This is a genomic window from Brevundimonas sp. EYE_349, assembly GCF_023147505.1.
Lineage (GTDB): Bacteria > Pseudomonadota > Alphaproteobacteria > Caulobacterales > Caulobacteraceae > Brevundimonas.
In genome coordinates, this window is sequence record NZ_JAHXPB010000009.1 from 1 (window position 1) to 56,535 (window position 56,535).

Annotated in this window: 53 protein-coding genes and 1 pseudogene (1 of these 54 only partly in view); 33 read left to right on the top strand and 21 right to left on the bottom strand. The window is 67.7% G+C overall.

The window, feature by feature from the left end:
• The 3 genes and pseudogenes from KZX42_RS14775 to KZX42_RS14785 form a co-directional block, all read right to left on the bottom strand.
• Positions 1-187 (bottom strand): annotated as a pseudogene (locus KZX42_RS14775) (cell envelope biogenesis protein OmpA); the annotation flags it as partial.
• A 256-nt stretch (positions 188-443) separates the two neighbouring features.
• Positions 444-899 carry a MaoC family dehydratase gene (locus KZX42_RS14780; RefSeq protein ID WP_248120531.1) on the bottom strand — a complete coding sequence of 152 codons (456 nt, stop codon included), beginning with the start codon at positions 897-899 and terminating at the stop codon, positions 444-446.
• 64 nt (positions 900-963) lie between these two features.
• Entirely contained in the window at positions 964-1,944 is a 981-nt protein-coding gene (locus KZX42_RS14785; RefSeq protein WP_248120533.1) for a threonine/serine dehydratase, read from the bottom strand.
• A 56-nt stretch (positions 1,945-2,000) separates the two neighbouring features.
• On the opposite strand from KZX42_RS14785, the gene glpK reads away from it, so the two are divergent.
• From glpK to KZX42_RS14800, 3 genes are read left to right on the top strand one after another with little or no spacing between them, the layout of a single operon-like run.
• Complete coding sequence (gene glpK, locus KZX42_RS14790) at positions 2,001-3,518, top strand: glycerol kinase GlpK (RefSeq protein WP_248120535.1); 1,518 nt, start codon at positions 2,001-2,003, stop codon at positions 3,516-3,518.
• Positions 3,519-3,565: 47 nt separating this feature from the next.
• The gene (locus tag KZX42_RS14795) at positions 3,566-4,642 is read left to right on the top strand and encodes a phosphotransferase family protein (RefSeq protein ID WP_248120537.1); all 1,077 of its coding nucleotides are present in this window, start codon (positions 3,566-3,568) and stop codon (positions 4,640-4,642) included.
• A gap of 12 nt (positions 4,643-4,654) precedes the next feature.
• Entirely contained in the window at positions 4,655-5,221 is a 567-nt protein-coding gene (locus KZX42_RS14800) for a cysteine hydrolase family protein (protein WP_248120539.1), read from the top strand.
• Between the two features lie 2 nt (positions 5,222-5,223).
• Here KZX42_RS14800 and KZX42_RS14805 read toward each other — a convergent pair whose 3' ends face one another.
• The 4 genes from KZX42_RS14805 to KZX42_RS14820 all read right to left on the bottom strand — a co-directional run bounded on the left by KZX42_RS14805 (position 5,224) and on the right by KZX42_RS14820 (position 11,468).
• A complete protein-coding gene (locus KZX42_RS14805) occupies positions 5,224-5,973 on the bottom strand; it encodes a DUF1223 domain-containing protein (RefSeq protein ID WP_248120540.1) in 750 nt (249 codons plus the stop codon).
• Between the two features lie 58 nt (positions 5,974-6,031).
• Entirely contained in the window at positions 6,032-8,242 is a 2,211-nt protein-coding gene (locus KZX42_RS14810; RefSeq protein WP_248120543.1) for a prolyl oligopeptidase family serine peptidase, read from the bottom strand.
• Positions 8,243-8,405: 163 nt separating this feature from the next.
• Positions 8,406-10,586, bottom strand: coding sequence for a prolyl oligopeptidase family serine peptidase (locus KZX42_RS14815; RefSeq protein ID WP_248120545.1), 2,181 nt, complete (start codon positions 10,584-10,586; stop codon positions 8,406-8,408).
• Positions 10,587-10,673: 87 nt separating this feature from the next.
• A complete protein-coding gene (locus KZX42_RS14820; RefSeq protein WP_248120546.1) occupies positions 10,674-11,468 on the bottom strand; it encodes a potassium channel family protein in 795 nt (264 codons plus the stop codon).
• A 41-nt stretch (positions 11,469-11,509) separates the two neighbouring features.
• Here KZX42_RS14820 and dapF point away from each other — a divergent pair, with 41 nt between their 5' ends.
• The 5 genes from dapF to KZX42_RS14845 all read left to right on the top strand — a co-directional run bounded on the left by dapF (position 11,510) and on the right by KZX42_RS14845 (position 16,984).
• A complete protein-coding gene (gene dapF, locus KZX42_RS14825; RefSeq protein WP_248120548.1) occupies positions 11,510-12,337 on the top strand; it encodes a diaminopimelate epimerase in 828 nt (275 codons plus the stop codon).
• A gap of 212 nt (positions 12,338-12,549) precedes the next feature.
• Positions 12,550-14,880, top strand: coding sequence for an NADP-dependent malic enzyme (locus KZX42_RS14830; protein ID WP_248120550.1), 2,331 nt, complete (start codon positions 12,550-12,552; stop codon positions 14,878-14,880).
• Entirely contained in the window at positions 14,877-15,749 is an 873-nt protein-coding gene (rsmI, locus tag KZX42_RS14835) for a 16S rRNA (cytidine(1402)-2'-O)-methyltransferase (RefSeq protein WP_248120552.1), read from the top strand. The genes KZX42_RS14830 and rsmI overlap by 4 nt, the downstream gene beginning before the upstream one ends.
• Positions 15,750-15,754: 5 nt before the next feature.
• Positions 15,755-16,159: a YraN family protein gene (locus KZX42_RS14840; RefSeq protein ID WP_248120762.1), complete on the top strand. Its 405-nt coding sequence runs from the start codon at positions 15,755-15,757 to the stop codon at positions 16,157-16,159.
• Between the two features lie 9 nt (positions 16,160-16,168).
• Positions 16,169-16,984 (top strand): transglutaminase family protein, encoded by an 816-nt coding sequence (locus tag KZX42_RS14845; RefSeq protein WP_248120554.1) that lies wholly within the window; start codon positions 16,169-16,171, stop codon positions 16,982-16,984.
• Here KZX42_RS14845 and KZX42_RS14850 read toward each other — a convergent pair.
• Positions 16,981-18,237, bottom strand: coding sequence for a UbiH/UbiF/VisC/COQ6 family ubiquinone biosynthesis hydroxylase (locus KZX42_RS14850; protein WP_248120556.1), 1,257 nt, complete (start codon positions 18,235-18,237; stop codon positions 16,981-16,983). The two genes, KZX42_RS14845 and KZX42_RS14850, sit on opposite strands and share 4 nt — an antisense overlap.
• A 139-nt stretch (positions 18,238-18,376) precedes the next feature.
• On the opposite strand from KZX42_RS14850, the gene KZX42_RS14855 reads away from it, so the two are divergent.
• The 10 genes from KZX42_RS14855 to KZX42_RS14900 all read left to right on the top strand — a co-directional run bounded on the left by KZX42_RS14855 (position 18,377) and on the right by KZX42_RS14900 (position 31,235).
• Entirely contained in the window at positions 18,377-20,800 is a 2,424-nt protein-coding gene (locus KZX42_RS14855) for a DNA translocase FtsK (RefSeq protein ID WP_248120764.1), read from the top strand.
• A gap of 187 nt (positions 20,801-20,987) precedes the next feature.
• Positions 20,988-21,671, top strand: a complete 684-nt coding sequence (locus KZX42_RS14860; RefSeq protein ID WP_248120557.1) for an outer membrane lipoprotein carrier protein LolA — start codon at positions 20,988-20,990, stop codon at positions 21,669-21,671.
• A 66-nt stretch (positions 21,672-21,737) separates the two neighbouring features.
• Positions 21,738-22,301 carry a hypothetical protein gene (locus KZX42_RS14865; RefSeq protein WP_248120559.1) on the top strand — a complete coding sequence of 188 codons (564 nt, stop codon included), beginning with the start codon at positions 21,738-21,740 and terminating at the stop codon, positions 22,299-22,301.
• Complete coding sequence (locus tag KZX42_RS14870) at positions 22,298-22,996, top strand: DUF2459 domain-containing protein (protein ID WP_248120561.1); 699 nt, start codon at positions 22,298-22,300, stop codon at positions 22,994-22,996. Before KZX42_RS14865 ends, KZX42_RS14870 begins: the two co-directional genes overlap by 4 nt.
• A gap of 66 nt (positions 22,997-23,062) precedes the next feature.
• Positions 23,063-23,521, top strand: a complete 459-nt coding sequence (rbfA, locus tag KZX42_RS14875) for a 30S ribosome-binding factor RbfA (protein WP_248120563.1) — start codon at positions 23,063-23,065, stop codon at positions 23,519-23,521.
• 82 nt (positions 23,522-23,603) lie between these two features.
• Positions 23,604-24,533, top strand: a complete 930-nt coding sequence (truB, locus tag KZX42_RS14880) for a tRNA pseudouridine(55) synthase TruB (RefSeq protein WP_248120565.1) — start codon at positions 23,604-23,606, stop codon at positions 24,531-24,533.
• An 80-nt stretch (positions 24,534-24,613) separates the two neighbouring features.
• Positions 24,614-24,883, top strand: a complete 270-nt coding sequence (gene rpsO, locus KZX42_RS14885; RefSeq protein ID WP_017506665.1) for a 30S ribosomal protein S15 — start codon at positions 24,614-24,616, stop codon at positions 24,881-24,883.
• A 245-nt stretch (positions 24,884-25,128) separates the two neighbouring features.
• Positions 25,129-27,363, top strand: coding sequence for a polyribonucleotide nucleotidyltransferase (gene pnp, locus KZX42_RS14890; RefSeq protein WP_248120567.1), 2,235 nt, complete (start codon positions 25,129-25,131; stop codon positions 27,361-27,363).
• 147 nt (positions 27,364-27,510) lie between these two features.
• Positions 27,511-29,349 (top strand): DUF885 family protein, encoded by a 1,839-nt coding sequence (locus KZX42_RS14895; RefSeq protein WP_248120568.1) that lies wholly within the window; start codon positions 27,511-27,513, stop codon positions 29,347-29,349.
• 86 nt (positions 29,350-29,435) lie between these two features.
• Complete coding sequence (locus KZX42_RS14900; protein ID WP_248120570.1) at positions 29,436-31,235, top strand: DUF885 family protein; 1,800 nt, start codon at positions 29,436-29,438, stop codon at positions 31,233-31,235.
• 9 nt (positions 31,236-31,244) lie between these two features.
• Here KZX42_RS14900 and KZX42_RS14905 read toward each other — a convergent pair whose 3' ends face one another.
• Genes KZX42_RS14905 through KZX42_RS14920 form a run of 4 tightly spaced genes read right to left on the bottom strand, consistent with a single transcriptional unit; the run spans position 31,245 to position 33,641 of the window.
• Entirely contained in the window at positions 31,245-32,216 is a 972-nt protein-coding gene (locus KZX42_RS14905; protein ID WP_248120572.1) for an NAD(P)/FAD-dependent oxidoreductase, read from the bottom strand.
• Positions 32,165-33,301: a DUF1176 domain-containing protein gene (locus tag KZX42_RS14910; RefSeq protein WP_248120574.1), complete on the bottom strand. Its 1,137-nt coding sequence runs from the start codon at positions 33,299-33,301 to the stop codon at positions 32,165-32,167. The genes KZX42_RS14905 and KZX42_RS14910 overlap by 52 nt, the downstream gene beginning before the upstream one ends.
• Positions 33,298-33,510, bottom strand: a complete 213-nt coding sequence (locus KZX42_RS14915) for a DUF2945 domain-containing protein (RefSeq protein ID WP_248120576.1) — start codon at positions 33,508-33,510, stop codon at positions 33,298-33,300. Before KZX42_RS14915 ends, KZX42_RS14910 begins: the two co-directional genes overlap by 4 nt.
• Entirely contained in the window at positions 33,474-33,641 is a 168-nt protein-coding gene (locus KZX42_RS14920; RefSeq protein WP_248120578.1) for a hypothetical protein, read from the bottom strand. The genes KZX42_RS14915 and KZX42_RS14920 overlap by 37 nt, the downstream gene beginning before the upstream one ends.
• Positions 33,642-33,820: 179 nt before the next feature.
• Here KZX42_RS14920 and KZX42_RS14925 point away from each other — a divergent pair, with 179 nt between their 5' ends.
• The 3 genes from KZX42_RS14925 (at position 33,821) to KZX42_RS14935 (ending at position 36,373) form a co-directional block, all read left to right on the top strand.
• Positions 33,821-35,041: an NADP-dependent isocitrate dehydrogenase gene (locus KZX42_RS14925; protein ID WP_248120580.1), complete on the top strand. Its 1,221-nt coding sequence runs from the start codon at positions 33,821-33,823 to the stop codon at positions 35,039-35,041.
• A gap of 161 nt (positions 35,042-35,202) precedes the next feature.
• Positions 35,203-35,784, top strand: coding sequence for a DUF2939 domain-containing protein (locus KZX42_RS14930; protein WP_248120581.1), 582 nt, complete (start codon positions 35,203-35,205; stop codon positions 35,782-35,784).
• A gap of 34 nt (positions 35,785-35,818) precedes the next feature.
• Positions 35,819-36,373, top strand: a complete 555-nt coding sequence (locus tag KZX42_RS14935) for a DUF2939 domain-containing protein (RefSeq protein ID WP_248120583.1) — start codon at positions 35,819-35,821, stop codon at positions 36,371-36,373.
• Positions 36,374-36,618: 245 nt separating this feature from the next.
• Here the strand turns inward: KZX42_RS14935 and alaS are convergent, their stop codons facing one another.
• The 3 genes from alaS to KZX42_RS14950 all read right to left on the bottom strand — a co-directional run bounded on the left by alaS (position 36,619) and on the right by KZX42_RS14950 (position 40,853).
• Positions 36,619-39,264 (bottom strand): alanine--tRNA ligase, encoded by a 2,646-nt coding sequence (gene alaS, locus KZX42_RS14940; protein WP_248120585.1) that lies wholly within the window; start codon positions 39,262-39,264, stop codon positions 36,619-36,621.
• Between the two features lie 88 nt (positions 39,265-39,352).
• Positions 39,353-40,219, bottom strand: coding sequence for a pirin family protein (locus KZX42_RS14945; RefSeq protein ID WP_248120587.1), 867 nt, complete (start codon positions 40,217-40,219; stop codon positions 39,353-39,355).
• 37 nt (positions 40,220-40,256) lie between these two features.
• Complete coding sequence (locus KZX42_RS14950) at positions 40,257-40,853, bottom strand: hypothetical protein (RefSeq protein WP_248120589.1); 597 nt, start codon at positions 40,851-40,853, stop codon at positions 40,257-40,259.
• A 206-nt stretch (positions 40,854-41,059) separates the two neighbouring features.
• On the opposite strand from KZX42_RS14950, the gene sdhC reads away from it, so the two are divergent.
• Genes sdhC through KZX42_RS14985 form a run of 7 tightly spaced genes read left to right on the top strand, consistent with a single transcriptional unit; the run spans position 41,060 to position 46,080 of the window.
• Positions 41,060-41,524, top strand: coding sequence for a succinate dehydrogenase, cytochrome b556 subunit (gene sdhC, locus KZX42_RS14955; protein WP_248120590.1), 465 nt, complete (start codon positions 41,060-41,062; stop codon positions 41,522-41,524).
• Positions 41,521-41,925: a succinate dehydrogenase, hydrophobic membrane anchor protein gene (gene sdhD / locus KZX42_RS14960; RefSeq protein ID WP_248120592.1), complete on the top strand. Its 405-nt coding sequence runs from the start codon at positions 41,521-41,523 to the stop codon at positions 41,923-41,925. The genes sdhC and sdhD overlap by 4 nt, the downstream gene beginning before the upstream one ends.
• An 8-nt stretch (positions 41,926-41,933) precedes the next feature.
• Positions 41,934-43,718, top strand: a complete 1,785-nt coding sequence (gene sdhA / locus KZX42_RS14965; protein WP_248120594.1) for a succinate dehydrogenase flavoprotein subunit — start codon at positions 41,934-41,936, stop codon at positions 43,716-43,718.
• A 1-nt stretch (position 43,719) separates the two neighbouring features.
• Positions 43,720-44,514 carry a succinate dehydrogenase iron-sulfur subunit gene (locus tag KZX42_RS14970; protein WP_248120596.1) on the top strand — a complete coding sequence of 265 codons (795 nt, stop codon included), beginning with the start codon at positions 43,720-43,722 and terminating at the stop codon, positions 44,512-44,514.
• A gap of 54 nt (positions 44,515-44,568) precedes the next feature.
• Positions 44,569-44,889: a 2Fe-2S iron-sulfur cluster-binding protein gene (locus KZX42_RS14975; protein ID WP_248120598.1), complete on the top strand. Its 321-nt coding sequence runs from the start codon at positions 44,569-44,571 to the stop codon at positions 44,887-44,889.
• Position 44,890: 1 nt separating this feature from the next.
• Positions 44,891-45,694, top strand: a complete 804-nt coding sequence (locus tag KZX42_RS14980; protein WP_248120600.1) for a kinase — start codon at positions 44,891-44,893, stop codon at positions 45,692-45,694.
• A gap of 17 nt (positions 45,695-45,711) precedes the next feature.
• Positions 45,712-46,080: a PilZ domain-containing protein gene (locus tag KZX42_RS14985; RefSeq protein ID WP_248120602.1), complete on the top strand. Its 369-nt coding sequence runs from the start codon at positions 45,712-45,714 to the stop codon at positions 46,078-46,080.
• Between the two features lie 7 nt (positions 46,081-46,087).
• On the opposite strand, the gene KZX42_RS14990 is transcribed toward KZX42_RS14985, so the two are convergent.
• Together KZX42_RS14990 and KZX42_RS14995 are read right to left on the bottom strand one after the other, a co-directional pair.
• A complete protein-coding gene (locus KZX42_RS14990) occupies positions 46,088-46,936 on the bottom strand; it encodes an HAD family hydrolase (protein ID WP_248120604.1) in 849 nt (282 codons plus the stop codon).
• 41 nt (positions 46,937-46,977) lie between these two features.
• Complete coding sequence (locus tag KZX42_RS14995; RefSeq protein WP_248120605.1) at positions 46,978-47,496, bottom strand: S-type pyocin family protein; 519 nt, start codon at positions 47,494-47,496, stop codon at positions 46,978-46,980.
• Positions 47,497-47,609: 113 nt separating this feature from the next.
• On the opposite strand from KZX42_RS14995, the gene coaBC reads away from it, so the two are divergent.
• From coaBC to KZX42_RS15010, 3 genes are all read left to right on the top strand, one after another.
• A complete protein-coding gene (gene coaBC / locus KZX42_RS15000; protein WP_248120607.1) occupies positions 47,610-48,839 on the top strand; it encodes a bifunctional phosphopantothenoylcysteine decarboxylase/phosphopantothenate--cysteine ligase CoaBC in 1,230 nt (409 codons plus the stop codon).
• A complete protein-coding gene (dut, locus tag KZX42_RS15005) occupies positions 48,836-49,294 on the top strand; it encodes a dUTP diphosphatase (RefSeq protein ID WP_248120609.1) in 459 nt (152 codons plus the stop codon). Before coaBC ends, dut begins: the two co-directional genes overlap by 4 nt.
• Positions 49,295-49,454: 160 nt before the next feature.
• Positions 49,455-49,733, top strand: a complete 279-nt coding sequence (locus KZX42_RS15010; RefSeq protein ID WP_248120611.1) for a hypothetical protein — start codon at positions 49,455-49,457, stop codon at positions 49,731-49,733.
• Here the strand turns inward: KZX42_RS15010 and KZX42_RS15015 are convergent.
• Complete coding sequence (locus tag KZX42_RS15015) at positions 49,730-50,695, bottom strand: DMT family transporter (protein WP_248120613.1); 966 nt, start codon at positions 50,693-50,695, stop codon at positions 49,730-49,732. The two genes, KZX42_RS15010 and KZX42_RS15015, sit on opposite strands and share 4 nt — an antisense overlap.
• A gap of 7 nt (positions 50,696-50,702) precedes the next feature.
• Positions 50,703-51,227 (bottom strand): protein-export chaperone SecB, encoded by a 525-nt coding sequence (secB, locus tag KZX42_RS15020; RefSeq protein WP_248120615.1) that lies wholly within the window; start codon positions 51,225-51,227, stop codon positions 50,703-50,705.
• Between the two features lie 210 nt (positions 51,228-51,437).
• On the opposite strand from secB, the gene timA reads away from it, so the two are divergent.
• Both timA and KZX42_RS15030 read left to right on the top strand, forming a co-directional pair.
• Positions 51,438-52,076 carry a TIM44-related membrane protein TimA gene (timA, locus tag KZX42_RS15025; protein WP_248120766.1) on the top strand — a complete coding sequence of 213 codons (639 nt, stop codon included), beginning with the start codon at positions 51,438-51,440 and terminating at the stop codon, positions 52,074-52,076.
• Positions 52,076-53,203, top strand: coding sequence for an MltA domain-containing protein (locus tag KZX42_RS15030; RefSeq protein ID WP_248120617.1), 1,128 nt, complete (start codon positions 52,076-52,078; stop codon positions 53,201-53,203). Before timA ends, KZX42_RS15030 begins: the two co-directional genes overlap by 1 nt.
• A 21-nt stretch (positions 53,204-53,224) precedes the next feature.
• On the opposite strand, the gene KZX42_RS15035 is transcribed toward KZX42_RS15030, so the two are convergent.
• Together KZX42_RS15035 and KZX42_RS15040 are read right to left on the bottom strand one after the other, a co-directional pair.
• Positions 53,225-53,692 (bottom strand): universal stress protein, encoded by a 468-nt coding sequence (locus tag KZX42_RS15035; protein WP_248120619.1) that lies wholly within the window; start codon positions 53,690-53,692, stop codon positions 53,225-53,227.
• A gap of 82 nt (positions 53,693-53,774) precedes the next feature.
• Positions 53,775-56,535 carry the 3' portion of an NAD-glutamate dehydrogenase gene (locus tag KZX42_RS15040; RefSeq protein WP_248120621.1) on the bottom strand. Its footprint extends 2,105 nt past the window's final position, so the window shows 2,761 of its 4,866 coding nt (coding positions 2,106-4,866); the start codon falls outside the window, past its right edge; the stop codon is at positions 53,775-53,777.

Genomic DNA, 56,535 nt, shown 5'->3' on the forward strand with positions numbered 1-56,535 from the left:
AGCCGTTGTTCACTTCATACTTCCAGCTTGCGCCGGTGGTGGACGACTCGGCCGTGATGTCGTCCATGGTGTGATAACCGGCGTCGATGGCGCCGTACCAACCATTGGGTTCCGCCGATGCGGCGCCAGCCGACAGGGCCAGGGCGGCCGCTGCGCTGGAAGCCAGCACGAAAGTCTTCATACGCATAAGGGGGTATCCCTCCGCCTCTGTTTATAAGGGGGCGGGTCTACCGCCTAGGCGGGTCTTACCAGCCTTGCCTTGGAATGTCGAGGCGGAAACGTGACCGATATCGGTGCTTCTGCGGCCACCGTGACGTTGATGCTACAGACGAATTTGGAACTTGGTCGAAGTTTCGCTGACTTATGATCCCCCCAACGTCACAATCTTCACCCCCCGGCACGTCCAACTTGAGCGAGCATTGGCGACATCTGGCGGCGGCCTTTTAGGCCCGGACCATCTGCATGCCCAGCCATTCGGCGATCAGGGCCGGCTTGTCCTCGCCCTCGATCTCGACCGTCAGCTCGTGCTTGAGCAGCCAGCGGCCGCCGCCCTTGTCTTCGGCGGACAGGAGCTTGAACCGACCGCGAATGCGCGATCCGGCGCGCACGGGAGCCAAGAACCGAAGCTTGTCGAAGCCGTAGTTGACGCCCATCATCACCCCGTCCAGAGGCGCCACAGCGTCGTAGCTCATGGCCGAGGCCAGGCTCAGCGTGAGGAACCCATGGGCGATGGTTCCGCCGAACGGCGTCGCTCTGGCGGCTTCGGGATCGACATGGATGAACTGGTGATCCTCGGTGCAATCGGCGAAGGCGTCGATCCGGGCCTGATCGACCTCAAACCATTTCGACAGCCCTACCTCTCGACCGATCAGCGCTTGAAGTTCACTGGCCTGCGTCATCGTGTCCTCGCTCCCTTTTCGATTTTGCGGGAGGGTGACCCAGTGGCGAGACGAATAAAACCCCTCAGCTGGCGAAACGGCCTTCGATGATCTGGGCGTAAAGGCCAGGATCGACGTTCCCGCCGGACAGGACGATGACGGTCGTGAGCCCTTTTGTCTCGACCTTGCCGGCCAGAAGCGCCGCCAGGGACACCGCGCCGCCCGGCTCGATCACCAGTTTCAGGTGACGGAAGGCGAAGCGCATCGCCTCGGCGACCTCGGCGTCCGACACGGTGACGGCGCCGGCGAGGCGCCGGTTGATCGGCCAGGTCAGTTCGCCCGGCATCGGCGCCATCAGGGCGTCACAGATCGACGGCGCCCCTTGCGGGCGCCCGACTCGTTCGCCCGCAGCCAGTGACCGGGCGGTGTCGTCGAACGCTTCCGGCTCCACCACCAGGACCGAGGTCGCGGGGCTGCGTTCGGCCATCACCAGGTTGATCCCGGCCATCAGCCCCCCACCCGAGGCCCCGCACAGCAACTGATCCAGCGGTTCATCCGCCTGGTCCAGAATCTCCAGGGCGACCGTACCCTGGCCTTCGATGATGAAGGGGTCGTCGAAGGGCGGTACAAGAACGGCCCCGCGCTCGATGGCGATGGCGGCGCCGATGGCTTCGCGGCTTTCGGTCCAGCGATCGTACATCCGCACCTCGCCTCCGAAGGCGATCACCCCATCGACCTTAACCTGGGGCGAGTCAGACGGCATCACTATGAGAGCCGGTGCGCCAACCAAGGCGGCGGCGGCGGCGACCCCTTGCGCATGATTGCCGGAGGAGAAGGCCACAACCCCGCGCCCCTTCTCGTCTGGCGTCAGGCGGCTGATGCGATTGTAGGCGCCGCGAAACTTGAAGGCCCCGGACTGTTGCAGCGTCTCGGCCTTCATCAGAACCCGGCCGCCCACGCAGGCGTTCAGGGCTGGGTTCTCGATCAGGGGCGTGCGGACGGCGAAGCCGTGGATCTGTCGGGCGGCGTCCAGAACGCCTTCATAGCTGGGCCGGTGCGTGGTCATATGCTCCCATAGACCGCAACGTCGGCGTCGCCCAAGCCGCCGCAGGGAGAAAATCCATGAGCCTGATCCTCGCCATCGACCAGGGCACGACCTCGACGCGGGCGATCGCTTTCGAGAGCGGGGCGAAGACGGCGTCGGGCGAGGCGGGCGACCTGCGTCCCGCCGCCGTCAGCCAGATCGAACTGGCCCAGCATTTTCCGCGTTCCGGCTGGGTGGAGCATGACGCCGGCGAAATCTGGACGGCGACGCTCCAGACCTGCCGCGAGGTCGTTCGCAAGGCCGGCGGCGTGGCCCGCTTCGCCGCCATCGGCATCACCAATCAGCGCGAGACGGCTGTGATCTGGGATGCGACGACGGGCGAGCCGCTGCACCGCGCCATCGTCTGGCAGGACCGCAGGACAGCCGACGTGACCGCGCGACTGACGGCCGAAGGTCATGAGCCGAAGGTGCAGGCGGCGACCGGACTGATCCTGGATCCCTATTTCTCGGCGACCAAGTTCGCATGGCTGCTGGACGCCGTTCCGGGCGGGCGCGAGCGGGCGGCGCGGGGCGAGGTCAAGCTGGGGACCATCGACGCCTGGCTGATCTGGAAACTGACCGGCGGTCGGGTGCATGCGACCGACGCCACCAATGCGTCACGCACCGCTTTGATGGACCTTGAGACGGTCGCTTGGCGCGAGGATCTTTGCGCCCTGTTCGACGTCCCGCGCATGGCCCTGCCGGCCATCGTTCCCTGCGCGGGCGTTATCGGCGAAAGCGACGCGGCCCTGTTCGGCCGCCCTCTGCCCATCGCCGGATCGGCGGGCGACCAACAGGCGGCCCTGGTCGGTCACGGCGCGCTGAAACCCGGCGACGCCAAGATCACCTATGGCACCGGCGCCTTCCTGGTCGCCAATGTCGGAGACCGGCCCGTCGCCTCGACGCGGCGTCTGCTGGGCACGCTGGGATATCAGGCCCCCGGACGTACGGCCTATGCGCTGGAAGGCTCCATCTTCTCGGCCGGGTCGGCGATACAGTGGCTGAGGGACGGGGTCGGCATGATCTCGCAGTCGCGCCAGTCGGAAGCGATGGCTCAGGACCTGACCGACAATGGCGGGGTCTATCTGGTCCCCGGCTTCACCGGCCTGGGCGCGCCGTGGTGGGAGCCCGAAGCGCGTGGGACCATCATCGGCCTGACGCGAGATTCCGGCCCCGCCCATTTCGTTCGTGCGGCGCTGGAGGCCCTGGCCTATCAGACGCGGGACCTGCTGGACGCTCTGGCCGAGGATGGCGCCCCGCCGCTGAAGACGCTGAATGTGGACGGCGGCGTAACCGCCAACAGTTTCGCCATGCAGTTCGTCGCCGACATCTGTCAGGTCGAGGTGGAACGCCCGGCCTTCCAGGAGATGACTGCGCTTGGCGCCGCGCGGCTGGCCGCCCTGGGCGTCGGCGTGGTTTCCGATCTGGAGGCGCGCCCGGCCGAGGCGCCTGCGCGCTGGTCTCCACGCATGGATAAGGCCGAGCGCGAACGGCTGCTTTCCGGCTGGCGTCGCGCGGTCAAGGCCGCCATCATCGCCGCGCCGAACCGGGCCTGAGACCCGGACGGCGACAGGAAACGCGAACAGGACTGACCGGGCCGCCCATGACCGACGCCTCTTCTATCGACGCCCAGGCCGCCTTTTCCGGCACGCGCGAGGTCGATCCCCGCTACCGGCTGGACGACGCCGCGCTGGACGCCTGGATGGCGGACCACGTCACCGGCTACGCCGGCCCGCTGACTGTGCGCCAGTTCAAGGGCGGACAGTCCAACCCGACCTATGAGCTGATCACCCCGACCGCCGCCTATGTCTTGCGACGCAAGCCGCCCGGCGTCCTGTTGCCCAGCGCCCATGCGGTGGACCGCGAATATCAGGTCATCTCCGCCCTGGCCGCCCAGGGCTTTCCCGTGGCCAAGCCCCACGCCCTATGCCTGGACGAGGGCGTAATCGGCTCGATCTTCTATGTGATGGACAAGGTTGAGGGCCGTATCTTCTGGGACCTGAAACTGCCCGGCCTGACGCCACCCGAACGGCGCGCCGTCTATGAGGCCCAGACAGACACCCTCGCTCGGCTTCACGGCTTCGATCCCGTCGCCATCGGCCTGGCGGACTATGGCAAGGCCGGAAACTATTTCGCGCGTCAGGTCGGGCGCTGGACCAAACAATACCGGGCCTCGGAGATCGAATCCGTCGCGGCCATGGACCGCCTGATCGCCTTCCTGCCCGACAGCCTGCCGCAGGAAGGCCCAAGCCGGATCGTCCACGGCGACTTGCGATTGGACAATATGATCCTGGCGCCCGATCGCGCGGAAGTGCGCGCCGTGCTGGACTGGGAGCTGTCGACCCTCGGCGATCCCATGGCCGACTTCTCCTATCTGCTGATCGCCTGGGCCATTCCGGCGAACCTGCGCAACGGTCTGGCGGGGGCGGACCTGGAGGCGCTGGGCATTCCTTCGGTCGAAGAGACGGTCGAACGCTATGCCGCCGCGACCGGGATGAGGCCGGCCAATCTGGACTGGCTCTACGCTTACAACCTGTTCCGCCTGGCGGCCATCTGTCAGGGCATCGCAGGCCGGGTTCGCGACGGCACCGCCGCCAGCGCCCACGCCAGGACCATGGCCGCCCAGGTCGGCCCGCTCAGCGAAGCCGCCTGGGGCTTTGCGAAGAAAGCAGGCGCCTGATAGGGACGCCGAATGAAGACCGCGCTTTTGATCATCGACGTCCAGCAGGCCATCCTGCAGGGCGTTGCGACGCCGGATCGACAGGCTGTAATCGATAGCGAACTCGACAGGGTCTCATCGCGCCTCGGCTGCCTAAAAGCCTCGGCCGAAGCTGCAGGAATGCCGGTTGTCCTGGTGCAACACGATGGCGACCTCGGACATCGATTGGCCGTCGGAGCCGAGGGCTGGCGCTTCAGGCCTGAAATCGCGCCCAGCGATCAGACGATCATCGTTCACAAGCGTAGCTGCGATTCATTCCACGAAACCGATTTGCAGGCGCGGCTGGAGGAACGAGGAATCGATCGCCTGATCGTCGGCGGCTGCATGACGCAGTTCTGCGTGGACACGACCGTGCGGCGCGCCGTGTCGAACGGCTTTGACGTGGTTTTGGTCGAGGATGGTCATGCCACCTCGGATTTCGGCGTCCTGACGGCGGATCAGATCGTGGCGCACCATAATCGGCTTCTGTCAGGCTTTGACGCGGGGTCGCGGATAGTAACGGTGGCGCCAGCGGCCGCGATCCGCGTGTCGGACAGCTAAGCCTAGCTTCTGATCTTCGCCCCGATGATGCGTCTATCCGTCTTGGTCTGAACAAGAATGGCCAGGGCTTCGCCGCTGCGGACTTCCGGCAGGACATAAAGCACCGGACGCCCGCGCCAGTCGCCCAGGCGTTTGATGTCGCGCACCACATTCATGTGGCGCACCGACTGGCCCCGGTTCTCTCCGCTGCGGACCTGAACCACCTGGGGGCCTGGCGTATAGGTGACGGCGATGACTTCGGCGCCGCCGACGGGCGCGCGGCCTGAACCGATGCCGACCCGGTCGCCGGTCTCTCGGAACTCGATCTGGGGCGGCCAGTTCAGGCGGCTGGCCTCCTCGTCGATGGCGGCCTCAAGTTCGGCGGCGCGGGCGCCCGACATCTGGCGGCGGCCGTCGATGACCACTTCCGGGGTCGAAACCCCGCGCAGGCGCAGGGCCGCGCGATAGGCGCGCTGGCGCTCCGAAAACTCGGGCTGGGCGAAGGTGTCGGTCCAGCCCAGATAGTCCCAATAATCGACGCCGTATGTCAGGGCGATCACGCCCGGCTCGGCCGCCGCCCGTTCGACCGCCGCATTGGCCTCCAGACAACTGCCGCAGCCCTGGGCGGTGAACAGCTCGATCACCACCGGCGGGGTGTTGGCGGCATGGCGCGTGGCGGCGGGACGCGCGCCCGTCGGCTGGGCGGAAGCGCCCATCGACAGAACGGCGCCCGCCATCACCGTGCCTGCAATGACCCAGCCCGTGGTTCTCATGGCCGTGTTCTTAAACTTCGACGTTCAGCAGAGCGCCTCATAAGTCCGTGAGCCCGACTCAATCCATCAGTTGCTGAGCCAGATAGACATAGTGACGGGCCCAGCGACGGGCGTTGGCGACGGGATCGGCGTCGTTGGAGTGACCGCCCGCCGTGTCCTCGTAATAGAGGTGGTCATAGCCCAGGTCGCCGAGGCGCGCGGCGAACTTGCGGGCATGGCCGGGGTGGACGCGGTCGTCGCGGGTGTTGGTGGTCAGATAGACGCGCGGATAGGCGGCGCCGGGGCGAAGCTGCTGATAGGCCGAATAGCGGGCGATGAAGGCGGCGTCGGCGGGGATGCGCGGGTCGCCGTATTCGCCGATCCACGAGGCGCCCGCAGGCAGGTCCTGATAGCGCAGCATGTCCACCAGCGGGCTTTCGATCACCGCCGCATTGAACAGTTCGGGATGTTGGGTGATCGAGACCGAGGTCAGCACACCGCCGTTGGAGCGGCCATAGATGCCCAGGCGACGCGGGCTGGTGACGCCGCGCTGCTCAAGATCACGGGCCACGGCGGCGAAGTCGTCGAAGGCGCGCTGACGGTTTTCCTTCAGCGCCGCCTGGTGCCAGTCGGGACCGAACTCGCCGCCGCCGCGGATGTTGGCCTGAACGAAGACGCCGCCCCGCTCCAGCCACAGCTTGCCCATCTCGGGCTTGTAGGCGGGGTTCAGACTGACCTGGAAACCCCCGTAGCCCAGCATGATGGTCGGGTTCGACCCGTCCAGCTTCATGTCGCGCGGCCGGGTGATGAAATAGGGGATCTTGGTCCCGTCGGTGGAGATCGCCTCATACTGTTCGGTGATGTCGCGCGAGGCGTCGAACTTGGCCGGGGCGGATTTCAACGTGGTCAGGGTCGCCGCGCCGACATTGGCCAGACTGAGGGTCGGCGGCACGAGGAAGCCCTGGGTCGAGACGAAGACCTCGCCGCGTGACTTGGAGCTATCGCCCAGACCGACCGCCAGATTGTCGGGAACCGCGATAGAGGAAGCGGTCCAACCCGTTTCACCGGGGCGGAATTTCATCAGTCGTCCGGCTACATTGTCCGTAATGGCCGCAACAATGGTGTCGGACAGGACGGCGACGCCCTGAAGCGCTTGGCGGGCCGTTGGCTCGAAGACGACAGCGCGATCGCGGTCGATCAGAATGTCGATCCGCGTCTCGCCCAACACCGCCATCGGCAAGGCGAGCAGCGACCCGGCGGCGTAGTCCTGACCGTCAAAGCGCCAAGCCTGGTCCGGCGAGAACACGAGACGGCCGTCGATTACGCCTGAAATCCCGACCCGCTCGGGCAGGGCCAGCTTCTGAGTCTTGCCGTCCCCCGTCAGTTGCCATGTCTCGGACCGGAAGGTGTCCAGCGGGCGGGTGATGATGACGGCCGTGACCTTGCCGTCCTTGTCGCGATAGACGGCGGGGCTGACGCCATAGCCGCCGTCGCCCTGTTTGCCGCGATAGACTTCGGTCGCCTGGGCCAGGGTCTGGCCGCGCTTCAGCGTCTTGACGATGAAGGGATAGCCGGACTCGGTCATGGTTCCGGCGCCGAAGTCGGTGGCGACCAGCAGGGTGTCGCGGTCCAGCCATTCGATGCGGTGCTTGCCCTCGGGCAGGCGGAAGCCGTCTTCGACGAACCGCTTGGTCGGCAGGTCGAACTCGCGCACCACCACCGCATCCTTGCCGCCGTCCGACAGCATGATCAGGCAGCGCGCGTCGTCGGGCGCCAGGCAGTCGGCGCCCTTGAACACCCAGTCCTTGCCCTCGGCCCTGGACAGGGCGTCGATGTCCAGCAGGGTGTCCCACTGCGGCGTGGCGGTGCGATAGCTGGCCAGCGTCGTGCGGCGCCAGACGCCCTTGGGATTGTTCGCGTCCTGCCAGAAGTTTCCGACGCCGTCGCCCAGGAAGGACGGGCTGGGGATGCGGTCGGTCGCGGTCAGGATGGCCTGGGCCTCGGCCCGGAAGGTCTCGTAGCGCGGGTCGCCGGTCAAGACGGCGAGGGACTTGCGGTTTTCTTCCGCGACGAAGGCCATGGCCTCGGCCCCGTCCACCTGCTCCAGCGCCAGATGATCGTCCGCCGCCGCGACGCCGGCGGGCGTCAGGTCACGGGGGAAGTGGGGCGGGGCTTCGCGCGGGATCATCACTGGGGGGTCGTTATATTCTGCGTACTGCTGAGCAGGCACCGAACTACAGGCACCGAGCAGAAGCGCCGGAATGGCGGCGGACAGGATCAGGTGACGCATTCGAATACTCCGCAAATCTGATCCTCCCCATCGGGGGAGGGGGACCGCCGTCGGGCGGTTGAGGGGGCGGAACCAGACAGGGCGCTCGGGGTCGCCCCCTCCACCACTTCGTGGTCCCCCTCCCCCATTTCGCTTCGCTTCATGGGGGAGGATCGGAAAAGGACTATTCCTGCGTCGGCGTGTCCATCAGACGGCGCGACAGATAGGTGTATTCCAGCGCCAGACGACGCGCGGTTTCACGCAGGTTGGCGCCCGCCGCGTGGCCGCCGTCGACGTTTTCGTAGAACAGGACCGGATAGCCCAGCGCCTCCAGACGCGCGGCCGCCTTGCGGGCGTGGCCCGGATGGACGCGGTCGTCCTTGGTCGAGGTGTGGATAAAGACCTCGGGGTAGGGCTGGCCCGCGCGCAGGTTCTGGTAGGGCGAATATTGCTCGATCCAGGCGCGCTGCTCGGGAATGTCCGGGTCGCCGTATTCGCCCTTCCAAGAGGCGCCCGCCAGCAGCTTGTGGAAGCGCAGCATGTCGAACAGAGGCACCTGAATGACGGCGGCGTTGATCAGGTCCGGGCGCTGGGTCAGCATCGCCCCCATGAACAGCCCGCCCTGCGAGCCGCCCATGATGCCCAGTTTTGGCTGGCTGCTGATGTTGCGGGCGATCAGGTCCAGGGCCACAGCCTGGAAATCCTCGTGCGCGCGCTGGCGGTTCTGCTGCAGCGCCGCCTCGTGCCAGCGGGGGCCGAACTCGCCGCCGCCGCGCGTATTGGCGATGACATAGACGCCGCCCCGCTCCAGCCACAGCTTGCCGACCGTGGCCGAATAGCCGGGCAGCAGCGAGCTTTCGAACCCGCCATAGCCGTAGAGGAGGGTCGGGTTCGATCCATCCAGCGGCATGTCCGACTTATGCACCACGAAATAGGGGATCAGGGTCCCGTCGGCCGAGCGGGCCTCGTGCTGGTCCACCGTCATGCCTGCGGCGTCGAACTTGGCCGGCATGGACTTGACCTGATCGACCGCGCCGGTCGCCGCATCGGCCAGCCACAGGCTGGAGGGGTTCAGATAGCCGGTGACGCTGACGAAGACCTTGTCGTCCTTTTCAGAGGCGGAGCCGACGCCGACCGAGACGTTCTGCGGCAGGTCCAGCGTCGTATGCGCCCATTCCCCATCGCCCGGCGTATAGACCCGCACCGAGCCGCGCACATTGTCGTAGAGGGCCACGACCAGGCGGTTGCGCGTGACGTTGACGCCTTCGATGGCCTGACGCTCGGTCGGGCGCACCACCAACTGGGCCGGGGTCGCCGGGTCGGCCAGCCACGCCTGCAGCGGCCAGGCGATCAGGTCGCCGGTCTTGAATTCCTGACCCGACGGCGCGGCCCAGTCCTGCTTCAGCGACACCAGAAGCCGGCCGTCGACCAGACCGCTTATGTCGGACTTGGCCGGCAGCTGCAACTGCGTCAGGGCGCCGTCATCGCCGACGCGCCAGGTCTCGGACGAATAAAAGTCCACTGAACGATTGATCAGCACCGCCTTCACCATCCCGTCGGCGTCGCGCAGCGTATAGCCGGACACCGACACATCCGTCGGCTGGCCGGTGAACAGGGTTTCGGCCTGATCCAGGCTCTGGCCGCGCTTCATCCGCTTGACCACCATCGGATAGCCCGAGTTGGTCAGGGTGCCGGGGCCGAAGTCGCGCGAGACCAGCAGGGTGTCCTTGTCGATCCAGGACGCACCGCCCTTGGATTCCGGCAGGACGACGCCACCCTCGACGAACTTGCGCTCGACACTGTCGAACTCGCGCAGCGTCACGGCGTCCTTGCCGCCGTTCGACAGGCTGATCAGGCAGTAGCGTTCCTCGGGTTGAAGGCAGATCGCCCCTTTGTAGACCCAGTTCTGGCCCTCGGCGGCGGCCAGGGCGTCGACATCCAGGATCGTCGTCCATTCCGGCGTCGCGGTGCGATAGCTGTCCAGCGTGGTGCGACGCCACAGGCCGCGCACGTGCTGGGCGTCCTGCCAGAAGTTGTCGATATGGCCATCGTGCGTGAAGCCGGGCGAGGGGATGCGGTCCTGGGCCTGGACGATGGCCAGGGCTTCCTGATGCAGGGTCTCGTAGCGCGGATCGCCCTGAAGCACGCCCAGCGAGTGGGCGTTGTGTTCGCGCACCCAGGCCATGGCCCGCTCGCCCTCCACATCCTCCAGCCAGACATAGGGGTCGGTCGCCTCGCTGGAGGCGAAGCCGCCAGAGGCTGGAGCGGGTGCGGGAGAAGCGGCAGGGGTCTGGGCCATGGATACCGTGGTCAGGCTGGTGGAGGCGAGAAGCGCCGCGAGCGCGACGGCGGAAGAGCGGATCATGGACAGTCCCCGAAAACGAAGCCGGCACCTTAGCGGCGGCGCAGGCGGCGGCAAGTCGGGGAGCCCAACCCTTTTGTCACACCGCGATCAGTCCTCGTCGGGAATGCACAGCAGATTGCCGCACGCCTTGCAGTGGACCGCATCCTGATCGTGGGTCTGAAGACCGCAGGCCTCGCACGGATAGCGGACCTTGTGCGGCTTGATCAGGGCCTGGGCCAGACGCAGGAACAGGGTGATGCCCACCAGCATGATGGCGATGGACAAGAGCTTGCCCATCGATCCCGGCAATGTCACGTCGCCGAAGCCGGTCGTGGTCAGGGTCGCGACGGTGAAATAGAGGGCGTCGACATAGCCGGCGATCCCGTCATGCCCCAGGAAGGTCGCATAGACGAAGCCGGTCGTGACGAAAACGAAGGTGACTAGGCTGGACAGAGCCCGCACGATCCCCTCGACCCGCGTGTCGTCGAACCGCGCCCCAACGGTGCGCCAGAAGAAGTCCGAGTTCAGCACCGTCCATAGCCGCATCATCCGCAGGAAGCCCAGGTTGAACAGCCAGGCGGGGAACAGCAGGGTGGCCAGGATGAACAGGTCCAGCCAGACGATGGGCCGCTTCAGCCAGTCCTTGATGTCGGAATAGGCATAGGCCCGCGCCGCCAGATCCAGGCCCAGGATCGTCGCCACCAGATAGTCCAGCGCATAGAAGGCCCACCCCATGTTCTTAAGAATCGGCGAGGCCAGGAAGAAGGCGATGATGGCGAAATCGACGGCGATCACCGTCAGGCGGAACTTCACTGCGGCCGGCCGACTGCCGTGATAAAGGTATCGCAGCCGCGCACGCAGGCGCAGGCCGTCGTCCTTGGGGTCGGTTTCGGTGTGCAGCACGCTGGTTTCCGGGGCGCGGGGATTGCGCCTATATGGCCTGCATGACCCGTCCTTTCGTCAAGATGAACGGCGCCGGCAATGATTTCGTCGTCGTCAATGCGCTGGAACAGCCGTTCGCTCCCACTGAAGACCAGATTCGCGCGCTGGGCGACCGCGCGACGGGCGAGGGCTTCGACCAGTTGATCGCCATCGAGCCGTCAGACACGGCCGACGCCTTCATGCGGGTCTGGAACGCGGACGGTTCGATGGTGGAGACCTGCGGCAACGCCCTGCGCTGCGTCGGCTGGTTATTGATGCAGGCCAACGGCGCGGATCGTGTGGTCATCGACACGGCTGGCGGCCCGACCGTCGCGACCCGCGCGGGCGATCACCGCGTGACGGTGGACATGGGCAAGCCTCGCCTGGACTGGGCCCAGGTGCCGCTGGCCGAAGACATGGACACGCGCGGGATCGAGCTTCAGGTCGGCCCCATCGACGATCCTGTCCTGCACACCCCGGGCGCCGTCTCGATGGGCAATCCCCACGTCGTCTTCTTCACCGACCGCCAGGACGACGACTTCGTCGCCGGGTCAGGCTCTCTGGTCGAGCATCACCCGCTGTTCCCGCAAGGGGTCAATGTCGGCTTCGCCAATGTGCTGGACCGGGATCACATCCGTCTGCGCGTCTGGGAGCGGGGGGCGGGCCTGACCAAGGCGTGCGGCACCGGCGCCTGCGCCGCCCTGGTCGCGACGGCGCGTCGGGGGCTGACCGAACGCAAGGCGACCGTGGTGGTGGACGGCGGCGAACTGGTCATCGAATGGAGCGCCGAGACCGATCACGTGCTGATGACCGGCCCGGTCGAGATCGAGCGCACTGGCGTTCTGACCTGACGAAACCCGCCGCCTTGCGGAAATCCGCACGGACAGGCGCGCGCCGATCACCTTTTTCGCACACGCTGGACGTGACGCGGCCCCGGCTGCGGCGGCTGCGCCCGCCAGGACGGGCAGGCGGGCGATAGAGCCTGGCCGGTTGTCCCGCCTGCGCCCGCGCTTTAGGAACAGACAAAGCCAATCAGAACGACGCGCCGGAAACGCCTGAAGCCATGCCCGATCAGACCGAAAAACAGACCTTCTCCGACCAGGAGGCCCTGGATTTCCACCGCATCCCGACGCCGGGCAAGATCTCCATGGCGCCGACCAAGCCGATGGCGACCCAGCGCGACCTGTCGCTGGCCTATTCGCCGGGCGTGGCCGTGCCTGTGCTGGCCATCGCCGAGGATGCCGACAAGGCCTACGACTATACCGCCAAGGGAAATCTGGTGGCCGTGATCTCGAACGGCACCGCCATCCTGGGCCTGGGCAATCTGGGCCACATGGCGTCCAAGCCGGTGATGGAGGGCAAGTCGGTCCTGTTCAAGCGGTTCGCCGACGTCGACAGCTTCGATGTCGAGGTCAAGACCACCGACCCGGACGAGTTCATCACCGTGGTCAAGAACATCGGCGACACCTGGGGCGGCATCAACCTGGAGGACATCAAGTCTCCGGAATGTTTCGTCATCGAGAGCGAGCTTCAGGACCTGCTGGACATCCCCGTCTTCCATGACGACCAGCACGGCACGGCCATCATCTCGACCGCCGGCCTGATCAACGCCGTCCATATCGCCGGCAAGAAGCTGGACGAGGTCAAGGTGGTGCTGGCCGGCGCCGGGGCGGCGGGTCTGTCCTCCATCGCCCTGATGAAGGCGGCGGGCGTGAAGGCCGAAAACACCGTGATCTGCGACCGGGACGGCGTGGTCTACAAGGGTCGCGAACACGGCATGGACCAGTGGAAGGCCGCCCATGCGACCGACACCCCGTTCCGCACCCTGGCCGAGGCCATGGTCGGCGCCGACGTGGTGCTGGGCCTGTCGGCCAAGGGGGCGATCACCAAGGAGATGGTGGCGTCCATGGCGCCCAATCCGATCATCTTCGCCATGGCCAACCCTGATCCCGAGATCACGCCCGAGGACGTCCAGTCGGTGCGTTCGGACGCCATCATCGCCACGGGCCGCTCGGACTATGTGAACCAGGTCAACAACGTCCTGGCCTTCCCCTATCTGTTCCGGGGCGCCCTGGACGTGCGGGCGCGCCGGGTGAACCACGAGATGAAGGTCGCCTGCGCCCAGGCCCTGGCGGCTTTGGCGCGCGAGGACGTGCCGGACGAGGTGGCCGCCGCCTACCGCGGGCGCAAGCTGAAGTTCGGCCCCGACTACATCATCCCGACCCCGTTCGATCCGCGCCTGATCTGGTACATCCCGCCCTTCATCGCCCAGGCGGCGATGGACACCGGCGTGGCCCGCGTCCAGATCGAGGACATGGACGTCTATCGCGACGCCCTGCGTTCGCGCGTCGATCCGTCGGCCGCCCTGATGCAGAAGATCAACTCGGCCGTGCGCGGCGGGCCGGACAAGCGCATCGTCTTCGCCGAGGGCGAGGAGCCGGCCGTCATCCGCGCCGCCTGGGGCTTCAAACAGGCGGAACTGGGCACGCCGATCCTGGTCGGGCGCGAGGATCTGATCCGTCAGAACGCCGCCGAGGCGGGCCTGAACTTCGATGATCTGGGCATCGAGATCACCAACGCCCGCGTCTCGCCGAACAACGCCGAAGACACCGACTGGCTGTACGAGAAACTGCAACGCCGGGGCTATCTGCGACGCGACGTGCAGCGGATGATCAACCAGGACCGCAACTATTTCGCCGCCACCCTGGTCGCCAAGGGCCGGGCCGACGCCATGGTCGCGGGCGTGACCCGCAACTTCAACATGGCGCTGAAGGAGGTCCAGCGCGTGCTGGACGTGGACGACACCCTGATCGGCCTGTCGATCCTGCTGGCCAAGGGCCGCACCCTGTTCGTCGCGGACACCACCATCCACGAACTGCCGAACGCCGAGGAACTGGCCGACATCGCCATCAAGGCCGCCGAGACCGTCAGGAAGCTGGGCCGCAATCCGCGCGTCGGCTTCCTGTCCTATTCCACCTTCGGCAACCCGCCCGGCGACCGCGCCGAGAAGGTGCGCGAAGCGATCCGCATCCTGGACAAGAAGGGCGTCGACTTCGAATACGAGGGCGAAATGCCGCCTGAGGTCGCGCTGGATCCCAAGGGCCATCCCGCCTACGCCTTCAACCGCCTGACCAAGCCGGCCAATGTTCTGGTCATGCCCGCCATCCATTCGGCCGCCATCTCGACCAAGCTAGTTCAGGCCCTGGGCGGCGCGACCGTGATCGGCCCGCTGCTGGTCGGTCTGGAGAAGCCGGTGCAGATCGTGTCCCTGGGCGCCTCGGTCAGCGAGATCATCACCGCAGCCACCTTCGCCGCCTATGACGCCGGTCCCGCCTTCCAGGGATCGGGCCTGACCTCGGCGCCGCGTCCGCCGGCGGCCGTGGTCGAACCTTGAGCGAAGCCTCGGTCTTTCCCGCCGCCGCCCCGCCGCCCCGGCGGGTGGAGCCGGGCCTGTATCTGGTCGCCACCCCGATCGGGAACCTGCGCGACATGACGCTGAGGGCGCTGGACGTTCTGGCCGCCGCCGATCTGGTGCTGGCCGAGGACACCCGCGTCACCGCCAAACTTCTGAGCGCCTATGGGCTGAAGGCGAAGCTGGAACGCTGCGACGACCATGCGTCGAGCCGCGCCGCCGAACAGGCCATCGACCGGCTGCGCGACGGTCAGGTCGTAGCCCTGGTGTCGGACGCCGGCACGCCCCTGGTCAGCGACCCCGGCTTCGTCGTCGCGCGCGCGGTGATCGCCGAGGGCCTGCCGGTTCATCCGATCCCCGGCGCCTCCAGCCTGCTGGCGGCCCTGTGCATCGCCGGCCTACCCGCCGACCGGGTGCTGTTCGCCGGTTTCCTGCCGCCCAAGACGGCCGGCCGCACCGCCGCGCTGGAAGCCTTGAAGGGTCAGCGCCAGACGCTGGTCTTCTTCGAAAGCGGGCCGCGCCTGAAGGACAGCCTGGCCGACATGGCCGCCGTCCTCGGGCCGCGCCCCGCCGCTGTCGCCCGCGAACTGACCAAGCTCTACGAGGAATGCGTGCGCGGTCCGCTGGACCAGTTGGCCGTCGATCCGCGCCTGGATGCGCCCAAGGGCGAGATCGTCGTGGTCGTGGGCCCAGGCGAGGAGGTTCAGGCGACCGAGGCCGACGCCGACGCCGCCCTGATCGACGCCTTGCAGACCCTGTCCACCGGCGACGCCGCTTCCGAGGTCGCCAAGGCCCTGGGGCTGAACCGCAAGACCCTGTATCGCCGCGCGCTGGCGTTGAAGGCCAAGTGAGGCGGCTGGCCCGTCCCGCGCCCGTCCGCCGCCCCAAGGCGGCGTGGCGTCAGGCGAAGGGCGGGACGGCGTTCCGGGCGGGCCATGCGGCGGAATGGGTCGCGGCCTTCTGGCTGATGCTGCGCGGCTATCGAATCCTGGGTTTTCGCCTGAAGAGCCGGGCCGGCGAGATCGATCTTCTCGCCTGCCGCGGCCGGGTGCTGGCGGTCGTGGAGGTCAAACGACGCGCCACCATTCAGGCTGCGCGACTGGCGCTGAAGCCCGCCCAGTTCGACCGGCTGGTCGCGGCGGGCGAGGCGATCCGGCGCAATCGGCCGACCCTGAAAGGGCTGGACTTGAGAATTGATATTGTGGCGCTGGCTCCCTGGCGCTTTCCGCGTCATCTTCGCGGCGTCGAACGAGGCGGTTGAAGGAACGGCATGACCCGCGAGGAGGCCGAACGTATCCTGACGGCGGCCGGGGAGGCCGACGACGAGGCCTTCCCCCTGCTGGAGGCGGCGATCGCCTGCGCCATCCACGATCATCCCCTGCGCGATCCCGAACCGACCCGGGCCCTGGCCCGGAACGCCTGCGCGCGGTTGACGGAGCGGTTGGGCGGCGAAGGGCCCGACGACGCCCTGTCCGAGACTCTATGCGCGGACCTGCGGCTGAACGGCGACCTGATCCACTACGATCACCCGGCCAACACCGACATCATCCAGGTGGCCGAGCGGCGACGCGGTCTGTCCGCCGCCCTGGCCGTCTTCTATCTGCACGCGGCGCGCCATGCGGGCATAGCGGCGGCGGGCGTGGATTTTCCGGGGCATTTCATGGTTCGGGTCGAGACGGCGGAGGGGCCGGTGGCGCTGGACCCCTTCAGCCAGGGACGGCTGATCCTGCCCAGCGAACTGACCCGCCGGGCCCTCCGCGCCGGGCTGACGCCGCACGTGGCTGACCGGCTGGACATACTGATGGCGCCGGTGACGGACCGGCAGTCGTTGATCCGGCTGCAGAACGTTCTGTTCAGCCGGGCCATCCGTGACCGCGACTATGAGGCGGCGGAACGCTCGGCCCTGCGCCGCGCCCTGCTGGACCCGGAGGACCACCGGCCGTGGCTCGATGTCGCTTCGGCGCGCGAGAAGCAGGGCGCCCTGGCCGGCTCGCTCCAGGCCCTGTCGCGCGCCCACGGATTAGACGGCGCCGAAGAGGCGCGGCGCTTCACGACGTTCGAGCGCGTGCGCTTGCAACTGAACTAGACGACCGCCTCGCCGCGCAGCAGCCGGGGCAGGTCGCCGGTCGCGCCGCCGGCCTCCTGCATGAAGGCGCGACGCAGGGGGCCGATGCGGTTGACCGCCGCCATGCCCAGGTCGCGCGCCAGACGGATTGGCGCGATGTCGTTGGAGAACAGGCGTACGAAGGCGTCGAAGCCCGCCGCCAGGGCCGCATTGTCGAACCGGCGCCAGCGGGCGTAGCGGTCCAGCACGGTCTCGGCGCCGATGTCCTCGCCCAGGCGCGCGGCCTCGGCCAGCACCTCGGCCAGGGCGGCGGCGTCCTTGAGTCCCATGTTCAACCCCTGACCCGCGACAGGGTGGACGCCATGGGCGGCGTCGCCGATCAGGGCGATGCGGGGGGCGACCAGCGTCTCGGCCAGGCTGAGCGACAGCGGATAGACGAAGCGCGGCCCCTCGACCGTCGCGCCGTCCAGGAATTCGCCGAACCGCCGCATCAGATGGGCGTGGAAGGCGGCGTCCGAGGCGTCGCGCAAGGCCTCGCCACGTCTCGTCGTCTCGGTCCAGACCAAGCTGGCGCGCTGATCCGTCAGCGGCAGGATGGCGAAGGGGCCGCCGGGCAGGAAATATTCGTGGGCGACATTGCCGTGGTCGCGACCCAGCCGCACCGTGGCCACCACGCCGCTCTGGCCATAAGCCCAGCCGACGGTCTCGATGCCCGCCGCGCGGCGCACGATGGAGCCGCGTCCCTCGGCGCCCACCACCAGGGGGGCGGTCAGGACCGCGCCATCGGCCAGGGTCACCGTCGCCCTGCCGGCGTCGGTCGCAACGGTCGCGACGGCCGCCGGCGCCCGGACCGCGATCCCGGCCGCCGTCACCGCCTGGGCCAGGGCGGCGCGGATGCGGCGGTTTTCGACCATGTATCCCAGCGGCTCGCCGCCCGTCCGGCCGCCGATCTCCTCGGCGTCGAAGCGCAGGAAGGCGGGCGAGGCCGGGCGGCTGGCGGCGCCCGGTCGGCGACCGTCCGTCACCAGAATATGGTCCATGCGACAGGCGTGCGGCCGCAGCGCCTCGCCCAGCCCCAGGGCGTCCAACATGCGGAAGGTCGAGAAGGCGATGGCGGTCGAACGGCCGTCGAAGGTCGGCGCCAGCTGGGCGTCGAACGGCTGGGGATCGATCATCACCACCTTCAGCCCGCCTTGCGCGGCGGCCAGGGCGAAGGCCGCCCCGGTCAGGCCCGCACCGGCGATGATGATGTCATGGCGTTCGATCTCGGACATGACAGGCTTGTCGCCCCGTGCGGCCGAAAGGTCCAGAGGGCGAAACGTCCGCGCACGGCCAAGCTGGTAAACAGCCCCTTAACCCTGTGGGTGCGAAAAGGACGGTCGAATGTCAGCCGCCCGGAAGGCTCGCCCCTTCATGTCCACCGCCCTCGTCATCGGCCGCCAGGCCTGGATCAGCGCCCGCATCCTGTGGGACGCGCCGTTCGTGGTGCGGTTCCGGGGGGTGCTGCAGGCGCTGTTGGCGACGCTGCTGCTGATCGCCCTGCTGTCCTGGAATCCGGCGGACGCCAGTCTGAATGCGGCCTCCACCCTGCCGACCACCAACTGGCTGGGGGCGAACGGCGCCCTGTTCGCCGACCTGTTCATGCAGTCGCTGGGCCTGGCCGCCTGGCCTGCCGCCCTGCTGCTGGTCGCCTTCGGTCTGGCGCGGGCGGTCGGGGACGCGATCCAGCAGCGGCTGAAGCCCACGCCGTTGAAGGCCCTGGCCGCGACCGGCGGGACCCTGGCCCTGTCGGCGGCGCTGGCGGCGCTGGCGGCGCCCGCGGCCTGGCCCTTGGCGGCCGGATTGGGCGGTCTGTGGGGCGACGCTCTGACCGGAGTGACGGCCAAGGCCATCGGCGCCCTGCACATTCCCGGCGCGCGGATCATCGCGGGCCTGATCTTCTTGATCGCGGGCCTGTGGCTAGTTGGCTTCGCCATCGGCCTGAGGGCCATGGACTTCTTGGACGCCCTGCATTGGGGACGGTCGTTAAAGGCGCCCGCGCCGCGCGCGCCGGCCAAGCCCGCGCGTGAAAAGGCCCCGCCCAAGGCGCGAGCGCCCCGCGCCGCGCCTGTCCAGGACGCGCCTTCGCCTGTCGAGACGGATCCGTCAGAGGATGCCGGCCCGCAGACCGCCTACGAAGACCTGCCGCCATGGGAGGAGGAGGCCGCGCCCTTGCCCCCCAGCGCGGCGCGCGCGGCCGCGCAATCCGTCGAACCGCGCGTCGCGGCCGTCAAGGCGCCCAAGGCTCGGAAGGACGATCTGGATCAGCAGGCCTTCGACTTCACCCGGCCTGAAGGGGATTTCGACCTTCCCCCGCTGGGCATATTGAGCAAGCCTGGCCAGCGCACCGCCTCGGTCGATGAGGATTCTCTGAAACAAAACGCCAAGATGCTGGAAGGCGTGCTGCAGGAGTTCGGCGTGCGCGGCGTGATCGATCAGATCCGTCCCGGCCCGGTGGTCACCCTGTACGAGCTGGTGCCGGCGCCGGGCGTGAAGCATGGCCGCGTCGTGGCCCTGGCCGACGACATCGCCCGCTCGATGTCCGCCCGCGCTTGCCGCATCAGCGTGGTTCAGGGGCGCAACGCCATCGGCATCGAACTGCCCAACGCCAAGCGGGAGACCGTCTATCTGCGCGACCTGCTGGCCAGCGCCGAATACGACAAGAAGGGCCATCTGCTGCCGCTCGCGCTCGGTGAGACCATCGGCGGCGAACCCTATGTCGCCGATCTGGCGCGGATGCCCCACCTGTTGATTGCGGGCACCACAGGCTCAGGCAAGTCGGTGGGGGTCAACGCCATGATCCTGTCGATCCTGTATCGCCACAGCCCGGCCGAATGCCGCTTCATCATGATCGACCCCAAGATGCTGGAGCTGTCGGTCTATGACGGCATTCCGCACCTGCTGGCGCCCGTCGTGACCGATCCGAAGAAGGCGGTCGTCGCTCTGAAATGGACGGTGCGCGAGATGGAGGACCGCTATCGCCGCATGTCCAAGCTGGGCGTGCGCAACATCGCCTCCTACAACGAGCGCGCCCGCGAGGCCCAGGCCAAGGGCGAGCATTTCGAACGCACGGTCCAGACCGGCTTCGACGACCAGGGCCGCCCGGTCTATGAGTCCGAGAAGATCCGCCCCGAACCCCTGCCCTTCCTGGTCGTGGTCATGGACGAGATGGCCGACCTGATGCTGGTCGCCGGCAAGGACGTTGAGGGCGCGGTTCAGCGTCTGGCCCAGATGGCCCGCGCCGCCGGCATCCACCTGATCATGGCCACCCAGCGCCCGTCGGTGGACGTCATCACCGGCACCATCAAGGCCAACTTCCCGACCCGGATCTCCTTCCAGGTCACGTCCAAGATCGACAGTCGCACCATCCTGGGCGAACAGGGCGGCGAGCAGCTGCTGGGCCAGGGCGACATGCTCTATATGGCCGGCGGCGGCCGGATCACCCGCTTGCACGGCCCGTTCGTCGACGACAAGGAAGTCGAGGACGTCTGCAAACACCTGAAGGCGCAGGCCGAGCCCGACTATCTGGATCTGATCACCGACGAGCCGGACGGCGACGGCGACAACGGCTATGACGAGGGCGGCGGTGGCGGATCGGGCGACGACCTGTACGATCGCGCCGTCGCCGTCGTCACCCGAGACCGCAAGGCCTCGACCTCCTACGTCCAGCGCCGTCTCCAGATCGGCTACAACCGCGCCGCCTCCCTGATCGAGCGGATGGAGCAGGAAGGCGTGGTCAGCCCCGCCAACCACGCCGGCAAGCGCGACGTCCTGGCCGGCCCGCCGCCGATGGTGTGACGAAAATCGAGGAACGGCTGCGGCTCGGAGCCGTTGTCTGACCCGCTATCGCGTCCAAGCTTCAGCATTTCGATGAACAGGGCTTCATCGCAGCGCCGGAATATGGTCAGGCTCGCGTCATTCCGACGCCAAGCCGACCGGGCAAGACGGCAGGATCGACAACCATCCCGAACGGGAGACGAACTTCATGACCTCGCGCACCAAGACCTTGGCCCTGCCAGCCGCCGACCTGCACCGCCGCAGCCTGCTGCTGGGCGCGGGCCTGACGACCGGCCTGATCGCCCTGGGCGCCTTCGACGCCGCCCATGCCCAGTCCAACCTGTCGGCCGACGACCGGGCGGTGGTGCAGCAAGCGCAGGGCTATCTGCAAGCCCTGACCTCGGCCCAGGGGACCTTCACCGAGACGGGCCCAAGCGGCCAGACCCGCCAGGGCCGGTTCTATCTGCAGCGTCCGGGCAAGATGCGGTTCGAATACACCGACCCGGCCGGGCTGCTGGTGGTGTCTGACGGCTATAACGTCAAACGCTACGACCCGCGCCTGAACACCTTCCAACAGGCGCCGCTGGGCCGCACGCCCCTGTCCACCTTCCTGGCGCGCAACGTCCGCCTGGACCAGGGCGTCCGCATCGAGCGGGTGACGCGCATGGCGTCGGGCGCCTTCGCCATCACGGCGCGCGACGCCAGCCGGCCGAACGACGGTCAGGTGGTGCTGGCCTTCGCGGGCGACCCTGTGCGGCTGCACGAATGGACGATCACCGATCCGCAGGGCGCGCGCACCCGCACGCAACTGACGTCGCTGCAACCGGCGTCGAACTTGTCAGCGCGCCTGTTCCAGCTCAGCGACCCGACGCGCCGCCCCGGCCGGAACTGATTGCGCGCGGGGGCGGGGGTGGTCAGGTGACCATTCCTCAACCCCTGTTCCCTTAAGCTGCCGGGCATGAGCGCGACCGTACCGCCGTCCGGCGTCCCATCGCTGAAATGGACCGCGGCGGTCGGCGTCGGCGCGTTCGGCCTGTTTCTGCTAGGCGCCCTGGTGGTCGAACCGGCCCTGAACCGCCTGATCGAGCCGGGCGCCGCGCCCGCAGGATCCGGCGCCAAGGGGCAGGTGGTGATCGGCGATCCGGTGGTCGGGGGACGCTATGTCTCCGCCGGGTCAGACGCGCTTTCGCCCCTCACGATCCAGGCCGAAGGCGGCGCCCTGACCATCGAGGGCGCAGGTCGGCTGACCACCACCCCGCACAGGTTGGTGGGCGCGGGCCAGAAGGCCGACGCCGCCCGGACCTTCGCCGACGTCATGGGCGCGCCAGCCGCCGCCCAGATCGAAATCCGCAGGGTCGTCGCCGACGAGGACAGCCGGCTGTGCGCCGGTCAGGCCGTGGGCTGGCTGGCCTTGGCGGTGCGACGCAACGGCCTTCTGCTGATGCCGGTGCGCCAGGGTCCGCCGCCCGGCGCCCTGGCCTCCGCGGATCGGCTGTGCGCCGTTAGAGACTTCAACCGATGATCCGCGCGCTGATCCTGGCCGCCCTGATCGGCGTCGCCGCCGCCCTGTGGACGTGGACCCGGCCGGGCGCGGCGGCGATCAGCGCGGTAGGCGATACGGTGGTCGTTCAGGTGCTGGACAACGGCTTTCACACCGACCTGGCCATGCCGCGCGCCGCTTTGATACGACGCGGCGGCCCCCTAGCCCATGCGACGGCGAGCCTGGCGTCCGGCGACTGGATTCTGATCGGCTGGGGCGACGCGCGGTTCTATGTGGATCAGAGCCCGATCGCGGATCGCCTGCCGGACGGCGCCCGCGCCTTTTTCCGGCCAGGCAATGCATCGGTCGTCATGCTGGACCCGGTCAGCGTCGATCCCGGCGCAGGCCATGGCGGTGAGGTGGCGCGCCTGATCCTGACGCAGGCGCAGTTCGACCGGATGGCGACCCGCGTCGAACAATCTCTGGCGCTGTACGGAGGTTCGCCCCGGGTCGTCGCGGCCCGCCCCGGCGACGACGCGCGGTTTTTCGCCAGTCGCGAGACCTTCTCCATCGGCCATCTGTGCAACCACTGGACTTCTGGCGTGCTGAACGCCGCAGGCGTGCCGATTCGGCCGGTCCGGTCGATCACCTCGGCCGAGGTGATGCGGTCCGTGCGGGCGGCGGAAAGGGCCAAGGCCCCGGAGCGAAAACTGGACACGCGACCATCGCGAGACTAGACCGCCCGACTTTCGCCTATCCGGCCGGGTCCGATCCCCAGCGGGCCGAACACGAAGGAGAGGCCGATGGCCCACAAGCAACATACCCGAAACGCCTCCGGTCCCGCCGGACCCAGCCAGCGTCAACTGCGCGCCGGCGAGCTGATCCGTCACGCCCTGGTCGACATCCTGCGCGAAGAGGATATCCACGACGAGGCCCTGGTCGGCGTGTCCGTCACCGTGACCGAGGTGCGCCTGTCGCCCGACCTGAAACACGCCACCTGTTTCGTGGAGCCGCTGGGCGCCGGGGTCGAGACGGCCCCCACCGCCGGCCACGAAAGCGAGATCATCAAGGCGCTGAACGCCCACGCCAAATTCCTGCGCGGTCAGTTGGGTCGCCGGCTGGACATGAAGTTCACGCCCGACCTGCGCTTCCGTCACGACGAAAGCTTCGACGCCGCCAGCCACATCGACCGCCTGTTCGACGACCCTCGCGTCCGCGCCGACCTGGAGCGACGCGACGGAGAGGATGAGGGCGACGCCTGATGTTTAGGCCTCAATTAGGGCGAGGCGCGATAGGCCAAGCGACGCGGCCTCAAGTAGCGCGAAGCGCGATAGGCCAACCGTAATGGGCCGCAAGAAGAAGGGCGAGATCGTCGACGGCTGGGTGTGCCTGGACAAGCCGTTCGAGATGGGATCGACCGAGGCCGTCAGCCGCATCCGCCGCCTGTTCGACGCCCAGAAGGCCGGTCACGCAGGCACGCTGGACCCATTGGCCAGCGGCATCCTGCCCATCGCGCTGGGCGAAGCGACCAAGACCGTGCCCATGATGATGGAGGCGCAGAAGGTCTATCGCTTCACCATCAACTGGGGCGTCTCGACCGACAGCGTGGACCGCGAGGGCGAGATCATCGGACGGTCGGACGTGCGCCCGACCGTGGATCAGGTGAAGGCCGCCCTGCCCGCCTTCGTCGGCGAGATCGACCAGACCCCGCCGCGCTTTTCCGCCATCAAGGTGGACGGCGCCCGCGCCTATGACCTGGCGCGCGACGGGGTGGAGTTCGAACTGCCGTCGCGGCGCGTGACCATCCATTCCGCCGAGGTCAGCGGCGCGCCCGACGCCGACCACGTTGAAATCACCATCCGCACCGGCAAGGGCGTCTATGTGCGATCGCTGGCGCGCGACCTGGCGGCGGTTCTGGGCGCCGAGGGCCATGTCAGCGCCCTGCGACGCGAGCGGGTGGGGCCGTTCAGCACGCAAAACGCCGTCACTCTGGATTCTCTGGAGGAAATGGTGCATAGGGGCGCCGCCTCGGAAGGCTTGCTTGCCGTCGCGACCGCTCTGGACGACATCCCGGAACTGGCCGTAACGGAACAGGACGCCTTCTCGCTTCGGCAGGGACGCCCGATCGTTCTGCTCCCCCGTCAGGTGGAAACCCTCAAAGGCCGTCTTTCCGACGGTTCGCGCACGGTTTCAGCCTTTCAGGGCCAGACCCTCGTCGCCCTCTGTCAGTTGCGGGCCGGCCGGCTAGAACCCGACCGCGTTTTCAACCTCTAGGCCCGCGCCATCCGGCAAGGGCCGAGACCCCACGGCCTCAAGTCGCGCGAAGCGCGATAGGCCAAGAAAGGACTCTTACGATGTCGGTTACTGCTGAACGCAAGCACGAGATCATCGCCGATAACGCCCGCTCCGCCGGCGACACCGGCTCGGCCGAGGTTCAGGTCGCGATCCTGTCGGAACGCATCGCCAACCTGACCGAACACTTCAAGACCCACAAGAAGGACAACCACTCGCGTCGTGGCCTTCTGAAGATGGTGTCGCAACGTCGCCGCCTGCTCGACCACCTGAACAAGGTCGACGCCGGCCGCTACCAGGCGCTCATCTCCAAGCTGGGCCTTCGCCGCTAAGGCGTCGGATCAGTGTAAAAGAACGCTTTCGAGGCGCGGGCGGTCACGTCCGCGCCTCGTTGTGCAACTAGACACGACCTGTGCGCCGCAGGACTTAACGGCGCTGCTGCGAGGGCCATGACGGTCCTCTCCCGGTCGTTCGCGATGGCGCGGCGACCTCTGGATCGAAGGACTGAACGCCGACGCATCCGCCCCATGATGGGACCCCGCCGGGAATACGCCCGCCGGGATACGAAAGACGAAATATGTTCGACATCAAACGCAAGACGATCGAGTGGGCCGGACGCCCGCTGACCCTGGAAACGGGCCGCATCGCCCGCCAGGCCGATGGCGCCGTGCTGGCCACCTATGGCGAGACCGTGGTTCTGGCCACCGTCGTCTATGGCCGCGCGCCCAAGCCGGGCCTGGACTTCTTCCCCCTGACCGTCAACTACCAGGAAAAGACCTTCGCCGCCGGCAAGATCCCCGGTGGTTACTTCAAGCGTGAAGGCCGTCCGTCCGAGAAGGAAACCCTGGTTTCCCGCCTGATCGACCGTCCGATCCGCCCGCTGTTCGTCAAGGGCTTCAAGAACGAGACCCAGGTCGTCGTGACCGTGCTGCAGCACGACATGGAAAACGACCCGGACGTCCTGGGCATGGTCGCCGCCTCGGCCGCCCTGACCATCTCGGGCGTGCCCTTCATGGGCCCGATCGGCGCCGCGCGCGTCGGCCTGATCGACGGTGAGCTGGTCCTGAACCCGACCATCGACCAGGTCCCGACCTCGGACCTCGACCTGGTGGTCGCCGGCACGCAGGACGCCCTGATGATGGTCGAATCCGAAGCCAAGGAGCTGTCGGAAGAGAAGATGCTGGAAGCCCTGATGTTCGCGCACGCGGGCATGCAGCCGGTCATCGACGCCATCATCGACCTGGCCGAACACGCCGCCAAGGAGCCGTTCGACTTCCAGGCCGAAGACCACGCCGACGTCGTCGCCTCGATCAAGTCGCTGGTCGGCGAGGACATCAAGGCCGCCTACACCCACCCCGGCAAGTACGACCGTCGCTCGGGCGTCGATGCGGCCAAGAAGACCGCCGCCGCCAAACTGGTGAAGACCGACGAGAACCCCGAAGGCGTCGACAGCTCCAAGTTCTCGGCCGCCTTCAAGGAATGTGAAGCCGAAGTCCTGCGTCGCGACATCATCGAAAACGCGCACCGCGTCGACGGCCGCGCCCTTGACAAGGTCCGCGCCATCGTGTCGGAAGTCGGCGTCCTGCCGCGCACCCACGGTTCGGCCCTGTTCACGCGCGGCGAAACCCAGGCCCTGGTCGTCGCCACTCTGGGCACCGGCGAGGACGAGCAGTACATCGACAGCCTGCAGGGCACCTACAAGGAAAGCTTCCTGCTGCACTACAACTTCCCCCCCTATTCGGTGGGTGAAGCGGGTCGCATGGGTTCGCCCGGCCGTCGCGAAATCGGTCACGGCAAACTGGCCTGGCGCGCGATCCGCCCGATGCTGCCGACCAAGGAAGACTTCCCCTACACCATCCGTCTGGTGTCGGAGATCACCGAGTCGAACGGCTCGTCCTCGATGGCCACGGTCTGCGGTTCGTCGCTGGCCCTGATGGACGCGGGCGTTCCGCTGATCCGTCCGGTCTCCGGCATCGCCATGGGTCTGATCCTGGAGCCGTCGGGCGAGTTCGCCATCCTGTCGGACATCCTGGGTGACGAAGATCACCTGGGCGACATGGACTTCAAGGTCGCCGGCACGTCGCAGGGCATCACCAGCCTGCAGATGGACATCAAGGTCGCCGGCATCACCAAGGAGATCATGGAACAGGCCCTGACCCAGGCTTCGGCCGGTCGCCTGCACATCCTGGACGAGATGTCCAAGGCCATGGACGCGCCGCGCACCGAACTGGGCGAACACGCGCCCAAGATCGAAACCATCAAGATCGCGGTCGACAAGATCCGTGAAGTGATCGGTTCGGGCGGCAAGGTGATCCGCGAGATCGTCGAGAAGACCGGCGCCAAGATCGACATCGGCGACGACGGCACCATCAAGGTCGCCGCCAACGACCAGGAGAAGATCGACGCGGCCAAGGCCTGGATCCAGTCCATCGCCTCGGAACCGGAAGTCGGCACGATCTACACCGGCAAGGTCGTGAAGGTCGTCGACTTCGGCGCCTTCGTGAACTTCTTCGGCGCCAAGGACGGCCTGGTCCACGTGTCCCAGATCGCTCTGGAACGCGTCGCCAATCCGGCCGACGTCCTGTCGGAAGGCCAGGAGGTCAAGGTCAAGTTCCTGGGCTTCGACGATCGCGGCAAGACCAAGCTGTCGATGAAGGTCGTGGATCAGGAAACCGGCGAGGACATCACCGACAAGATCAACGCCGAACGCGCCGAGCGCGGCGAGGCCCCGCTGTCGGAAGACACCGGCGGTCGTCCCAAGCGCGAGGGCGGTGATCGGGGTGGCGATCGCGGCCGTCGTCGTCGCGACTAAGCGACTTCGATACCAAGACTGAACGAGGCCCGGCGGAACAATCCGCCGGGCCTTTTTCTTCGCCAACCGGACTGACCTTGCGGCGATTTCACTTGCCGCATCCACTCGTGCGGTCTCCATTGCCGCATCGTCCGTGGGGAGAACGTCATGCTGGATCGCCGCCGCCTTCTTCAGTCCGCCGCCCTAGGCGCGGGCCTTTCGGCCCTTGGGGGCGCGACCGCCTTCGGCCGGCCGCAGGACGGCGGGACGGCGGGAGCGGCGGACGGCGCCTTCAAAATCTTCATGGACAAGGCGTTCGAGGGCACGTTGGATCGCGCGCCTGAGGTCGTAACCGCCTTCGGCCTGGACAAGGGCGGGCGCGCCGCCGCCAAGTCGCAACTGACCGCCCCGACCCGCGCCGAGGAGGAGGGCCAGCGCGCCTTCATCCGCCAGCAGTCCGCCGACCTGGCCCGCATCGACCGCCGCGCACTGTCGCCCCGCGACCTGAACTATTACGACAGCATCAAGGACAATCTGGACGGGGTCATCGCCACCTACGACATCCCCTATGGCCAGGGCGGCTGGCCCAATCCGTATCGGGTCAGCCAGCAGGGCGGCGCCTATCAGTCCACGCCGGACTTCCTGGCCAATCAGCACACCATCGAGACCGCCGCCGACGCCGACGCCTATGTGGTGCGGGTCAACGCCTTCGCCGATGTCCTGGCCGCCGAAACGGATCGGCTGAAGGAGGAGTATGCGCTGGGGGTCGTGCCGCCCGACTTCATCCTGGCCAAGGCGATCCGCCAACAGGATGGCGTCCTGGGCACTTCGGCGGCGACCTCCCCCCTGACCCAATCCGTGGTGGACCGGACCCAGGCCAAGGGCCTGAGCGGCGACTGGGGCGCCCAGGTCCAGCGTCTGATCGAAACACGGGTCTATCCGGCCCTGGCGGCGCAGAACGCGGTGCTGAAGGCCGCCCAGCCGAACGCCGTGCACGAGGCGTCGGTGCGCCGCCTGCCGCAGGGCGAGGAGTATTACGCCAACAGCCTGCGCTACATCACGACCACCCGACTGACCGCCGACGAGATCCACCGCACCGGCGTCGAACAGATGGCCGAATTGACCGCGCGCGCCGATGGCCTGTTGAAGGCGCAAGGGCTGACGCAGGGGTCGGTCGCCCAGCGGATCGCCGCCCTGGGGGACGATCCCAAGTACATCTACGCCAATACCGATGCGGGCAAGGCCGAGCTGATCGCCAAGCTGAACGCCCAGATGGCGGACATGCAGGCCCGCCTGCCCAACGCCTTCGGCCGCCTGCCCAAGGCCAAGGTCGAGATCAAGCGCGTGCCGCCCGAGATCGAGGCGGGCGCGCCGATGGGCTATTACAACGCGCCCAGCCTGGATGGGACGCGGCCGGGCATCTATTGGATCAATCTGAAGGACACGGCGGAATGGCCGTCCTGGTCCCTGCCGACCCTGACCTATCACGAGGCCACGCCGGGTCACCATCTGCAGATCAGCCTGCAGCAAGAGAGCCCGTCGGCGCCGCTTCTGATGAACCTGTTGGGCTTCTCCAGCTATGTCGAGGGCTGGGGGCTTTACGCCGAACAGCTCGCCGACGAACTGGGCGCCTATGAGAACGATCCGGTCGGGCAGGTCGGCTATCTTCAGTCGCTGATGTTCCGCGCCGCGCGCCTGGTGGTCGACACCGGCATCCACTCCAAGGGTTGGAGCCGCGAACAGGGAATCCGCTACATGATGGAGGCCTATGGCGACCAGGAGGGGGCGGCGACGTCCGAGGTCGAACGCTATTGCGGCTGGCCCGGCCAGGCCTGCGCCTACAAGGTCGGGCACAACGAATGGGTTCGGCTGCGCGAGACGGCCAAGACCACCCTGGGGTCCAGGTTCGACATCAAGGGTTTCCACGACACGGCCCTGGCCGCCGGCGGCGTGCCGCTGTCGGTGCTGGAGCGGATCGTCAACGGTTGGGTCGCGGCCCAGGCCTGATCGCATCCCGGTCGCGCCGGACCGACGTCGAAGACAAACAGGGACCGCCTCGGCGCGGGCGCGGTCCGTCACCGAGAGTTCGCCGCATGATCGACCGTCGCCGCCTTTTGCTGACCGCCGCCGCTGTGGCGGTCGCGCCGACTCTGGTTCAGGCCGAGCCCCTTCAGACCGACGCGGATGGACGGCTGAATGGTCTGCTGGACGGCTGGTTCGAGGCCGATATCGACGACAGCCCGGAGCGCGCCACCAACCTGGGTCTGGATCGGGGCGCGCGCGCCAGCCTGTCGTCAAGGCTCAGCGAGACCGGGCCGGACGCCATCCGCAAAGATCGTGCGAAGGCCTTGGATCGCTGGGGCCAGTTGAAAGGCTTCGACCAGGCCGGTCTGTCGTCGGCCGGGGCGCTGAACTACGCCATCGCCGCCTTCGGCGCGGAGACGGCGGCGGAGACGGCGCGCTTCGACTATGGGGCGGGGCCGGGGCGACCGTCGCCCTATGTCGTGACCCAGTTGTCGGGCGCCTATTTCAGCACGCCGGACTTCCTGGACAATCAGCACCGGGTCGAGGATGCGGCCGGCGCCGACGCCTTCCTGTCGCGGCTGGAAGCCTTCTCGGGCGTACTGGACGGCGAGACGGCCAAGATAGAGGAAGACGCTGGTCTGGGCGCCATCCCGCCCGACTTCATCATCGACCGGATGTTGCCGCAGATTCGGGCCCTGCGCGACACGCCCGTCGCCGACATGGCCATGCTGAAGTCGCTGGCGCGCAAGACGGGCGATCTGGGCCTGGCGGGTTATGACGGTCGCGCCGCCGCGATCATGGACCAGAAGGTCAAACCGGCCCTGGCCGCCCAGATCGCGGCGCTGGAAGCCTTGCGTCCCCGCGCCACCCATGACGCGGGGGTCTGGCGTCTGCCGGACGGCGAGGCCTTCTATGCGGCAGGGCTCAAGGCCAATACGACCACGACCCTGACCGCCCGCGAAATCCACGCCTTGGGCCGCGAACAGGTGGCCGAAATCAGCGCCGAGATCGACGCCATCCTGAAGACCCAGGGCTATACCCAGGGCACGGTCGGCGAACGCATCCAGGCCCTGAACAAGGAGCCGGCCCAGCTGTTCGCCAACACCGACGCAGGCAAGGCCGAACTGCTGGCCTGGCTGAACCGGCTGGTCGCCGATCTGGAGCCGAAACTGCCTCAGGTGTTCGGCCGCCTGCCCAAGTCGCACGTCGAAATCCGTCGCGTGCCTGTGTCGATCCAATCGGGTGCGCCGGGCGGCTATTACCAGGGACCGCCGTTGGATGGGTCGCGACCGGGCGCCTATTACATCAACCTGCGCGACAGCGGGAACTGGCCGCGCTTCGCCCTGCCGACCCTGACCTATCATGAGGCCTCGCCAGGGCATCACCTGCAGGTGGCGCTGCAGCGCGAGTCCGGCGAGCTGCCGCAATGGCGCCGCGCGGGCGGCTTCTCGGCCTATAACGAGGGCTGGGCCTTGTATGCGGAGGCGGTGGCGGCCGACGACCTGGACGCCTATGCGACGGATCCGCTGGGCCGGGTCGGTTTTTTGATGTCCTATCTGTTCCGGGCCGTGCGTCTGGTGGTGGACACGGGCCTGCACTCCGAGCGCTGGAGCCGGGAACGGGCGGTCGAATATATGGCGGCCTCGGGCGCCAAGCCGCTGGATGCGTCGAACAGCGAGATCAACCGCTACTGCGTCTGGCCCGGCCAGGCCTGTTCCTACAAGGTCGGCCATACGGTCATCGCCCGCCTGCGCAAGGAGGCCGAAGCCAAGCCCGACTTCGACCTGCGCGCCTTCCACGACAAGGTTCTGGAGAACGGGTCGCTGCCGCTGGCGGTGCTGGAACGGATCGTGGGCGGCCGCGCCTAGAGGTTTGGCCTAATCCGCGACGGTCAGGCCGTCGATCTGGCGCAGGCGGTTGTGGATGTCGGTGGCGGCGACGGCGGCCTCGGCGGTGGCCACGGCGATCTGGTTGAGGCCGCGCACCACGTCGCCGGCGGCGTAGAGGCCGGGCACGCTGGTCGCCTGGTGCAGATCGACCTCCAGCCGGCCGTCGTCGGACAGGCGCGCCCCCAGGCCTTGGGCCAGTTCGGCGTTCGGCGACGTTCCCAGCGCCGAATAGACCAGGTCGAAAGCCCGCGTCTGGACCGATCCGCCCGGCCCTTTCCAGGTCAGGGCCGTCACCCGATCCTGTTCCAGCCGTACGGCCTCCAGCGGAGCGAAGATCAGTTCGACGCCCAGCCGGTCCAGCTCGTCACGCCGTGTCAGGGCGTCCGGCGGACCGATGTGGATCAGGGTGACCCGGTCGGAATAGGTCCGCATGAAGGCGGCCTCGCGCGCGCCCTTGTCGCTGCGCCCGATGACGGCGACGACCTTGCCGGTCGCCTCATAGCCGTCGCAGATCGGGCAGATGCGCACCAGCGCCCGCTGAACCGCCCGCTCAACGTCTGGTAGGTCAGGGTGATGATCGACGACGCCTGTGGCCAGAAGGACGGCGCGGGCGCGCAGGGTCTGGCCCTCGACTTCGGCGACGAAGCCTTGGCCATCCGGGGCCAGGGTCGTCACTCGGCCCGCCGAGAGGACGGCGCCATATTCCTCGGCCTGTTCGCGCATCCGGGCCAGGATGTCGGGGCCGGAGACCCCGGCGGGAAAGCCGGGGGTATTGTGGCTGAGCGGGATCCAGCAGGCGCGCGGTCGTCCGCCGTCGATCACCAAGGTCTGGCGACGAAAGCGGGCGAGGTAGGTCGCGGCCGTCAAGCCGGCGGGGCCGGCGCCGATGACCAGAACCTCTGGGTCGTTCACCGCGTGCGCCAGGCGACAGGCCAGAAGTCGGACGGCACGCCCGCGCATTCGCCCATCGTGCTTTCGCGTGTCAAAACGAAGCGCTGGCCGGTCCAGGTCCAGGTCTGCAAGGTCCCGCAATCGCCGATGCCGCGCCCCTTGGCGAAGCTGGACAGGGTGCGCGAACCGGGATCGTATTCTCCATTGACGGTCGAGTTGTCGGGCGCGTTCGGATCCGCGCCCGGCCCGGCCGTGCCGATCAGGGCCGCCGGTCGGGGATCGCGCCCGCCCGGTCCGGTCAGATACCAGTTGTGGGTCAGGTTGTAGGCGCCCGAGCCGCAGGGCACGGCCCACAGCTCGGTGCGCGCATCCAGCCGGGCGGACATGACCATGTCGCTGACGGCCGGCATGGCCGATTCCTTAAGACAGTTTCCGACCTCGGTCAGGCCGCGAAGGGCGGCGGGCAGGGTCTGGTTCTGATCGCCGAAGCCCGCCTGGCTCACGGGCGGCGCAGCCGCCACCGTGGGCAAGTCAGGCGCGACCGGCACGGTGGAGGCCGGCTTTTCGCCGCGTCGCATCAGGGCCGTGGGCGTGTCCAGGCGCCCTTGCTTCTCGTCGATCCACAACAGGGCGGCCGCTGCGCCATGCAGGGAGATATCCTGGCTGGAGACTCCGCGAATGGTCATGACCTTGCCCTGGGCCAAGGCGTCGATGACGGGCCGGACGTCGCCGGGGATCTGGCCGATCGGGGCGTCGTCCTCGCTGGCCGCGTTCAGATCGGCGGCGAAGTTGCGGCCGTCGATGGTCAGGCCGATACGCGCCGGACCCTTAGCATCGTCGTGCGGCCAGTAGCCGAACACCACCTGGGGCCTGGCGTCCGGGCCAGGGTCGAGCATGATGCGAACCCAGCCGCCATTGAACCCGGAGGTGAAGCCGAAAGCCCAGCAGGTTCCGTCATTGCCGCAGGTGGCGCTCCAGTCGCGGAACGATTTGGTCTCGCTGGCGATCTGAAGCACCGGCGCGGCGGCGGGCGTCGGGGCGGATGCGGCGGGGGCCGCGGGGGCGCCGGTCTTCTTCGTTGAATCCTTGTCGCCGCAGGCGGCCAGGGCGAGGGCGGACGCCCCGACGGCGACCATCATTCGGGAAGCGATCATGCCTTCTTCAACTCCGACGGTTTGTGGGCCGCGCGTGCGCCGGTCTTGGCGCTCTCCACGATATATTCCGGGTTATCGGGAGAAGCGGCGACCTTATGGCCCTTGATGCGGGTTTCAGAGGTGACCTTCTTGAGCACCTTGCCGGTGGTCGCGCCCTGGCTATGATCCCATTTTACGCGATCACCGGCCTTGAACGTCTTTTCCGGCATGGCTGTGCTCCCTGCGGCCCCGCTTGATGCTCAGCGATCAGCCGGCGCATCAGTTCCGCGTCGATCACTGGCGGCGCCTCGCAAAAGACCATGATCCACTGCTCGACAAGGTCGCGCTCTTCATCCGTCATTCCGTCGTCCGTCGTCGTTTCGGGCCCTGAAAGACTCCGAACGGGCGCATCTGGTTCAGCTTGGCCGCGGATGGCTTTTTCCGGGCAGGGTTAACGCCGGGTCGGGCTTTGCGTGAACGCCCCGCCCCGCTATACCGCCGCCACGATATTCCTTCCCACAGTCACAGGCGGACACGCGCATGGCCAAGATCAAGGTCGAAAACCCCATCGTCGACATCGACGGCGACGAAATGACCCGCATCATCTGGCAGATGATCAAGGACAAGCTGGTCTTCCCGTTCCTGGATCTGGAGCTGGACTACTATGACCTGGGCATGGAGCACCGCGACGCCACCGACGACCAGGTGACCATCGATGCGGCCCACGCGATCCAGAAGCACGGCGTGGGCGTCAAGTGCGCCACCATCACCCCCGATGAGGCGCGCGTCGCCGAGTTCGGCCTGAAGAAGATGTGGAAGTCGCCGAACGGCACCATCCGCAACATCCTGGGCGGCGTGGTCTTCCGCGAGCCGATCATCTGCTCCAACGTGCCGCGCCTGGTTCCGGGCTGGACCCAGCCCATCGTGGTCGGCCGTCACGCCTTCGGCGACCAGTACAAGGCCACCGACTTCCTGATGCCCGGCCCCGGCACCCTGACGATCAAGTTCGTCGGCGAGGACGGCGAAGTGATCGAACACGAGGTCTACAAGGCGCCCGGCGCCGGCGTGGCCATGGCCATGTACAACCAGGACGCCTCGATCCGCGAGTTCGCCCACGCCTCGTTCGCCTATGGCCTGCAGCGCAACTATCCGGTCTATCTGTCGACCAAGAACACGATCCTGAAAGCCTATGACGGCCGCTTCAAGGACCTGTTCCAGGAAGTGTTCGACGAACACTACGCCGCCGAGTTCAAGGCGCGCGGCCTGACCTACGAGCACCGTCTGATCGACGACATGGTGGCGGCCGCGATGAAGTGGTCGGGCGGCTTCGTCTGGGCGTGCAAGAACTACGACGGCGACGTGCAGTCCGACGTGGTGGCGCAGGGCTTCGGCTCGCTGGGCCTGATGACCTCGGTCCTGATGACCCCGGACGGCAAGGTGCTGGAGACGGAAGCCGCCCACGGCACCGTGACCCGCCACTATCGCCAGCATCAGAAGGGCGAGGCCACCTCGACCAACTCGATCGCCTCGATCTTCGCCTGGACGCGCGGCTTCAAGCACCGCGCCAAGCTGGACGGCAACGCGGCCCTGGACCAGTTCGCCGACACCTTGGAGAAGGTCGTCGTCGACACCGTCGAAGCTGGCTTCATGACCAAGGACCTGGCGCTGCTGGTCGGCGACCAACAGGGCTGGCTGACCACCGAAGGCTTCCTCGACAAGGTGGCCGAAAACCTCAAGACCGCCCTGCCGGACGTCGGCTAAGGTTGATCTTCTCCCCCAGCTTCGCCGGGGAGGACTGTCTCAAGTCGCGCGATGCGCGATAGGATAGACAAGAATGAAGGCCCCGACGGAGCGATCCGTCGGGGCTTTTCGTTGTGCCGGGAGCCGGGGCGTGCATGATCGGCGATAATGAGGAAGCGTTCGTGAAGCGGCTGTTCGGAAATCTGGTGCTGGCGGCGCTCGCCGTGGCGGTGCTGGCCTTCTTCGCCGCGCCGGCGGTGGGCTTCTTCGCCATACGTTCGGCGGCGGAGGCCAGCGATGTGGCGGGGCTTTCGCGACTGATCGACTTCGGCGCAGTCCGTCAGTCGCTGAGGCCGCAGCTGGCGGGGCGGCCCGAGGCGATGGCGCCGGCGCCGTCCTTCCTGGAGGATCCCATCGGCGCCTTCCGACGACAGTTTGAGCAGCAGAACCCGCTGCAGCGTCAGCCCGATGTGAACGCCTATCTGACGCCGGCGGCCCTTTCGGGCCTGCTGAGGGGCGAGGGGCGCTACGCCAACCAGCGGACGCACGCTGCGACGCCGCCGGGCGCAAAGGTCAAGAAGCCCTGGCCGCGCCCCGCCTATTGGAGCGTCAACCGGGTGCGGATGGCGGTCGCCGATCAGGGCGGATCGCGCACCCTGTTCACCTTCGAGCGGCGAGGGCCGTTCGAATGGAAGCTGGTCCATATCGGCCTGCCCGAGGGCGCAGCGCCGCTGGCCGCGCCCGCCCAGGTCGGTCGTCCATGAGCCGCCTCATCATCCGTTTCCCAAAGGAGGGATCATGACCCGCAAGATCGTCATCGGGGCCGTCATCGCCGGGATCGTCGCCCTGGCCGTCGCCCTGTTCGTCTCGCCCTTCCTGGCGGCGCAGGGGATCGTGCGGGCGGCGCGGGCCGGGGATGCGGGGGCGCTGGAACGGCAGGTGGACTTCCCCGCCTTTCGCGCCAGCCTGAAGAGCGAACTGAACGCCCGCGCGCGACTGGAAATCCGCGAACGGGCCAAGGGCGACCGGGGGCTGGCGGCCCTGGGGATGCTGGTGGCGCCGTCGCTGGTGGACGGGGCGGTCGACAACTTCGTCACGCCGCAGGGGGTTGCGGCCCTGGTGCGGTCCGGCGAGACGCCGGCGCCGGAACGGCCGGCGCCCGCCGACGACACGCCCGCCGCGCCCAAGGACAAGGTGCGCCAGTCATGGGCCTATCGCGGGCTGAACCGCTTCGCCGTGACCCTGACGCGCGACGACAAGCCGGAAGAGGAACTGGTGTTGATCCTGGAGCGTCGCGGGCCGTTCAACTGGAAGCTGGCCGGCGTCGATCTGACGCCCGATCCGATGATGTGATGCGGCGGCCCAATTGCACTGCACACCGTAAAATGGTGCAAAGTTCAATTTCGACCTGACGAATAAGCCGACTGGCTTGTCCTGCGCATGGCGACGATCCCCTTCTGACCGGCGATTATACGCGCAGTTCGAGCGGCGGCCGGCAGATGGACGCTGCTGCCAAACACGCTGTTGAAAACGCGGCCTTTTTCTCTCGCCAATAGGATCGATGGCCCGTCGTCCGGCGGACGAAGGGCCTTGTCGGCTCAGCCCAGCGCCGCGCGCACCGCCGCCAGACCGTGCTCGGCCTTGGCGCCGTCCGGGGCGCCGCCCTGGGCGAAGTCGGGCTTGCCGCCCGCGCCCTGGCCGCCCATGGCCAGGACGGCGGCGCGGGCCAGTTCGGCGGCGTTGACCGTGCCGGTCAGGTCCGAAGTGACGGCGACGGTGACGGCGGCCTTGCCCTCGGTCACGCCGATCAGGGCGACGACCCCCGTGCCGACCTGTTTGCGGAAGTCCTCGGCCACGCCGCGCAGACCCTTGCCGTCCACCCCATCCAGGACGCGGGCGATCAGCTTGACGCCGCCGATCTCCTCCGGCGCGGAGGACGCGCCCGAACCGCCGCCCAGGGCCAACTGTTTCTTCAACTCGGCGACCTGTTTCTCCAGCGTCCTGACCGACCCCTGAAGGGTCTCGACGCGCGCCGGCACGTCCAACGGCTGGATCTTGAAGTCGCGAGCCAGGTTGCGGGCCACCTTGGCCTGACCTTCCAGATAAAGGCGCGCGGCCTCGCCGGTCAGGGCCTCGATGCGGCGGACGCCGGCGGCGACGCCGGTTTCCTGAACCACCTTGAACAGGCCGATGTCGCCGGTGCGGGCGACGTGGGTGCCGCCGCACAGTTCGACCGAATAGGGGGCGTTGTCCGAAACCAGCGAACGGCCCAGGGTCAGGACGCGAACCTCGTCGCCGTATTTTTCGCCGAACAGGGCGATGGCGCCGGCCTCAATGGCGTCGGCCGGAGCCATCAGCTTGGTCTCCGCCGGGACGTTCTGACGGATCACGGCGTTGACCTCGGCCTCGATGGCGGCCAGCTCCTCCTCGGTGACCGGGGCCGAATGGCTGAAGTCGAAGCGGGCGCGCTCGGCGTCGACCAGTTGGCCCTTCTGCGCCACCTGCGGGCCGAGGACATTCTTGAGCGCCGTGTGCAGCAGGTGGGCGGCCGAGTGGTTGGCGCGCGTGGTCAGGCGTTTGTCGGCGTCAACGCTCTGCGCCACGCGGGCGCCGATCTGAAGCGTGCCAGCCGTGATCTGGACGGACAGGACGTGAAGGTCGCCGGCGTGTTTCTTGACGTCCAGCACTTCCGCTGCGCCGCCCGGCCACTCCAGGGTTCCCTGGTCGCCGGTCTGACCGCCGCTCTCGGCGTAGAAGGGGGTCGTGTCGAACAGGACCTCGACGATGTCGCCGGCCCCGGCCGCCTCGACAGGAGCGCCGCCGTTCAGGATGGCCAGGACCTCGCCCGACCCTTCGACGGCTTCATAGCCGGTGAAGACGGTCGGCCCCATGCGGTCGCGCACGGCCAGCCATTCGCCGGCGTTGGCCGTCTGACCCGAGCCCTTCCAGTTCTCTCGCGAGCGCTGGCGCTGTTCGGCCATGGCGGCCTCGAACCCGTCGACATTGACCGAGAAGCCGCGACGACGGGCCTCGTCCTGGGTCAAATCCAGAGGGAAGCCATAGGTGTCGGACAGGGTGAAGGCGGTCTGGCCATCCAGCATGTCGCCGGGCTTGAAGCCCTGAACCGCCGTGTCGAACAGGGTCATGCCGCGGCCGAGCGTGGTGCGGAAGCGGATCTCTTCCTGCTTCAGCGTGTCCTCGATGAAGGGCTGGGCGCGGGCCAGTTCGGGATAGGCGTCGCCCATCTGCGCCACCAGGGTCGGGACCAGACGGTGCATCAGCGGGTCGGCGGCGCCCAGCAGGTGGGCGTGGCGCATGGCGCGGCGCATGATGCGGCGCAGCACATAGCCCCGACCTTCGTTGGACGGCGTGACGCCGTCCGCGATCAGGAAGGACGACGAGCGCAGGTGGTCGGCGATGACTCGGTGGCTGGCGGCGCGCTCGCCCTCGGACTTGGTCGAGGTGGCGTCTTCGGAGGCCGCGATCAGGGTCTTGAACAGGTCGGTCTCGAACACCGAATGGACGCCCTGGAGGACGGTGGTCATCCGCTCAAGGCCCATGCCGGTGTCCACGCTGGGCTTGGGAAGGTTGCGAACGATCTGGTCGTTCTCCTTCTCGAACTGCATGAAGACGTTGTTCCAGATCTCGACGTAGCGGTCGCCGTCCTCGTCCGGGCTGCCGGGAGGGCCGCCGGCGATCTTGTCGCCGTGGTCCCAGAAGATTTCGGTGCAGGGGCCGCAGGGACCGCTGTCGCCCATGGCCCAGAAGTTGTCAGAGCCGGCGATGCGGATGATCTTGTCGTCGGAGAAGCCGGTGACCTTCTTCCAGATGGCGGCGGCCTCGTCATCGTCGATATAGACGGTGACCAAGAGGCGCTTGGCGTCCAGGCCGAACTCCTGCGTGACCAGCTTCCACGCCCGGTCGATCGCGTGTTCCTTGAAATAGTCGCCGAAGGAGAAGTTCCCCAGCATTTCGAAGAAGGTCAGGTGGCGGGCGGTATAGCCGACGTTGTCCAGATCGTTATGCTTGCCGCCCGCGCGGACGCATTTCTGCGAGGAGGTGGCGCGCGGATAGGGCGGCTTGGCCGCGCCCGTGAAATAGTCCTTGAACGGCACCATGCCCGCATTGACGAACAACAGGGACGGATCGTTCTGCGGCACCAGCGGCGCCGAGTGCACCTTCTCGTGGCCGTCGGCCGCGAAGAAGTCGAGGTAGGTGGCGCGGATCTCGTTCAGGCTGGGCATAGGGACGTGTCTTCGGCTCGGCGGTCGCTAAGGAACCGGCGTCATATAGGGTTTTGGCGGGGAACGCATCCCCGCCTCCGGGCCGCCGTCAGACGCGCGGCGGCGGCCCGAACTTGCCGGCCTGATAGTCCTGGACCGCCTGGATGATCTCTTCGCGGGTGTTCATGACGAAGGGGCCGTGGCTGAAGACCGGCTCGCCGATGGGTTCGGCGTGGCCCAGGAGGACGACGGCGTCCGATACGGCGGTGATCTGAACCGCATCGCCGTCGCCCAGGGCGGCCAGGTTCCATTGCGGCACGGCGGTGCCGGCGACGGAGACCTCGCCCTTGACGACATAAAGGAAGACGTTGCGGCCGGGCGCGACGGGGGTCTCGAACGCCGCGCCGGTCGGCAGACGAACGACAGCCAGATGGATGTCGATCAGCGACTGGATCGGCGCCTCGACGCTCAGCCATTCGCCCGAGACCGGCTCGACCGTGACTCCATTCTCGGTGACGAAGGCCGGGATGTCGGGCTTCTGCAGGCCGACATAGGCCGGCTTGGTCATCTTCAACCGCGACGGCAGGTTCACCCACAGCTGAAGAATCTCCATCGGGCCGCCGTCACGCTTGAAGGCGGCTGGCGACAGTTCGGCGTGGATCAGGCCCGAGCCGGCGGTCATCCACTGGATGCCGCCCGCCGAGATGATGCTCTCTCCGCCGCCGGAATCGTTATGGGCCAGTTCGCCGTCCAGAATGAAGGTGACGGTCTCGAAGCCACGGTGCGGATGGGGCCCGAAGGGCAGGCCCGCATTGCCGGGCGCATAGGTCTGGGGTCCGTGGTGGTTCAGGAACAGGAAGGGATCGATCTGGTCCACACCGGGGCCGGGCACGGGGCGGCGCGTGGTCAGGTCGCCGATGTCGTCGCGAACGGCGGGGTGCAGGCGAAGGACGGGACGGGGCGTGTTCTGTGTCATTCGTCACATATAAGGTGGCTAATCTGCCGCCGCCAGCCTAGCCGGGACGAGCGACCGTCACGGCGCGCGCGCGACCGTTCTGGACCAGTTCGCCGCTCCAGCCGCGGCCGGCGGCCCGCAGATGCAGTTCGCCGTCCGCCAGCGGCACCACGGCGGCTGCGCCGTCGAACCTGGCAGGACCGGCCGGACCATCAGCGGTCGGCGCCGCCCGCGCGTCCAGCCGGCGCCAGGCGCCTTCGATGCGTCGACCCTCGCCCCGGTCGGTCAGGGCGAAGGACAACAGCGGCTTGCCGTCGGCGTCCGCGACACGCCAGCGCCCGTCCAGCGGACCGGAGAGATGGTCAGCGTCGATCTCGGCCTGGGCGACGCCCTGGTCGTAGGCGGTCTGCCCGTCGCCAGGACTGACTTCATAATCGCCGGCATAGGCCTCAACGACGACCGCCGCGGTCAACGGGCTGCGTCGCCAGTCGCCGCCGGCGTCGCCCTGCGCTTCGATTTCCCGACCAAAGTCGGACGGCGGCTCGAACGGCCGGACCACGGGGGCCTGATAGGTTTCAGGCGTGGCGTCCAGAAGCCCCGCGGCTTGAGGCGTCTGGGCCAAGGCTGCTGCGGCGAGGAGGGCGAACAGGATCATGCGCCCACCCTGCCAAATCGCGGGACCGATCGCCTAGAGCCGGCAAGCCTTCGCGCGAAAACGTGATTCGGGCGAACGGCAAGGGTTAGAGACGCAACAATCGTCCCTTATGGCCAGCCGTGCGTTGACACCGGCCGCCCGGGGTCACAAAAGCCTCCGCAACCGCACACGGCGATTGAATTCATTCGCTTTTGAGAACCATTCGCATGACCAAGCCCAGCCCGAAGCCGGGTGGCGCAGCAAACGACCGGACGGGTCGTTTCGTCACCCAACCGAACGGTCACGTCACGCCGCTTTCGCCGCACATGGGCGTATGGCGCTGGCACGTGACCATGGCCGCCTCCATCCTGTTTCGCGCGACCATCATCGCCGCGACCGTGGGCGTGCTGTTCGTGGTCGCCTGGCTGGGCGCGATGGCGTTCGGCCCGGAACGTTACGCGGACTTCCTTATACTGGCCGGATCGCCGCTGGGCCTGTTCGTCGGCTTCGGCCTGACGGTGGTGCTGTTCTCCTTCGTGCTGAACGGCGCGCGTCACACCTATAACGACACCGGCAACGGGCTGACCCTGGGATCGGCCAATCTGCTGTCCAACATCGCGGTCTGGGCGCCCGTCCCGCTGGCCGTGCTGTTCTGGGTCGTCCTGTTCGTCGCCGGGAGGGTTTCGCTGTGAGCGGCGCCGTCAAGTTCAAGAACAACGTCAAGGTTTCCGAGCGCCACGGCGCCGGAGAATGGCTGACCGAGCGGGTGCTGTTGATCGCCCTGCTGCCGCTGGGCCTGTGGGTCGCCTCGACCGGCTTCAGCCTGGCGGGCGCCGGGTATGACGCCGTTCTGGCCTGGTTCGCCAATCCGCTGAACGCGGCCCTTATGGCGATCGCGGCGGTGGTCTTCTTCGGCTATCTGAGCCTGGCCTGGAAGGTGATCCTTGAAGACTATGTGCCGAACGCAGGGACACGCGGCCTGCTGGTCGCCCTGCTGAACATCGTCTTCGTCGTGCTGGCCGCCGCCAGCGTCTTCTTCATCGTGCGGCTGGCGCTGGGCTCGGCGCCGCTGCCCGCCGGCTTCGGAGCCTGAATAGACCGATGGCTGCTTACGAACTTATCGATCACGAATACGACGTCGTCGTCGTCGGCGCCGGCGGCTCGGGCCTGCGCGCCGCACTGGGCGCCGCACAGCAGGGGCTGAAGGTCGCCTGCGTGACCAAGGTCTTCCCGACCCGCTCGCATACCGTGGCGGCGCAAGGCGGCATCTCCGCCTCGCTCGGCAACATGGGCGAAGACAGCTGGCAGTGGCATATGTACGACACCGTCAAGGGGTCGGACTGGCTGGGCGACCAGGACTCCATCGAATATCTGGTCCGCAACGCCCCCAAGGCGGTCTATGAGCTGGAACACTGGGGCGTGCCCTTCAGTCGCACCGACGAAGGCAAGATCTATCAACGCGCCTTTGGCGGCATGACCCGCAACTTCGGCGAAGGCCCGGTGCAGCGCACCTGCGCCGCCGCCGACCGCACCGGCCACGCCATCCTGCACACCCTGTACGGCCAGTCGGTCCGTCGCGAGGTGAAGTTCTTCGTCGAATATTTCGCGCTGGACCTGATCATGCAGGACGGCGCCTGCACCGGCGTCACCGCGCTTCAGCTCGACAATGGCCAGCTTCACCAGTTCCGCGCCAAGATGGTGGTTCTAGCGACGGGCGGTTACGGCCGCGCCTATTTCTCCGCCACCTCGGCTCACACCTGCACCGGCGACGGCAATGCGATGGTGCTGCGCGCCGGTCTGCCGCTGCAGGACATGGAGTTCGTCCAGTTCCACCCGACCGGCATCTATGGCGCCGGCTGCCTGATCACAGAGGGCGCGCGTGGCGAGGGCGGATACCTGACCAACTCGGAAGGCGAGCGCTTCATGGAGCGCTATGCGCCGACCGTGAAGGACCTGGCCCCGCGCGACATGGTTTCGCGCTCCATGACCATCGAAATCCGCGAAGGCCGCGGCGTGGGTCCCAAGAAGGACCACATCTTCCTGCACCTGGATCACCTGGATCCGAAGATCCTGCATCAGCGCCTGCCCGGCATTTCCGAAAGCGCCAAGATCTTCGCCGGCGTGGACGTGACCAAGGAGCCGATCCCGGTCCTGCCGACCGTCCACTACAACATGGGCGGCATCCCCACGAACTATCACGGCGAGGTGCTGACGCTGCGCGACGGCAACCCCGACAGCGTGGTTCCGGGCCTGATGGCCGTGGGCGAGGCGGCCTGCGTCTCGGTGCACGGCGCCAACCGCCTGGGCTCCAACTCCCTGACCGACCTGGTGGTGTTCGGCCGAGCCGTCGGCCTGCGCTGCGGCGAGGTGGTGGACAAGGCGTCCGCCGTGCCGTCGGCCTCCAAGGCCCAGACCGACGCCCACATGGCCCGCCTGGACCGCTTCCGCTACGCGGACGGCTCGACCCCGACCGCCGAACTGCGTCTGTCGATGCAGCAGGCCATGCAAGCCGACGCCGCCGTCTTCCGCACCGGCAAGACGCTGGAAGAAGGCGTCCAGAAGCTGCGCGCCATCGACGCCGCCGGCGCCGACATCAAGACCACGGATCGCGGCCTGATCTGGAACACGGATCTGATGGAGACGCTGGAGTACGACAACCTGATCGCTCAGGCTCTGGTCACCATCGAGGGCGGCCTGAACCGCACGGAATCGCGCGGCGCTCACGCCCGTGAGGATTATCCCGATCGCGACGACGTCAACTGGATGAAGCACACCCTGGCCTGGAAGCGTCCGGGCGAGGGCGTCCAGATCGACTACCGTCCAGTCCACAACTACACCATGACCGACGAAGTCTCGTACATCGAGCCCAAGGCACGGGTTTACTAAGATGGTTCAGCTCACCCTCCCCAAAGGCTCCAAGCCCACCAAGGGCAAGGTTCACAAGGCCGCGCCGGGGTCAAAGGACGTCAAGACCTACAAGGTCTATCGGTACGACCCCGAGGTCGACGCCGATCCGCGCTGGGACGTCTATGAGGTGCCGACCAGCGATCACGGCCCGATGCTGCTGGACGCCCTGATCCACATCAAGAACACGATCGACCCGACCCTGTCGTTCCGTCGTTCGTGCCGCGAAGGCATCTGCGGCTCCTGCTCGATGAACATCGACGGGCGCAACACCCTGGCCTGCACCAAGGGCTGGGAGGAATGCTCCTCGCACAACATCACCATCGCCCCCCTGCCGCACCAGCCGGTGGTCAAGGATCTGGTGACGGACCTGAGCCTGTTCTACGCCCAGTACGACTCGATCCAGCCCTATCTGCAATCGGACGAGCCGGACCCCGAGAAGGAACGCCTGCAGACCCCAGCCGAGCGCGAGAAGCTGGACGGCCTGTACGAGTGCATCCTGTGCGCCTGCTGCTCGACCTCCTGCCCCAGCTATTGGTGGAACCAGGAAGAGTATCTCGGCCCGGCGGCGCTGCTGCAGTCCTATCGCTGGATTTCGGACAGCCGCGACGACGCGACCCAGAAGCGCCTCGATGACCTTGAAGACCCCTTCAAACTGTATCGCTGCCACACGATCATGAACTGCGCCCAGGTCTGCCCCAAGGGGCTGAACCCGGCCAAGGCCATCGCCGAGACCAAGAAGCTGATGGTCGCCCCCAGCCGCAAGAAGGCGGCCTGAGGATCGGACGCCGGAGGCCCTTGCCTCCGGCCCACCCTCGGTTAAGAGCGGCGCATGGCCAAGATCACCTACATCGAACACGACGGGACCGAGCACCCGGTCGAGGTCAAGAACGGCCTTAGCGTCATGGAAGGCGCGATCCGCAACAATGTGCCGGGCATCGACGCGGACTGCGGCGGGGCCTGCGCCTGCGCCACCTGTCATGTCTATGTCGACGAGGCTTGGCGCGAAGCGACGGGCAAGCCCAGCGCCATGGAGGAGTCGATGCTGGACTTCGCCGAAGAGGTTGAACCCAACAGCCGCCTGTCCTGCCAGATCCGGGTCTCGGACGCGCTGGACGGCCTGATCGTGCGTCTGCCGGAAAACCAGCACTGACATGGCCCGGGTCGATCCCGGGTTGGTCGAGATCATCGGTCGCTGGATCGAACACGCGGATGGGGATGCGCCGCCGCCCATCCTGGGCATCGCCGGTTCGCAAGGTTCTGGCAAGTCGACCCTGGCGCAGGTCGTCGCCGAACGGTTCGGCTGCGCGACCCTGTCGCTGGATGACGTCTATCTGACCCAGGCCGAACGTCGGACGCTGGCGGCCCGCGTGCATCCGCTGTTCGCCACGCGCGGTCCGCCCGGAACCCACGATCTGGGTCTGCTGAACCGCGTGCTGGATCGGTTGCGACGCGCCGAACCGGGCGACGCTACGCCCTTGCCGCGCTTTGACAAGCGGGCTGATGATCGCGCGCCAGCGGCGCACTGGCCGGTGTTCGAGGGACGTCCCGCCGCCGTCATCCTGGAAGGCTGGTGCCTGGGCGCCCGGCCTGAGACGCCCAAAGAGCTGGCGGAGCCCATCAACGATCTTGAGCGCGTCAGCGACGGCGACGGGCGTTGGCGGCGTGAAAGCAATGATAGACTGGCCCACGACTATGGGGCGCTGACAGAACGTCTGGATCGCCTGATTTTTCTGCGCGCACCCGATTTCGGGCGGGTGCTGGATTGGCGCTGCGAACAGGAGGCCGAGCTGTTGGGCGTGCGTGAACTTTCGCCGGAACGTCGCGCCGCCATCGCCGATTTCGTCCGATTCTATGAAAGGTTGACGCGGCGCATGCTGGACAGCGGAGTCGGCGCGGATCTAACCGTCACGCTTGACCGAGACCGCCATCCCGTCGCCTTTGCGGGTCATCTGTAGCGTTCAGAGTATGTGGCTTGTTCGGTTTCAAACTCAGGCGCGGCGAGCCGGGACGCGCCCAGGCAGGCCGCGCGGATCGTCGCCTTCATCCACGCAGATTGATCAATGTCGCCGGCGTGGTGTCTGCACCAGGTCTGGAGATGGGGTGCATCATAATCGACCTGTCGGACGGCGGCATGAGGCTGCGTCTGGACCGGGGAACCGCCCTGCCCGCCGAGATCGCCGTCATCGATGTGGCGGAGGGCGTCGCCTATCCCGGCGTTCTGGTCTGGCAGAGGCGGCACGAGGCCGGATTGCGCCAGACCGGCGCCGTTTCGCTGCGCGGACTGGTGCCGGCGCGTATGGCGGGCGCGCGCGACGCCTGGCGGCGCGCGGGCGGGCGCTGATCGCGGATCAGAGACCGGCGGGCATGGTCCCGGCGTTGATGGCGATGCGGCCGACCAGTCCCTTGACGATCAGATCCAGGGCCGAACCCTCGCGATAGTCGGCGGCGGCGACGAAGTTCACCCGGTCCTCGGAGATTAGCGAATAGACCTTCTTCTGGTCCTTCTCGTTCGAGCGCGGATCATAGACGGCGATGGAGAAGCCGCCCTTGGTGTGCATCATCTTCATGGTGGGCACGTCGGTGTCGCCGTCGCCGATGAAGATCATCCGTTCGAACGGCACAGGGCGCTCGTCGTCGGGAATGAAGTGGTTGATCCGCTCATGCTCCCAATGGTTGTTCACGCCCTTGTTGATGCGGAACAGATACTGGGTCTTGGTGGTGTAGTTGACGCCCACTGCGGGCCAGGCGGCCTCTCCCTTGTCGTCATAAACATAGTGGGAGGCAAAGACGTGCTTCAGCGCCGGGCGGATCGGGGTGCCCTCGATCATCTCCTCCAGCCCGGCGGAGATGATGTAGTGTTCGATCTCCAACCCGTAGCGGGCGCCGAACGCATTGATCCGGTCGAACCAGCTGAGATCCTTCAGCCCTTCGAACAGGGCGACCTCGCGGCCGTGATCGCGCAGGGTCTCGCGCGTGACGGGCGCGCCATTCTGGCGCGCATGGTGCAGCATCAGCTGCATATACATCAGGATGCCGTCGCCGTCTGCGTCCTTGGTCAGACGCTCGGCCTCGCTCCAGAAGGCGCCGATGTCCATGCCTACCGAGGGGATGAAGCTCACCTCCTGCATGTTTCCCCGGGCCAGGGTGCCGTCGAAGTCATAGATGAGAGCGGTTTTCAGCGGGGCTTTGTCGGCCATGAGGCGGCATCCGGTGCGTCAGTCGAACCCCGCCCTCTATATCAGCCCGCCGCCCCCGTCGATTGGCGCCTCTGCCCGAAGGTGGGGGCCGCCGTCTTCTGCTCGTCCCAATAGGCCGCGCCCGTCGTCGGTTTGAACATGGTGCGCGGCGTGCCGTTGCGCGCCACCACGGCGAAGGTGTTGGTGGATGCCTGATAGAGCAGGGTGTCGCCGTTCGGGCGTTTGACCGTCTCCACGTCACGCGGCGGCTTGGTGGTGAAGGCCGTCACCTTGGCCAGATAGTCCTCGGCCGAGCGGGCCCCGAAGTCGGCGCCGTTGCGGTCGTAGAGACGAGCGATCTTGGCGTCGACCGTCTCGCGACGGTTGGCGGTCAGGACGGGCTTCGGCTCGGCCGCGGACGCCGTTTCGGCGACCGATCCAGCCGTGTCCGCCAGAGCCATGGGCTTGGCCTCGGTCGAGCGATCACGCGTCTCCACCGCCGAAGATCGGTCGCAAGCCCCCACGGCCAGCAGCAATCCGCCCAGCGCCAGCGCAGCCACGCCCCTAATCGTCGTCTTCATCTCCGCGCCCCTTCATATACCCGCTTGACGCGAAGAAAGCACAACTTGGCTGTTCGCGCAATGTTCCTACGCTCCGTCTCGACGCGGTCATGGAGGATCGCTAGACCTGATCCATGGACAGCCGCGCCCTTTCCCATCGCAAGATCCTGCTGATCGTCGGCGGCGGCATAGCCGCCTACAAGTCGCTGGAGCTGGTGCGGTTGATCGCCAAGGCGGGCGGCCAGACGCGGGTGATCCTGACCGAATCCGGGGCCGAGTTCGTCACCCCCCTGTCGCTGGCGGCGTTGTCGGGCCATCCGGTGCGGTCGGGTCTTTTCCACCCCGAAGAAGAAACCACCATGGGCCATATCGAGCTGTCGCGCTGGGCCGATCTGGTGGTCGTGGCCCCGGCGACGGCGGGCCTGATCGCCAAGGCGGCGAACGGTCTGGCCGACGATCTGGCCTCCACCACCCTGATCGCCACGGACAAGCGGGTGCTGCTGGCCCCGGCCATGAATGTACGGATGTGGCTGCATCCGGCGGTCCAGGCCAATGTCGAGCGGCTGAAGGCTTTCGACGGTTTCCACGGCGTCGCGGTCGTGGGGCCGGACGACGGCGAGATGGCCTGTGGCGAATTCGGGCCGGGCCGGATGGCCGAGCCTGCGGCCATTCTCGACGCCATCATCGGCCTGACGGCGGGCGCCGCCGGGCGGCCTCTGGCGGGCCGGAAGGCGGTCGTCACCGCCGGGCCGACATTCGAGCCGATCGACCCGGTGCGCGGCCTGACCAATCGCTCCAGCGGCAAGCAGGGTTACGCCATCGCCGCCGCCCTGGCGGAACTGGGCGCCGAAGTGACGCTGGTGTCCGGCCCGACGGCGCTCGGCGCGCCGCCCGGCGTGACGCGAGTGTATGTGGAAAGCGCGCTGGAGATGCAGGCGGCGACGCAGGACCAACTGCCCGCCGATATCGCCGTGCTGTCCGCCGCCGTCGCCGACTGGCGCGTGGACATCATCGCGGGCGGAAAGATCAAGAAGGGGCCGGGCGGCCCGCCCACACTGGCCCTGATCGAGAACCCCGACATCCTGGCGGGGATCGCCGCGCCCGGCCCGAACCGCCCCCGTCTGGTGATCGGTTTCGCCGCCGAGACGACCGATCTGGAGGCCAATGCGCGGGCCAAGCTGTCACGCAAGGGCTGCGACTGGATCATCGGCAATGACGTGTCGGACGATGTGTTCGGATCGGACGGCAACGCCGTTCTGCTGGTCACCGCCGACAAGACCGAAGCCTGGCCGCGCCAGTCCAAGACCGCCATCGCCCGCGCCGTCGCCGCCCGCATCGCCGATCACTTCAAGGCCTCCGAATGACCGAACCCGCCGCCGTCCAGATCCAGCGCCTGCCGCATTCCGAGGGCCTGCCTCTGCCTGCCTATGAGACGGCCGGATCGGCGGGCATGGACCTGCGCGCAGCCGTGCCCGAGGACCAGCCGATGACCCTGGCGCCCGGCCAGCGGGTTCTGGTGCCCACGGGCCTGAAGATCGCCCTGCCGCTGGGCTATGAGGCTCAGGTGCGCGCCCGCTCGGGTCTGGCGCTGAAACACGGCATCATCTGCCCCAATGCGCCCGGCACCATCGACAGCGACTATCGCGGCGAGTGCGGCGTGATCCTGGCCAATATCGGCGCCGAGCCCTTCGTCATCCGACGCGGCGAACGCATCGCCCAGCTGGTGATCGCCCGCCACGAACGCGCCGACTGGGTCGAGGTCGAGACGCTGGATGAAACCGCGCGTGGCGCGGGCGGCTTCGGCTCGACGGGGCGTTAGGACGAGGCCGAGGGCAATGGGGCGGTTGGATACGAAACTCCTCAGCGTCGTTGTCACGCTTGTTCTGGCTGGGTGTTCTGAAGCTTCGAATCCTCCTCAACCCACGACGGCGCAGTCGTCCGAGTCGCAGAGTCTAGGTCCGGCTAAATGCCCGGCGTCAGTGTTTCCTATCGATGAGATTCAAAATACGACCGTCACATCCCTTGTTCTGGACGAGGGCGTGTATGCGTTCTTGCCGGACGGTCGATATCGGTTCCGCGGCGGGTGGGGCGGCTCAGAACAGGGCCTGTATCGTATGTGCGGCGCAGACCTCTGCATTTCCCGCAAGGATGGTTCTGAGTTCTGCCGCACGCTGCGCCGGGTCGCCAAGGGCCGCTATCTCGATCCAGAAGACACAGAAATGCTGTTCGAACCCACGGAGGTGCGCGAGCAGCGCTAAACCAGCGGCGCGGTCGACTGGATCAGGGCCTGACGGCGGCGGAGGTGTTCGCGCCAGGCGGTGTAGAGACCGCTGGAGGCGATCAGGGCGGCGCCGGCCAGGGTGCTGAGGGTCGGGGTCGTGGACATCAGCCACCAGCCGAAGACGATGGCGCCGACGATCTGCAGATAGTCGAAGGGCGCGACCACGGCGACCGGCGCCTTCTGCAGCGAGGCGGTCATGAACAGCTGGGCCAGGCCGCCGGCGATGCCCGATCCGACCAGCAGGGCGAAGGTCGTAGGCGAACGCCAATGGCCGACGATGGGCAGCAGGATCGCCCCGACCAGCGACGAACCGACGAAGAACCAGAAGACGATGGCGGCGACGTGTTCTGTGTCGCGCAACTGGCGCAGGGTGATGGTCACGCCCGCCGTCAGCAGGGCGGCGATAAGACCGAAGGCGATGCCCTGGACTGGCACGGCGTGATCCGCCGCTCCTATGACGCCGGGAATGGGCCGCATGACGATGACCACGCCGATGAAGCCCACGGCGACGGCGGCCCAGCGGCGCGCGCCAACCGCCTCCTTCAGGATCAGGAAGGACAGCAGGGTGGCGAAGATGGGGGCGGTGAAGCTGAGGGTCGTGGCGTCGGCCAGAGGCAGCAGCGTCAGCGTCTGAAACACGCACAGGATCGACACTATGCCCAGCGCGCTGCGGCCTACATGGGCCCAGGGGTGCCGGGTAGACAGGGCGCTGAGGCCGCCCTGGCGGGTCATGACCCAGATCAGTACGACCGGCAGGCCGAAGAAGGCGCGGTAAAACAGCATCTCGGGCGCTACGACCCCGTCCAGCGACGCCAGTTTCAGCACCGCCGCCATGACCGAGAAACAGCCCGCCGCCCCGATCCGCAGGGCGATGCCGCCGGCGATGTCCTCGCCGGCGGCTAGGGTTCGTTTGCGTCCCGGCCGTTCAGGCGCGGGCACGAGCGGCTTAGGCCTGGCCGGTTTCGACGGGCTGCTGGGCGATCTGCTGCTGGCGCGCGATGTAGATGGCGGCGAAGTCGATGGGGTCCAGTTGGAACGGAGGATAGAAGCCGCCGTCGGCCGTAGCGCCCGAGATGATCTCGCGTGCGAACGGGAACAGGTAGCGCGGGCATTCGATCAGCAGCAGCGGCTCGATATCCTGCTCCTGAACATTGGCCAGCTGGAACAGGCCGCCATAGACCAGTTCCACGTGGAACACGGGCTGGTTTTCGTGGGTCGCCTTGATCGACAGCTTCAGGTCCAGCTCGAACAGGCCGTCAGGGCGGCCTTGGGCGGCCATTTCGACGCCCAGGTCGATGGCGGGCTTGCCGTCGATGCGGAGGGATTCCGGGGCCCGCGGGTTCTCGAACGAGAAGTCGCGGACGTACTGAGCCAGGATGCGGAAGCCGGGGCCGGCGGGCTGGCCCTGCTGAGCCTGGGCCTGATCGCCTTGTTGGGGTTGGCCTTCAGCAGGGGGGGCGGCGTCGGTCATGGAGCGGTCTTCGAAGCGGTTTCTGGAAACGGATGGCGGCCGATAAGGCGGCAATGAGGCGCCGCGACTACCATGCCGGGACGCTTGGCCGCAATGTCGCGCGCGCGATTGGGGGCGCGGTTCGCCTTGCTTCGCCCTATATGACACCCTAATCACGCCAGACATCCGTCCGGCGCGCCCGTCGCCCGCTACAGGAATTCCGCCTTGAACCTGCCGGTCCAATTCCAGATCGTCGTCTTCGCCGTAATCGCGGCCATCGTCCTGTTCCAGCTTTACAATGTGCTGGGCAAGCGGGTCGGGCGTCAGCCGCAGGAGGACGCCAAGGCGGCCGTGACCGGCCCGACGCCGAACGAGGCGCCGGCGGCGCCCGCCATCGACCCCGCCACCCTGGCCTCCGTCGCCACCCTGAAGGCGCGTGATCCGGCCTTCGACCCGGCGCGGTTCCTAGACGGGGCGCGACAGGCCTATGAGACCATCGTGCGCGGCTACGCCTCGGGCGACCGGGCGGCCCTGAAGCCCCTGCTGAAGCCCAATGTCATGGCCTCGTTCGAAGCCGGCATCGCGGCGCGGGAGACGCGCGGCGAGACGGAATCGGTCGAGTTCCTGTTCCCCCCCCGCGCCGACCTGGAAGGGGCGACGGCCGAGGGCGATCGGGCGGTGGCCAAGGTGCGCTTCCTGGCCGAACTGCGCAGCCGGGTCACCAAGGCCTCGGGCGAGACCGCCGATTCCGAGACCGGCGAGCCGCTGGTCGAGGAACGCCGCACCGCCGAACACTGGACGTTTGAGCGCACCCTGGGGGCGGCCGATCCGAACTGGGTCCTGGCGCGCGTCGAGCCGGCCAACGCCTGATGCCCGGCCTGAGAGGTCTGGGCGGCGGATCGCTTGGCCTGGCCGCGTTGATGGTGCTGGCCGCCTGTTCGTCGGCGCCGATGACGCCGCACCGGCCGACGCCGGGCGCAATCCCCGGCGGGCCTGTTCCCTATACGCCATCGCCAAATCCGAGCGGACCGCCGGCGGCGGCGTCCAACGCCTTGAGCCCCGCTGTCCTGCCCGGATGGAACGACGAGGATCATCTGGCCGCCTTCCGCGCCTATGTGGACGGGTGCGGCGCGGCGCGTGAGGACGCCGCGCGCAGGGTCTGCGCCCGCGCCAAGGCCATGGCGACGACCATGACCGTCACCCCCTCGGACGCGCGGGCCTTCTTCGAGGCCAGTTTCAGCGCCGTGCCAGCGGCGACCGCCGACGGGCGGCCCGGCCTGCTGACCTCCTATTTCGCGCCTGAGTATCCGGCGCGCCGCCGGCCAGACGCGGAGTTTTCAGCCCCCGTCCTGCCCAAGCCCGCCAATCCGCGCGCGGCGGGCGACCGGGCCTATATCGAATCCGCCGCGCGGGCCGATCAGGCGCTGGCCTGGATGCGGGCCGAGGACCTGTTCTTCCTGCAGATCCAGGGCTCGGGCTATCTGACGTTCGAGGACGGGACGCGAGGCCGCGCCGCCTACGCGGCCGACAACGGCAAGCCCTTCGTCGGCATCGCCCGGCCGATGGCGCAGCAAGGACTGCTGCCGCAGAACGGCACCTCGGGCGATGCGATCCGGGGCTGGCTGGCCGACCACCGGGGCTATCAGGCCCAGGCCGTGATGGCGCTGAATCCGCGCTACATCTTCTTCCGTCTGGACCCGGACGATAACGGCCATCCGGCCGGCGCGGCCGGCGTGCCCTTGACCGAACGCCGGGCCATCGCGGTCGATCCCGCCCATTGGCGCTATGGCGAACTGGTCTGGCTGGAGGCCGACGGCGGCAATCTACGCGGCGCCAGCGCCAGCTATCGCGGCCTGGCGATGGCGCTGGACACCGGTTCGGCCATTCGCGGTCCCGTGCGGGCTGACCTCTATATGGGGCGTGGGGACGCCGCGGGGGCCGAGGCCGGAACCGTGCGCCACCCCTTGCGGATGTGGCGTCTGGTTCCGAAGGGCTGACCCCCTCCCCGTTCCTGAACCTTAAGCCAGGTCCTCGATCTCATCCTCTGTCAGTTCGCCGGGGACGATGGTGACGGGCAGTTTGCGGCCGCCGATCTGGGCCCCGTGTTTGATGATGGCCGAGACCAGCGGGCCGGGTCCGCGCGAGCCCGCGCTGGCCGCCAGGACCAGAATCTTGATGTCGGGGTCGGCGGCGACGACCTTTTTGATGGCGCCCTGGGCGTCGCCGGTCTCGATCAGGAAGACGGGCGCGGCGCCCGAACGGGCCATGGCCTCCTCGCCGAGGCGATTGAGCAGGCCTTCCGCCTCCTCGCGCTGCTGGCGGGCGATCTCTTCACGCGCGCCCGACCAGTGGGCGTCGCTGTCGGACGGCAGGACGCGCAGCATGACCACGCGCCCGCCCGTCGACTTGGCCCGGCGCGAGGCGAAGCGCAGGGCCGCCTCGAACTCGGGACTGTCGTCGACGACGACGAGGAATTTTCTCGGCATTGCGGCCTCCCCAGCCTGATGTCGGACGAGAAGAGGCAGCTGAACGGAGATTCCGTCAAGCCGCCTCTGGCTCAGAACCGCATCAGCCCCGCGTCGCAGCCGAGGCCAGGTCGCGGATCGTGGCGTTGGCGATGGTCAATTTGGCGAACGTCCAGCCCGAGCCGGACTGTTCGATCTCGTCCACCGAGGCGCGCACGCCCTCCACCGCCGCCTGTTTGGAGCCGATCCAGGCGTCCACGGCGCCCTCGGCCGCATCCTCGCTGACGCCGACCGACGGATCGGAGGCGCCGGCGACGGCGCGGGTCAAGGCGGCCTGTTCGTTCATCAAATCCTCGATCAGGCGACGCACGGCCAGACGGTCGAAATGATCCGCAGACGGAATGGAGCCGGCGGCGGCGCGCAGACGGTCGAAATCGAAGGCCGCACCGACCTGGTGATACAGGCGCGCCATGGCCGCGACCGGCCATCCGGCCTCCTGCGCCAGGTCGCCGATGTCGGAGGCGGCGACCAGCGGCCGCATGATGGCGATGCTGCGCACCAGATCCTCGGGCGCGCCCATGTCGGCGAAGGTCTTGACCCGCGCATCCAGCCGCCCCTGTTCGAACCGCGACAGCACCGGCGCGCCCTCGGCCTGAAGGGCGTCGGCGATGGGGCGATAGCGGTCGATCAACCCCTGGACCGAGACGCCGGTCTTGGCGCGACGGGCCATCCAGAAGGTCTGGCGACGCAAGACCACGGCGATTTCGCGATAGAGGGCGGTCTGCGCCTCGGCCGAAATCTTCAGGTCCAGGGCGGAAACGGCGTCCCACGCCTGGTCCAGGCGGAAGACCCGGCGCGCGGCCTCGAAGGCGATGATCAGGGCCGTGGTGTCGCATTCCGCCGAGCCGCGCAGGCGGTCGGGGAAGGTCGGGCCGCACATGTTGACGACCTCGTTGGACATGACGGTGGCGATGATTTCGCGCCGCAGCCGGTGGCTCTTCATCTCCGGCTCGAACCGGGCCAGAGCGTCGGGGAAGTAGCGAACGAGAATCTGTTCGAAGAACGGATCCTCGGGCGCGCTCGACGCCACGATCTCGTCGGACAACTCCAGCTTGGCGTAGGCCGTCAGGACCGCCAGTTCAGGGCGGGTCAGGGCGACCCCGGAAGCCATCATTTCCCTGACGCGGACGTCGTTGGGCAGGCCCTCGACCTTGCGATCCAGTTTGCCGCGCGCCGACAGCGCCTGCATGAACCGCTGCTGGGCGTCCAGGGCTCCGGCCCCTTCCGCCTGCTGCAGGGTCAGGGCCAGGGTCTGGTCGTAGTTATGCGCCAGAACCTTCAGCCCCACCTCGTCGGTCATCGAGGCCAGAAGCGGGGCGCGCTCTTCCATCGGCAGGACGCCGTTGGTCACGGCCGAGCCGACCAGGATCTTGATGTTGACCTCGTGGTCGGAGGTGTCGACCCCGGCAGAGTTGTCGATGGCGTCGGTGTTGATGCGGCCGCCATTCAGGCCGAACACGATCCGGCCGGCCTGGGTGAAGCCCAGGTTGGCCCCCTCGCCCACCACCTTGACCCGCAGTTCGTCACCATTGATCCGCAGGGCGTCCGTGCCCTTGTCGCCGACCTGGGCGTCGGTCTCGGCGGGCGATTTCACATAGGTGCCGATGCCGCCGAGATACAGCAGTTCCGTCGGCGCCTTCAGGATGGCGCGGATCAGGCTGATCGGGTCCAGAACATCGTCTGAAATGTCCAGGGCGGCCTTGATCTGGGGCGTCAGCTGGATCGACTTGGCCGAGCGCGAGAAGACGCCGCCCCCTTCCGAGATCAGGGCCTTGTCATAGTCCTGCCAGGACGAACGCGGCAGGTCGAACAGGCGCTTGCGCTCCGTCCATCCGGTCACATGATCCGGGTTCGGATCAATGAAGATGTCGCGGTGATCGAAGGCGGCGACCAGGCGCGTGGCCTTGGACAACAGGGCGCCGTTTCCGAAGACGTCGCCGGACATGTCGCCGACGCCGACCATGGTGAAGGGTTCGGTCTGGATGTCCTTGCCCATCTCGCGGAAGTGGCGCTTGACCGCCTCCCAGGCGCCGCGCGCGGTGATGCCCATGCCCTTGTGGTCATAGCCGACCGACCCGCCCGAGGCGAAGGCGTCGCCCAGCCAGAAGCCATAGGAGGCCGAGACGCCGTTGGCGATGTCGGAGAAGGTCGCCGTGCCCTTGTCGGCGGCGACCACCAGATAGGGATCGTCCTGCTCCCAGGCGACGACATTGGCCGGACGCACCACCGAACCATCGGCGGCGATGTTGTCGGTGATGTCCAGAAGACCGGACAGGAAGGTCCGATAGGCGCGGATGGCCTCGCCCTGGATGGCCTCGCGGTCCGTCGTGCGGGGCAGTTGCTTGGGATAGAAGCCGCCCTTGGATCCGACCGGCACGATGACGGCGTTCTTGACCTGCTGCGCCTTCACCAGCCCCAGAACCTCTGTGCGGAAGTCGTCGCGGCGGTCGGACCAGCGCAGGCCGCCGCGCGCAACGGGGCCGAAGCGCAGGTGAACGCCCTCGACATGCGGGGCCCAGACGAAGATTTCGCGGAACGGCTTGGGCAGGGGCAGGTCCTCAAGCTCGCGCGAGGCGATCTTGATGGCGATGTGCGGCTTGGGCTGACCGTCGGCGTCCAACTGGAAATAGTTGGTGCGCTTGATCGCGCCGATCAGGGCGGCGATGCGCCGCAGCGCGCGGTCGTGGTCCAGGCTCTTCACCTCCTGGAGGAGGGCGGCGATCTTGCCTTCAAGCTCGGCGACGGCCGAAGCGCGGTCGTCGGCCGATCCGCCGACGGCCGGTTCGAACTTGGCCTTGAACAGC

Coding starts and splice junctions, on each gene's coding strand:
- KZX42_RS14780 (WP_248120531.1), bottom strand. CDS start 899: ATGACGCAGGCCAGTGAACTTCAAGCGCTGATCGGTCGAGAGGTAGGG.
- KZX42_RS14785 (WP_248120533.1), bottom strand. CDS start 1,944: ATGACCACGCACCGGCCCAGCTATGAAGGCGTTCTGGACGCCGCCCGA.
- glpK (WP_248120535.1), top strand. CDS start 2,001: ATGAGCCTGATCCTCGCCATCGACCAGGGCACGACCTCGACGCGGGCG.
- KZX42_RS14795 (WP_248120537.1), top strand. CDS start 3,566: ATGACCGACGCCTCTTCTATCGACGCCCAGGCCGCCTTTTCCGGCACG.
- KZX42_RS14800 (WP_248120539.1), top strand. CDS start 4,655: ATGAAGACCGCGCTTTTGATCATCGACGTCCAGCAGGCCATCCTGCAG.
- KZX42_RS14805 (WP_248120540.1), bottom strand. CDS start 5,973: ATGAGAACCACGGGCTGGGTCATTGCAGGCACGGTGATGGCGGGCGCC.
- KZX42_RS14810 (WP_248120543.1), bottom strand. CDS start 8,242: ATGCGTCACCTGATCCTGTCCGCCGCCATTCCGGCGCTTCTGCTCGGT.
- KZX42_RS14815 (WP_248120545.1), bottom strand. CDS start 10,586: ATGATCCGCTCTTCCGCCGTCGCGCTCGCGGCGCTTCTCGCCTCCACC.
- dapF (WP_248120548.1), top strand. CDS start 11,510: ATGACCCGTCCTTTCGTCAAGATGAACGGCGCCGGCAATGATTTCGTC.
- KZX42_RS14830 (WP_248120550.1), top strand. CDS start 12,550: ATGCCCGATCAGACCGAAAAACAGACCTTCTCCGACCAGGAGGCCCTG.
- KZX42_RS14845 (WP_248120554.1), top strand. CDS start 16,169: ATGACCCGCGAGGAGGCCGAACGTATCCTGACGGCGGCCGGGGAGGCC.
- KZX42_RS14850 (WP_248120556.1), bottom strand. CDS start 18,237: ATGTCCGAGATCGAACGCCATGACATCATCATCGCCGGTGCGGGCCTG.
- KZX42_RS14855 (WP_248120764.1), top strand. CDS start 18,377: ATGTCCACCGCCCTCGTCATCGGCCGCCAGGCCTGGATCAGCGCCCGC.
- KZX42_RS14860 (WP_248120557.1), top strand. CDS start 20,988: ATGACCTCGCGCACCAAGACCTTGGCCCTGCCAGCCGCCGACCTGCAC.
- KZX42_RS14865 (WP_248120559.1), top strand. CDS start 21,738: ATGAGCGCGACCGTACCGCCGTCCGGCGTCCCATCGCTGAAATGGACC.
- KZX42_RS14870 (WP_248120561.1), top strand. CDS start 22,298: ATGATCCGCGCGCTGATCCTGGCCGCCCTGATCGGCGTCGCCGCCGCC.
- rbfA (WP_248120563.1), top strand. CDS start 23,063: ATGGCCCACAAGCAACATACCCGAAACGCCTCCGGTCCCGCCGGACCC.
- truB (WP_248120565.1), top strand. CDS start 23,604: ATGGGCCGCAAGAAGAAGGGCGAGATCGTCGACGGCTGGGTGTGCCTG.
- rpsO (WP_017506665.1), top strand. CDS start 24,614: ATGTCGGTTACTGCTGAACGCAAGCACGAGATCATCGCCGATAACGCC.
- pnp (WP_248120567.1), top strand. CDS start 25,129: ATGTTCGACATCAAACGCAAGACGATCGAGTGGGCCGGACGCCCGCTG.
- KZX42_RS14895 (WP_248120568.1), top strand. CDS start 27,511: ATGCTGGATCGCCGCCGCCTTCTTCAGTCCGCCGCCCTAGGCGCGGGC.
- KZX42_RS14900 (WP_248120570.1), top strand. CDS start 29,436: ATGATCGACCGTCGCCGCCTTTTGCTGACCGCCGCCGCTGTGGCGGTC.
- KZX42_RS14905 (WP_248120572.1), bottom strand. CDS start 32,216: ATGCGCGGGCGTGCCGTCCGACTTCTGGCCTGTCGCCTGGCGCACGCG.
- KZX42_RS14910 (WP_248120574.1), bottom strand. CDS start 33,301: ATGATCGCTTCCCGAATGATGGTCGCCGTCGGGGCGTCCGCCCTCGCC.
- KZX42_RS14915 (WP_248120576.1), bottom strand. CDS start 33,510: ATGCCGGAAAAGACGTTCAAGGCCGGTGATCGCGTAAAATGGGATCAT.
- KZX42_RS14920 (WP_248120578.1), bottom strand. CDS start 33,641: ATGACGGATGAAGAGCGCGACCTTGTCGAGCAGTGGATCATGGTCTTT.
- KZX42_RS14925 (WP_248120580.1), top strand. CDS start 33,821: ATGGCCAAGATCAAGGTCGAAAACCCCATCGTCGACATCGACGGCGAC.
- KZX42_RS14935 (WP_248120583.1), top strand. CDS start 35,819: ATGACCCGCAAGATCGTCATCGGGGCCGTCATCGCCGGGATCGTCGCC.
- alaS (WP_248120585.1), bottom strand. CDS start 39,264: ATGCCCAGCCTGAACGAGATCCGCGCCACCTACCTCGACTTCTTCGCG.
- KZX42_RS14945 (WP_248120587.1), bottom strand. CDS start 40,219: ATGACACAGAACACGCCCCGTCCCGTCCTTCGCCTGCACCCCGCCGTT.
- KZX42_RS14950 (WP_248120589.1), bottom strand. CDS start 40,853: ATGATCCTGTTCGCCCTCCTCGCCGCAGCAGCCTTGGCCCAGACGCCT.
- sdhC (WP_248120590.1), top strand. CDS start 41,060: ATGACCAAGCCCAGCCCGAAGCCGGGTGGCGCAGCAAACGACCGGACG.
- sdhA (WP_248120594.1), top strand. CDS start 41,934: ATGGCTGCTTACGAACTTATCGATCACGAATACGACGTCGTCGTCGTC.
- KZX42_RS14970 (WP_248120596.1), top strand. CDS start 43,720: ATGGTTCAGCTCACCCTCCCCAAAGGCTCCAAGCCCACCAAGGGCAAG.
- KZX42_RS14975 (WP_248120598.1), top strand. CDS start 44,569: ATGGCCAAGATCACCTACATCGAACACGACGGGACCGAGCACCCGGTC.
- KZX42_RS14980 (WP_248120600.1), top strand. CDS start 44,891: ATGGCCCGGGTCGATCCCGGGTTGGTCGAGATCATCGGTCGCTGGATC.
- KZX42_RS14990 (WP_248120604.1), bottom strand. CDS start 46,936: ATGGCCGACAAAGCCCCGCTGAAAACCGCTCTCATCTATGACTTCGAC.
- KZX42_RS14995 (WP_248120605.1), bottom strand. CDS start 47,496: ATGAAGACGACGATTAGGGGCGTGGCTGCGCTGGCGCTGGGCGGATTG.
- coaBC (WP_248120607.1), top strand. CDS start 47,610: ATGGACAGCCGCGCCCTTTCCCATCGCAAGATCCTGCTGATCGTCGGC.
- dut (WP_248120609.1), top strand. CDS start 48,836: ATGACCGAACCCGCCGCCGTCCAGATCCAGCGCCTGCCGCATTCCGAG.
- secB (WP_248120615.1), bottom strand. CDS start 51,227: ATGACCGACGCCGCCCCCCCTGCTGAAGGCCAACCCCAACAAGGCGAT.
- KZX42_RS15030 (WP_248120617.1), top strand. CDS start 52,076: ATGCCCGGCCTGAGAGGTCTGGGCGGCGGATCGCTTGGCCTGGCCGCG.
- KZX42_RS15035 (WP_248120619.1), bottom strand. CDS start 53,692: ATGCCGAGAAAATTCCTCGTCGTCGTCGACGACAGTCCCGAGTTCGAG.